Here is a 56362-nt window from a genome sequence, read left to right as displayed (position 1 = left end):
AACCTATCGCACGCATCAGCTTTCGGATGCGTTCGCCTTCGACATGTGGTGTCACATGTACGTCGATCTACTCGGATCCGAGGGACCGGTCACCCGCGAGGTACCCGACCCGGAAGACGATCTGGTGCGCACCGCCGTCGAGTGGATGTGGACCGGGCTGCCGCAGATGTGCACTCCGGTGAGTGGGGTACTCGACCGCCCGCTGGGGGTGCGACTCACCGGTCCCGGCGGTGGCGAGTGGACTCTGCGGCCGGGTTCGAAGCTGCTCACCGTCGAACCCGGCGCAACGGCCGCCGACACCATGATCATCTCGGCCGCTACCGATTTCGTCCTGTGGGGCACCACCCGCAGCCCGTGGCGCAACCATGTGACGGTCGACGGCGACTCGGCATACGCCGAAAGGGTTCTCGACACGGTGGACATCATCTGACCGAGCTCAGTGGTGGGCCGTCGCCTCTCCGGTGACGGCCCACGACAGGCACCGCTGGAAGACCGTTCGGAACTCGGGGACTGTCCAACTCCCTCGGTCGACCCGGCCCAGGTCGTCGATTCCGAGGTCCTGGACGTCGAACCGTCCCCGGCAGTGCCCCAACGTGAAGTAACAGACCGTCCCGTCGCCGTGGTCCTTCAGGTACAGGACGGGCCGGGGCTCGTCCTCGGTGGTGTGCCCCTCGGCGAATCCCGTCGACTCACCGACGAATCGAGTGTGGGCGAGGACGCGAATCGGTGGATGAAGCTCACTGACGTAGAGCTCGTCGGTGACCTCGAACGGGTTGATTCCAGCGACGAACGGGTGCGCGGGTTCGGTGAACTCCACCGTGTACGGCGCGATCGGCGGGTGCCCAAGGAATTGACTCCCCAGCACATTCGCCAGGTCACCCAGGGTCCGCGGTGTCACGTACTTGCTCGGCGATCCGTTCGGCGTCCGGTCGATCGCGGAGTTCGTGCCATGCAGGGCCAACCAGCGGCCACCGCGAGAGACGAACGCCTCCAACGCTTTCTGCTGCACCTCGGTCGGGACCCGATTGCACGTGTAGGTGACCAGCAGATCGGCCGAAGCCAGAGCATCGATGCAGTCGTAGTCCTCGAAGACCCGGGTGCGGACCTGCTCGTACTGGCTCAGCGCCGACAGCAGTTGCAGCCTCGCATAATCGAAGTCGTGCCACTGCCCACCGCACACCAAGACCGCGTCGAGCCGGCCTGCAGGTCCCGCCATCCAATCCTCTTTTCAGCGATCGGTCTCTTTCGGTGATCAGCCGTGCGCGTGCAGCGCTTTGCCGGCCAGGGCAAGATGCGCCTCGCCCAATGCTTCCGCCTGAGTAGGGTGCGCGTGCACGTGTTGGGCCACGTCCCCCGCGGTCGCTTCCCAGTTGTAGATGAGCTGCGCTTCCCCGATGAGCTCTCCGACGCGTGCGCCGACGAGGTGGATGCCCACCACCGGTCCGCCCGGGCCGGCCTGCACCAGCTTCACGCCGCCTGCCGTACGGAGGATGCGGCTCTTACCGTTGCCACCGAGGTCGTAGACGACGGTCTCGACCTCTCCGTACTCCGCGGCCGCTTCGCTTTCGGTCAAGCCGACCGATGCGACCTCGGGGTTGGAGTACGTGACTCGCGGAATTCCCCTGTCCGCGACGGGCATGCAGTCCAGACCGGCCAGTTGCTCGGCCACCAGGATGCCCTGTGCGAAACCGCGGTGGGCCAGCTGTGGCCCCGCCACGATGTCGCCGACGGCGAACACTCCAGGTACCGACGTTTGCAACCACTCGTCGGTGACCACGAACCCGCGATCGAGATCGACACCCGCTTCGGCGAAGCCCATGTCCGCGGTGCGTGGACCGCGACCGACGGCCACGAGCATGAGGTCGGCATCGATGGCGGATCCGTCGGCGAGCTCGACGTGCACGCCTCCGTCTGTTCGAGCGGAGACGGCGCTGAACGACGTGTTCGTCTTCAACACCATCCCGCGTTTGCGGAACGCCCGCTCGACCTGTTTCGACGTCCACGGGTCTTCGGTCGGCAGCAGAGTGGGCGCCGCCTCGACGATCGTCACCTGCGTACCGAGCGACGACCAGACGCTGGCGAACTCGCACCCGATCACTCCGCCGCCGAGGACGACGACACTGTCCGGGACGGTGTCGAGTTCCAGAGCACGGTCGCTGGTCACGACCGAACCACCGATGGCTAAGCCCGGCAACGACTTCGAATGCGAGCCGGTCGCGAGGATCAGCGCTTCGCCGCGATAGGTGGCGACGCCACCGTCGGCGAGTTCGACCTCGACAGTGCGGTCACCGACGAGACGGCCCCGTCCGGCGACAAGCTCGATGTCGCGGGAAGCGACGAGGCCTTGCAACCCGCGGTACAGGCCGGCGATCACGTCGTCCTTGTAACTGTTCACCGCACTCATGTCGATACCGTCGAGGGTCGCCTTGATGCCGAAGCTCGAGGCCTCACGGACGGAATCGGCCACTTCGGCCGCATGCAGTAGTGCCTTGGTCGGAATGCATCCGTTGTGCAGACAGGTACCACCGAGTTTGTCGGCTTCGATCAAGATCACCGACATGCCCAGTTGGGCAGCCCGCAACGCGCAGGCGTACCCACCGGACCCGCCGCCGAGGATCACCAGGTCGGCTGTGCTGGTCACATCAGATGACATGTCGAGACTCAGAAATCGAAGCGGTTGGTGAAGCCGCCGTCGACCACCATGTTGATTCCGGTGACGTGTCCCGCGGCGGGTGACGCCAAAAAGGTCACGGCGTTCGCGACGTCCTGTGCTGCACCCAGTTTGCCCAGCGACGCCGACTCGAGTGCAGCCTCGTACAGAGCGGGACGACTCGTCTGGATGGTCTCCCAGGCACCCCCCTCGAAGAAGATGGGTCCCGGCGACACTGCGTTCACGCGAATACCTTTGGGTCCTAGGGCACGCGCCTGTGCCGACGAGTGCTGCAGTACGGCAGCTTTCAGCGCACCGTAGCTGTTGGCGGTGGTGATCGGACCGGCTTCGAGCGCCGACGTGGTGCTGATGGTGACCACCGACGCCGAGGTGCTGGCTTCGAGATGGGGCGCGGCCGATTCGATGAAATTGACCAGACTCATGAGGTCGACGTTGAAACTGTCGACCCACGCCTGCGGGCCCTTGCCGGTGGCAGCGGAGGCGTTGACCACAACGATGTCGATGCCACCGAGCGCCTCGGCCGCATCGTCGACAAACGATTTCACGGCGTCGGCGTCACCCACGTCGACTGCTTTGTGGAAAACCGTTCCGAGCTCGGACAATTCGGCGGACACCTCGTTCAGGTGTTCTTCGCCGCGCGCGCACACACCGACCGATGCGCCTTCGGCGAGCAGCGTGCGGGCTATAGCGAGGCCGATGCCGCGACTGGCACCGCTGACGATGGCGCGCTTGCCTTTGAGATCGAGATCCATCTGATGACTCCTTGATCGGTGTTCAACTGCAGGACTTAGAGATTCATGGCTCCGACGGATGTCTGGAAGTCGAGTACATGAGAGAAATCGTTGACCGACTGGACCGCTCGGCGCGTGTCGGCACCTCGAACCACGCTGATCGAGGTGTGGTGGACTCGAACCGGCATGTCCAGACCGCTTCCCAGAGCATCGGCGAGGACCGCGTTGATGACACCGCCGTGGCAGGTCACCACCACCCGCTCACCGGGATGGGAGTCGACGATAGTGGAGATCTGGCCGAGTACACGGGCGCGAAACTCTGCCCCATCCTCGGCGTAGGGGAACGCGTCGTAGCGACGCGTCCTGACGTGTTCACGAAAGATCGTGGCGATCTCGTCGTGCGGCAGGGTGTCGAAGGGACTGCGGTCGGCAGGAAACTTTTGCCAGGGCTCGTACTCGGTCAGGTCGTCCCGCACCACCGGGACGAGTCCGTGTCGATCGGCGATCTCGGTTCCGGTACGAAATGCTCTTCGAAGCGGAGAGCTGTAGACGGCATCGACCCGAGCCGTGGCCAGCCTCTGCGCCACGGCCCGCACCTGGCGTTCGCCGAGGTCGGACAGCGGCGGGTCGACCGTCTCACCGGCGCTGAGTTCTTTGCTCAGCACCTGCTCGCCGTGACGTACCAGGACCAGTTCGCACAATCCGGTCAGCGGCGCGAATGGGTTGTCGAGATCGATCGATCGGGCACGTGACTGACTGAGCATGGTGCCAAGTCAACCATAAACTGTCGTCGGTCTAAAGATACTTGCGCAAAGTCGCGGTTCGATGACCTTCGCATGGGGACTTAGTTGTGTTCGACTCCAGCAGTAGCGTCACAGACTGGAAATGTCGGCGGCCAGTTCGCGAACCTCGTCGGAAAATCTCCGACGTCCGAGGTTGGCAAGAACCGTGTCCTCGGTAAGCCAGGACGACACCGAGACTTCGAGCAAACTCGACAGCGCTGTCGCGGCGGCTGCCTGTTTCGCTCGCGTCGTGACTCCGCTGCGGCTGCGCAACTCGGCGGTGAAGATGTTCAGCATCGTCAGACGCACCTCCCGGCGAAGCGACTCGATCGACAGGCTCCATCCCGGCGAGCGCACGAAGTACACGAGCGACGCGGCCCGATGCTGGTCCGTCCATTCCAGCAAGCCAACGATGATGTCGCCCAGAGAGGCGTCCGCGTCGTTCTCGACCTCGGCACGAAGCTCCTCGAGCAAACCGTCTGCATAGAGCCGCAGCCCGCCGAGCAGAACCTCGTCTTTCGACGGGTAGTGGTAGTAGACGGCGGCGGAAGTCATCTGAGCCTCCGCCGCAATATCGGCGACCGTGACGTCCTCGATGGACCGGACGGAGTACAGGTGCATCGCGGCGTCGACAACAACCTCACGCCGCGACGGCCGATGCGCCGCCCGCTTCGCGCCCTTGCTCGTCGGAGCCGCCGCAGTCCGCTTCGGTGCCACTCCCTTGCCTGCCATGCAGTAGATCATGGCACCCACGACCCGATCGGGGTGTCGCGACGTACACCAGCGAGTAAATTGGGGCCGGTGCCACGACGACGAAGCATCGACCACGAAGACGGTCACGCAGATGAGACGCCGACCGGCTGGGATTCATCGCCCGCCGCCGACGACGATCCCGTAGTCGCCGGCTCGTCCGGTCCTGCCGACGCAGACGAGAACACCGTCGACACGCCCGCTGCGTCGAAGGGTTCTGCTCACCGGCCGTCGCGCCGACACCTCATCGTCAAAGCAGCCGTTCGCGTCTTCTCCCGAAAAGGCTTCGCAGAAACGTCGATACAGGAGATCGCAGAGGCCGCGGGCATGGTGCCCACCGCGGTCTACTACCACTTCGCCAGTAAGGAAGAACTGTTCGAGAGCGCCCTCGGATATGCGATGGACGCCAGTTCCGCCGCCGCTCAACATGCCCGACCGGACGACGCCGAGGCCGACGCAGACACGTTCAAGAGCGTGATCGACGCCGTATGGGACTGGACGGCCGAGCACCCGAACGCGGCGCGGATGCTGTTTCTGCAAATGGCCGGCGGCGCGACACCCGGAACTCGCCTTCTGACGAAGGAGTACGAGGACCGGCACATCCGGCGTGCATTCGATTACTTCCCGGTTGCGGAGACACCGGCCAACAAGCGGTCCGCGGCGGCGCAACAGGCCGCACGGTCGTTGCGGGTCCGGACGATGATCGCCACGACCATCGCCATCCAGCCGCTGCGCATCGAGGGAGGGCCGCTGGCCGGCATTTCGGTACCTCGACTGCGGGCGGCGACCACCGAGGTCTGCTCGAAGATGATCGAAGGGCGCTGAACTAGCACTCTCGTCGAGTAACTTGACTGCATCACCAGTTGAATTTCATCGATGGGACACCCGCTCATGCGTATTGCGGCATTCACCGGTGGGCATTCGTTCGATCGCGATGCCTTCGCCGACTTCCTGGACTCGTTGCCCGGTGACGTCTCGTGGCACGAGCACCCTGACGCGGATCTCGGCCCGGACGACCTGGCCCGGTTCGACGTCTCGTTGCACTACGACATGCCCGGCACACTGCCCACACCGGCCGATCCACCGGAGGCCGTGCGCGCAGCAGTAGCCGCGGCTCCGATCAGCGGACACGGGTACGTAGTGCTGCATCACGCCATCGCCTCGTGGGCGAACTGGGACGAGTGGGCCGAGTTCGTGGGTGGCCGATACCTTTACCGGCCGAGCGTCGTGCGCGGCGTCGACTGCCCGGACTCCGGCTACCGACATGCAGTTCCGCAGACCATCACCGTCACCGATCGTTCGCACCCCATCACCCTCGGCATCCCCGACTCGTTCGACCTCGTCGACGAGACCTACCTGTGCCAAGTCTTCGAGGACGACGTCACTCCCCTGCTGCGCACCGACGCGGAGATGACCGACGCCGTGCACTGGTCGACGGCACTGGCCATGGCGGGCCGCCGCGACGAACGCGAGGGCTGGAGCCACCGACCGGGCTCGCAGCTGGTCGGGTGGACGAAAACCAACGGCCGCAGTCGGCTGGCGTATCTGCAGCCCGGCGACAAGTCGCCCACCCTTTCCGATCCCGTCTACCGCCGACTCGTTTCGGGGGCTCTACGGTGGGCAGCGCGCTCATGACCGGAGTTTTTGGAGTCAGCCTAAAGAAAAGTGTGCCCGCTATCACTCTTCGCTGTTACAGTTAGTGCATTCGGCACCAAGTAAGGGCGTTGCCCCGTTCCAAGGAGATTGCGATGCGACAGATCAAGCATCCGATGAGCCACGCTATCTACGAATTCGATGACGACTTCAACGTTCTGGTCACGGACCGCCACGGCAAGACCGGAACGTTCGACCCCGAGGGCCGCTACCTCCACGGCGAGGTGAAAGCGGTCGACCCCGAGCTGGCCCGGTGGGTCGGACTCGGCCCCCGCGAGCCAGTGCCGATCACACAGAACCGGCGATTCATGGGTGCGGCGAAACTGCTCGAGAAGATGCAGTCCGACAGAGTGGCTGAAGAGGCCCGCGCCATCACACTCGAACAGGGAGGCAAACTGTGACCAACACCGAAGAACGGCCCGCCGAGGACGCGGGGTTCATCGAGAACGGCGTTGGCTACCAACGACTCCTGGACACCGACACCCATCCCGTACCCGACATTCTGCGCATCGAGTCGCACGAGATGTACGAGGACCAGAACTTCATCCCGATCTCGCGCTACATCAGCCGCAAATATCACGAACTCGAGCGGGACCGAGTCTGGTACAAGGTATGGCAGATGGCGTGCCGCGAGGAGGAGATCCCCGAGCCGGGCGACACACTGGTCTACGAGATCTGCGAGAAGTCCATTCTTCTCGTGCGCGGCAAGGACATGGGAATTCGTGCCTTCTACAACTCCTGCCTGCACCGCGGACGCACCCTCCGTGAGGAGGACGGCCCGGCGGGCAACGAATTACGTTGCCCCTTCCACGGTTTCGCGTGGAACTTCGATGGATCACTGAAGTCGATGACGTGTGCCTGGGATTTCCCGCAGGTGGACAAGGGCAAGATGGACCTTCCGCAGGTCAAGGTGGACACCTGGGGCGGCTTCGTCTTCATCAACATGGATCCCACGTCCGAGTCGCTGGACAGCTTCCTCGGTGACCTCGGAAAGCACTTCGAGGCATGGCCGCTGGAGGATCGCTACATCCAGGCCCACGTCGCACAGGTGATCCAGGCGAACTGGAAGATCGCGCAGGAAGCGTTCTCCGAGGCGTTCCACGTCATCACCACGCATCCGCAACGCGTCGTCGGCACCGGTGACTCCAACAGCCAATACGACAGTTGGGGCAACTTCAACCGCGGCATCACCGCCAACGGCGTACCCAGCCCGCACATCAACTTCGTACCGACCGAGCAGGAGATGTTCGACTCCATGGTCGACGCCCGTATCGACGAGGACCCGATGGTGACGCTGCCCGAAGGCGTGTCCGCCCGGGAGATGTCGGGCATGCTGGCTCGTGAAGGACTGCGCGACATCATCGGAGATGTCAAGGCCGACAACATGTCCGACGCTGAGTCACTCGACAGCGTGTACTACACCGTTTTCCCGAATTTCCATCCGTGGGGTGCATACCAGCGCATCGTCTACCGGTTCCGCCCGAACGGTGACAACCACGAAACCTCGATCATGGACGTCTACCTGCTCGCGCCGTTCAAGGGCGAACGGCCGAAACCGGCCAAGACCCAGTGGCTCCGTCCCGAGCAATCCTGGTTGGAAGCAACGGTTCTCGGTAGCTCGGCGCGGGTGTTCGACCAAGACGCTTACAACATGCCCAAGGTACACAAGGGCCTCAAGTCTGCGCAGTCGAAGACGTTGCCGTTGGCTCGCTATCAAGAAGTGAAAATTCGTCACATCCACCACTTGTTGGCGAAGTGGATCGGCGAAGAGGTGGACTGAAAGCCGTTGCCGCATTGACACCTGTTGGCTACACGGGGCGGCGCATCGGTGAAGCGCGCTCCGACCCCGAAGGTGCCGCATTGCACTAGAACAACCGATTCACGACCGACCGAAGTTGATCGCGCCGCTTCGGCGCAGCCGATACCAACGCCCGCGATAGCACCAGTGTCGCCGGAACCCGATGACCCGTCACCGCGATGCCATCGCCGCAGTATGCCGCTGCTCCGACAATGGCCGCTGCTGTGAATCCAAGGCCTGGATCCACGCCCCTCGTCGTAATCCACACCCCGCACACCGGGCGTAGATTCCCGTCAGGGGCGTCGATTCGGCCGCCGGATTCCAAATGAACTCCTCCGATTCGGATACCCGACTCCGATCAGCGTCGGGTATCCGAAACCGAGGAGCTGATCCGAAACGCAAAAACTCCGATCCCGAAGCCGGGATCGGAGTTCGTGGAGCCTCCTAACGGGATTGAACCGTTGACCGCTCGCTTACAAGTATGTTGCGAGACAACCAGATACGTCCGCATGGAACCACCACAGAGCCTCTGACCTGTGTCGACCGTCCAAGCGGAACCATCCGCATTCACCGTCGTAGGTACCGACTCCTGACACGCTCGTGACACCCAGACCTCAATGTGGTTTGTGCTCGGAGTCAGGCAAGCCCCTCACCATCGACACCAACAGCCCACTGAGGCCACCTGAGCAATCATGCGGTCTATCTCTTCAGGCGTAGATTCTGTGTCATGTCGCGTTCCACACCTTTTCTCTAATCTTTCGTTTCGACGACTTCGGCTGCGGCGTTGGATGACTTTCGAATGCGTCTTCGCGCGACGAAGAGCCGGTCGTTCCCGCCGCTGCAGTGCAGAGGGCGCATCGAGCGCAGTTTCAGCAAAGACGAGATCCTGATGTATGTCACCCTTTACCGGCTCACCAAAACCATCGGGTCTTCGATGCATGTATCCACCGCCAACGGGTTTATTCCTTTGGATCAGCACGACCGCCGCTTCGAGGTCACAGCTTCCGCAGGAAGTCGATCCTGGACTGCAATGCCCGACGCGATACCGCGATCTGTGGTGCAACGAGCTCGGAACCATGCGGCACACCGGGATACATGTGGAATGCTGTCGAAACTCCTTCGGCGGTGAGTCGCGAGGCGTAGGTCAGGATTTCGTGCCGAAAGACGTCGAGTTCACCACAGTCCAGGTACGTACGCGGAAGACCCGCGAGAGTGTCCGCCCGAGCGGCCGACGCGTACTGTGATGGGTCCTTCACACCCTCGGTCACCGCATCCCACGCTACGGAGTTGTTGGCGTAGGTCCATCCCATCCAGCGCACCAGGTGTGAGTCCGGTATTCGGGTGCGGTCGTCGAGCATGGGGTAGATCAACACTTGAGCTCACAACGACGGCAATCGCCTGTCACGCACCGCGAGTGCAGACGCTGCCGCGATTCCTCCCCCGCCGCTGTCGCCCATGATCGCGATCCTCGCCGTGTCAACGCCGAGCTCGGCAGCGTGCGCGTTGCAGCCATCCGATCGTGGTCAGGCAGTCGTCGAGCGCTGCTGGATAGGGGCGCTCCGGGGCGAGCCGATACTCGACGGCCAACAGCGGAACCCCTGATCGCCCTACATATTGAGCAACGATGCCGTCGTACATGTCGAGGTCGCCCATGACCGTGCCTCCGCCATGTACGAACAAGACCGCTGATCCGGGAGCTGAATCGCGAGCGGTGTACCAACGCAATTCCAATTCGAATCCGTCCGCGCGCTCGTACACGAAGCGTTCGAGGGCTTAACACGATCTTGTACCCGCGCACCGCTATGGCACCCCCAAAGAGATCGCCGGCGCGGTCGAATATTTGGCGTCGGATGTTACCGGCTATTTCAACGGCCATATTCTTCCCGTCGACGGCGGGTTCATGGCCGGAGGAATGCTCTCACTTCGGCTTCACATCGCTGCACCCGAGGAGCTGCACCATTAACCGTGGAATACGTTCTAGCACAGCATCTTCCGAAGACAAACTCAGTGAACAAGTCCTCCTCCGAGCACCGCACACGGATTCAAGATCCCCGCTGGATCCAGCGCTACCTTCACTGCTCGTTGCGCAGCGATCGCGACGTCGTCGAGTTCGACCTCGAGCCAACTCGACTTCAATCGACCCACTCCGTGCTCACCGGTGATCGTCCCGCCGAGCTCCAAGGCGCGCTCGGTGATCGCGTTGAAGGCGGCCAAAGCTGCGGTGCGGCTTGACGGATCGTTCTCGTCGTAGATGACGGTCGGATGCAGGTTGCCGTCACCCGCATGACCGAACACTCCGATAGTCAGGCCATGTTCGGCTGCAATGGATTCAACGGAAACAATCAGATCCGTGATGGCAGAGCACGGCACCGCCACATCATCGAGCAGCCAGTCTCCGAGCTGCTCGAGTGCCGGCAGCGCAAGCCGACGTGCTTCGAGAAGCATTGCGGCCTCCGTGGGGTCGGAACTGACTGCAACCTCGGTCGCTCCGTTGTCGTCACAGATCGCTTCGACTCTCGACAGCACACCCAGCGCGTCCACGTCGTCGCTCTGCACCAACAGAAGCGCATCGACGTCGTCACCGATTCCCATCTTGGACAGCGCATTCACCGCATGAACCGTCGTGCGATCCAAGATCTCGAGCATCGACGGTGTCGAACCGGACGAGGAGATGTCGCCGACGGCGGATCCTGCGCCTGCGAGCGAGGGGAATGACGCGACAAGCGTCTGTGCCTGCCGAGGTGCGGGAAGCAGTTTCACGGTGATTTCGGTGATCACTCCGAGCGTTCCCTCCGATCCGACCATGAGACTGGTCAGGTCGTAACCAGCGACGCCCTTGACCGTCCTTCGACCGGTACGCATGACTCGTCCGTCTGCCAGCACTACTTCCAGTCCTAGGACGAAGTCACCCGTCACCCCGTACTTGACGCAGCACATTCCGCCTGCGTTGGTCGATACATTGCCACCGATCGTGCTGAAATCGACGCTACCCGGGTCAGGTGGATAGAACAGACCCGATTCTGCTGCCCGACTTCGTAAATCGCCGGTCACCACCCCTGGTTCGACCACTGCGATTCGGTTGACCGCGTCGATCTCTTTGATCGCAGTCATTCGGTGCAGGCTCAACACCACCGAGCCGGACGACGCGTTGGCCGCTCCGCTCAATCCGCTACCAGCTCCGCGCGGCACGACGGCAACCTCGCTCTCGTGCGCGAGACGCATACACAGTGCAACTTCATCAGTGGTGCGGGGCATCACAACAGCCGACGGCATACCGTTGTCGGTGAACCGCGATTGGTCGCGAGCGTAAGCGACGACGATGTCCGGGTCGGTCACGACAATCTCGTCGGGTAGCGATTCGAAAGCGTGCCGAACGGCGTCGTGCGCTGGGGCGTTCAACGCACTGCCTCCAGTCCGCGTCGGTGCTCCAGTGCAAGTTCGACGTAATGGTGAGCATTGCCACCGTTTGCCGCGATGGCATCCGCGTCGAGCGCACGTTTGATTTTTCCCGGCACACCGGCGATCAGCGAACCTGCCGGGACGACGGTTCCTTCGGTGATCACCGTGCCCGCTGCGATCAGCGAGCCTGCGCCGATCACTGCGCCGTTCATGATCACGGCGCCCATGCCGACCAGTACACCGTGCTCGATTCGACATCCGTGCAGGATGGCTCCGTGCCCGACGGTGACGTGGCTTCCGATGGAGACGGGCATTCCTGGATCGGTGTGCACGACGCAGTTGTCCTGAATGTTGCTTCCCGATCCGATTCGGATGGGTTCGGCGTCCGCTCGCAGAGATGCGCCGTACCAGATGCTGACGTCGCGCCCCAGCTCCACGGAACCGATGACGGTGGCCGTAGGGGCGATCCAGGCCGACTCGTCGACGACCGGCGACCGCCCGCCGAGACCGAAAACCAGAGCCGAGACCGATCGTTCGGCGGTCATCGAGACCTCATGGAGAGCCCACCGTCGACCGGCAGCATGACCCCGTTGACGTACGAGGCTTCGTCGGAGGCCAGAAAGACAGCGGCGTGTGCAACGTCCCAGGGCGAACCCATTCGCCCGGTCGGACTGGCTGCATCGCGCTCCGCCATTTCCCGGGCAGCTCGACGTTCGTCGCCACTGACGATCTGCTGCGACACCAACGGGGTGTTGATCAGGCCCGGAAGGATCGCGTTGGCGCGGATGCCGCGGGAGGCGTACTCGAGGGCCACCGAGACCGTGAGTTGATCGACGGCACCCTTCGAGGCCATGTAACTGGGGTAGTTGTACCCGGTGTGACGAACGGCGGCCAGTGACGAAACGTTGATGATCGAACCGGTTCCCGCCTCGAGCATCCAGGGGATGGTGTGCTTGCAGGCGAGGAAGACACCGGTCAAGTTCACCTGCATGGCGGCATCCCACGCAGCGAGCTCGAGTTCGGTGATGTCCCCCACCCTGGCCGCGCCGACGTTGTTGTGCAACACCGTAGGTGGACCGAAACTTTCGGCTACGTCCGCCACCGCGGCACGGACCTGTTCCTCGTCGGTGACGTCGGCAGTGAACGCCTTCGCAAAACCACCCTCACGAACTATTTCCTTCGCCGTGAGTTCGGCCTCGGCCGGACTTCTGTCGATCGCAGCGACAACCGCGCCTTCACGTGCGAACGCCAAAGCTGCAGCGCGCCCGTTGCTCAGGGTGGCCCCGCTCGATCCAGCGCCGAAAACAACGGCTACTTTGCCCGCTAGTCTGTCACTCATGTGTTTCTCGAATCCTCGATGATCAGTAGTTCGAAGGTGACCGCGACCGGATTCCGGCCTCGTAGAAGCGAACCCGCATGTACCTCACCGCGCAGGTCGACCAGGATCCCCGACAGGGTGCCGCGCGGAGCACCATTCGCGTCCGAAACGATGGATCCTTGGATCGTGACGATCTCCGTCGCTGGTCCATCGACGAGCTTGGCGGAATCACGACGCTGCAAGCAGCCGCCGACAAGACTGCCGACGCCTGCACGCACGAGCGCGCGCTCGAAACCGTTGGTGCGGCACACTTCCTCCGCAGCCATCACGATGTCCTCACCGGGCAGAATTCGGCTTATCACCGCGCGCGCCTGATCGCGCGCTCTGTCTGCCACGTGTACGGGCACCACCGGTGTGAACGCGGGCATACGGGTTTCGGGATCGTCCGCGCTCACCATGTCCACACCTGACAGAGTGTGCAGCACCGCGTACACCGGTACTGCCCCCAGACGAGACTCGGGCCAGAGGTGGCCTGCCCGAAGAGTTCCCGACGCATCGATCCACGAGGCATGGCAGTGCATGAACCGCTCACCGTTCCGATACCCGAAGGTCACTGAGGCAGTGAGCAGTTGAGCGGGCACCTCGGACTCGTGTGTCTCGCTGTAGCTGACCGGGTTCTCACCCGTCCCGCACGCCGGAAAACAGTACGAGATGCGGTCCAATGTGCCGCCCATGAGTTCGATCTGGGCCGACGAGGCTCCATGTCGATCGGCGACGAGGTCCAGCGCGTCGATCAGCCGAATGTTCGGCTCGAGCGTGGTGTTCACCGAGGATGTATGTGTCGTTACCGTGTGCCGGCGATCGGGATGACGTGGACCCGGAAACACCAGCGCAGGCGAGTCGGTCGTCAGAGTCATGGTCCGCTCACCGCCACGGCCGGCTGCATGCCGCGAATCTTCAATTCCGCCTTCACATCTTTTTTCGCAACCTTGCCGTACGCAGTGGTCGGTAAGGCCGACCACTGCACGAAGTGTCTCGGTAGTTTGTACTTGGCGACGAAGGGCGCGAGCCATGCGCCGAGTTCTTCTGACGTCGTCGATTCGGACTCGGCGCACACCCACACCGCAACTCCGATCTCGCCCCACACTGGATCCGGAATGCCGACCACCGCCACATCGATCACCGACGGGTGCTTCAAAATCTTCTCTTCGATCTCGCGGGGGTACACGTTCGACCCTCCGGAGATGTACATGTCCGATGCCCGACCGGTGATGTACAGAAATCCCTGCTCGTCGAATCGGCCGAGATCGCCGGTGTGAAACCATCCGTCACGGAATGCTTCCGCGTTGGCACTGTCGTTGTTCAGATAGCCCGCGCACACTGCTGGTCCCGCGACGCATATCTGGCCTTGCTCGCCCGTCGGCACCGACGTGCCGTCCTCGGCGAGTACAACGACGTGCATGCCGGTTCGAGGTCGTCCACAACTTCCGAAATCGACGCCCTCCAGCCCCTGGCGTCCATGGTCGCCGGGGCGGAGAATTGTGATGTTCCCGGTGACCTCACCGAGTCCGTAGTACTGAACAAGAACGTCGCCCAACACTTCCCGTGCCGCCTCTTGATCGACCGCGTACATCGGTGCGCCCGCGTAGATGACGTACCTGAGTGACGAATGGTCGTGTCGGTGGACGGCTGGGTGCTCGACGAGCTTCTTGAGGATGGTGGGAACGGTGAATACGTTGCTCACGTGCTCACGGGCGATCGTCGCCCACACTTCGTTGCCGTCGAGGCTCGCGGATTCGGTCAGGATTGTCGCCGCGCCCGCAGCTACCTGAGGGAGGAGGTGCACTCCTGCACCGTGGGACAGCGGTGCGACGACGAGCGATGCATCGTCCTCGCTGGTACCCGGCATCAGGTCGGCCAGGTGGTTGTTGATGACGAAACTCAACTGAAAGTGAGTCAGGATCGCGGCCTTCGGGGTTCCGCTGGTGCCCGAGGTGAAGAAATACCACGCGTGGTCCTCGGCGTCGACACCTTCGTTGACGATCGCTTCGGATGCGGCCTTCTCGGTATTCGACAGTCCAGCAATGGAATCGGCACCTTCGGCTGCGATCCACAAGGTACCCGCCGTCAGCTCGACAGCATCGGCGATCGCGGCCGCATGATCGGCGCAATCCCGGTGACTCACCAGAGCGACGGGCGTGCACACTGCAGCAATTTCCGCCGCATCAGCCGGAGTGATCCTGGCGTTCGTCGGAGCCAAGACCGCGCCGACCCGCCAGATCGCAAACATCGCCTGAACGAACTGGACGTGATTCGGACTGTGCACGAGCACCACGTCGCCCTTGGTTACACCCCGTCGACGTAGATCGACGGCCAAGAGATTCACTGCGGAATCCAAGTCCTTCCAGCTCCACCGCACCGGACCGCAGACGACCGCGGGGCGGTCGGGAATTCGACGGGCGTTGGCGGTCAACATCTCCGCGAGGTTCATCGAACGACGACTAGGGGCTGCGGCGGCGGTCATCGAGCCGCCTCCAGAATTGTGGCGTAGTTGGCAACAGCTGCGCCGCCCATGTTGAAGACAGCAGCGCGATCTGCGCGCGCCAGTTGCATGTCCCCGGCCTCCCCCGTCAGCTGCATAGCCGCCATCACGTGCTGTGAAACACCCGTCGCACCGATCGGGTGGCCTTTGGACTTGAGCCCACCGGAGACGTTGACCGGCAATCTTCCGTCGCGTTCGGTGACGCCCTCGGCGAGGACCGTTCCGCCCTTACCCGGCTCGGCAAGCCCAAAGGCCTCGTACTGGAGCAGCTCAGCCACGGTGAAACAGTCGTGGGTCTCGAGGAGATCGAGATCGTCCAACGTGACGCCCGCGTCGCGGAGGGCGTTGGAAAAAGCAGTCTTGGCACCGTGAAAGACCAACGGATCTCGCCTGTTCGCAATCGCCATTGCCTCGTTGGCCTGCGCTCTGGACTTGATCTTCACAGCGCGCGGTGCTGTTCGCGCGACATCAGCGGAGGCAACCACCAGAGCAGCAGCGCCGTCCGAGACCATCGAGCAGTCCGTACGAAGGAGCGGAGCCACGACGTAGGGATTACGCTCGGAAACCGTCCGGCAGAACTCGAAGCCCAGGTCTTTTCGCATGTGCGCGTACGGGTTCGCCACACCGTTGCGATGATTCTTGGCTGCGATCGTTGCCAACGCGTCCCGCGGATCGCCGTACCGGTCGCCGTATTGTGTTGCAAGCGAGGCGAACACGCCGGGGAAGCTGCCGTACGACGCCTCGGTTGACAGATGTGTCGCACCCAGCAGTATGTCGCCGACCTGTGCGCCCGGTGTTGCTGTCATCTTCTCGGCACCGACGACGAGCGCAATCCGTCCCCGACCGCTCTCTATGAAATCGAGAGCGGCGTACAGCGCTGCGCTGCCTGTGGCACAGGCATTTTCGGACCGAACCGCGGGTGTAGCGCTCAGTTCATGTGTGCCTGCACCTACGAGGGCAGCGTCGAAACTCTGTGGCGAGAATCCGGAGTTGAAGACCCCGACGTGGACAGCGTCGATATCGGTGGAACTGACGCCCGCGTGATCGAGTGCAGTGGTCGCGACGCGCGCGATGAGCGCCTCGACGTCAGGATCAGCGAGCTTGCCGAACGCGGTGTGTGCCCAACCGATGATGCTGGGAGTGTCTGTCATTACGTGACTCCTAGAGCGAAGGTGCTCCCGGTCGCCTGACGCTGATTGGAATTGCGTACAGCCGATGAAGGAGACTTGGTTGTACGTTCGAGTATCGATCGGCAGTGAGCCACGCAACATGGCACAGCGTTGCGACTTTGTGCCGGTTTACCCTCGTTTTGTAGAAATCGCCTGGAAAGATGGGTTGAATGACGAGTTCGATCATTGCCGGTGCCGAGGTTCGCACACTGGTCGATGAACTCGGCGAGTTCCTCGGCCGCTCGGTCGTCATCGACGATCCGGCGGTGCGGTTGATCTTCTCGAGTCGCCATTTCGGCGACGAGGACACCGTCCGCATACGCGCAATGCTCGACCGAGACGCCGGCGACGAGATCGGCAGATTCGTTCTGGCTCAAGGCGCGGCGCGGTGGCACGGACCGCATATTCTCGAGGGAAGCGTGGAGCTTGGACTCAATTCCAGGCTGTGCGTGCCCCTGTACGGCCCGGGCATGCTGATCGGACTCCTGATGGTGATCGATGCCGATCAGACGCTCACCCCTGACGAGATCGACCATATCGAAAAGGTCAGCCGCGACATAGCAACTCAGATGTACGCGGACTCGCTAGCATCCGATCCGCATCAACTCGAGCGGCGAGCTGCGTTGCGCGATGTGCTCTCCGGGGACGCCCAAACCAGACAGGGCGCACTCTCCTACTTCGAGGAGAGCAGGCATCTTCCCGGTCTGGACGGCGTCGCCGTCACTGTTGTCGTAGCCGACCGTTCGGATAGCTCGAACACTCCGGTGGAGATCGCATTGAGGGTCGCGATCGACACCGTGACGCGAACTCAGTCGAAGAGCGCACGCGCCTACATCACCGAGGACCGTGCCGTATTGCTGCAGGTCAAGGGATCGCCGATGGAGCGGAGCGATCTCGAGCGGCAGGCCCGCCAGATCGAGTCCGAGTTGGCGCGACTCCTGGGCAATGGTTCGGACTGCACGTGGATCGGAATCGGGACCGTGACAGGCGGCTTGGCCAATGCGTTCACGGCACGACATCGTGCGGACATCGCAGCGAAAGCGGCTGCACGAATGGCGTCGATCAAGGACACCGTCGTCTTCTGGGACGACCTTGGAATCGAGGCTGTGCTCCTCGATCTCCCCGAGTCATCGCTGGTGTGGACCACTGTTCCGCAGCCACTACGGGACCTGATCGATGCCGACGAGTCAGGCAAGCTCGTGCAGACCCTACGCAGTTTCCTCGACAACGGTGGCTCGATCGCACGCACCGCGACCGCCCTGCACATGCACCGAACTTCTCTCTACTACCGGCTAGAACAGATCCGAGCCGCAGCCGGTATCGATCTCGATTCCGGCGCAGACCGATTGTCGATGCACGTCGGTCTGCATCTACTCGAGATCGTCAGACGCTGAATCGAGCCCCTATCCAGGCTTTTTCTACATAACGACGAAAAAAATATGCTCTTCTTCGACGTTTGTTCATGGTGATGGCAGTCACTCCAGGGCCACAATCAGTCACAGGTTACTTCGCGTCGGACAGCCTCGATCGTCCCGCGATCACAGACGATGGAGGATCGACATGAGTTCATTGACCACAAGCGACGGCTGCATCCTCGATGTTCATGACACCGGGCACGTCGCGTCGGGACGCACCTTGGTCATGCTGCACGGTTGGTCACAGTCTCGCGCCATGTTCGATCGGATCATACCGCTGCTGTCGGAGTCGGTACGGGTCGTCAGCTTCGATCAGCGCGGCCACGGCGAGTCGAGCAAGCCCTCCACGGGTGCACGCATAGCGCGACTCGCCGCGGACCTGGACGAGGTCCTCGACCATCTCGGCGTCGAACGGGCCACGTTTCTCGGCCACTCGATGGGCGCGTCGGTTCTGTGGAGCTATCTCGATTCACATGGCACGTCCAAATTCGAAAAGTTAGTTATCGTCGACCAGCCGAGCGCGTGCGCTGTGCTGCCGTGGATGACCGCTGAGGATGCGAAGCAAGCCGGTGCGATTCTCGACTTCGAAGGCGCTGCTCAGTTCGCTTCTGCGGTCGCCGGCCCCGATGGCCCCACCGCTCGCCACGCCTTTCTGGTGTCGATGCTCACCCCGAACATCCCGGCCGACGATCTGGAGTGGCTATACAGCGAGAACCTGAAGCTACCGGCCGCATGGGGCGCTCGTTTGTTGTTCGATCACATCATGCAGGACTGGCGCGACATTCTCCCGACGATCGACGTGCCCACTTTGGTCATTGCAGGCGAGGTCAGTCATGTTGCCCCCGCTTCACAGATCTGGACCACGGACCACATCGCCGGTGCTCGCTTCAGAAAGTTCACCGAAGCCGAGGGTGGCGCGCACTTCGCCTTCTTCGAGAACCCCGCACCTTTCGCGGAAGCGATCTTCGGATTCCTGTTCGGTTCCAACACTGATGCTGCAGAGGAGATCTCGCATCCGAACGCCGTGACAGCATGAGGTGAAGGCCGGCGACGCTATCGTGACGGGTCGACGGCCACGCTCCGAGCGGACTCGTCGACGAACAAGTCCTTGTCCCATCCGTCGGGGACGCTCACCGATGAGTTAGCAACGAGTTGTGGCATTTTGTGACACCGAACGCCGAATCGAGCCATCGAATCGGCAAAATCGCCAGGGCACAGTCGACACATAAACCCAGGTGAACGAACCGGGCTCGCGAGCGAAATGAGCGGCCACGACAGGCCAAAAAGAGACGGCCCCAACCATTTTCGCTGGTCAGAGCCGTCCGAAAGAGCCTCCTAACGGGATTGAACCGTTGACCGCTCGCTCACAAGTATGTTGCGAGACAACCAGATACGTCCGCATGGAACCACCACATCCACCCTGACCTGTGTCAATCGTCCAGGCGGTACCACCCGAATCCACGTCCGTTCGCACCGACTTGTGACACGCTCGTGACACCGAGACCCGCTCCGGGGTCCGTCGGGACCTTCTGTGGCAGAGCACGTTGGGTACTACGGAGATACCGCTAGTCGGACGATATCGTTCTCAGGACCGAGGACGTCGCGGTCGAAAAACAATTCAGCGTTCGGGAAGGTGGGCCCTACAACGGTGAGCGTGTTGATTGACACGGCATCGATATGTTGGTCTCGCATCCCTCGGTCGCCGTAGGCCCCGGATTCGTAGGAATCGGGCGACACGTTTTTCCGTGATCCAGAACCGCACATGTTGTACGAGAGCCAGTAGTTTTGATAGCCGGCCGGGTTGCCAAAGTAGTAGTGCCGTAGATAGCCGTGACGGTGAGCTCCAGTCCACAGTTTCTCGCTGGTGCATCCGTCGGGTGCAACGGCAAAAGTGCTTCGCCCGAGCTGCACCTTCAGTTGGCTGAAACATAGCCTGTCGGTCGTTACATAGAGTCGAGGATTCGTGACGGTGACGGAGAACGCGATGACTGTGTTCGATTCGAATTCGACGACCACCCACGCGCCGGCCGTCGAGTAGGTGTTCCTATCGATACCGGCGGTCTCGCTGCGGAACCGGGGCACGCCGAGGGTCGAGTTGACGAACTCTCGCGATGAACCGCAGGCCAGCGTCTCGATCAATCCCTGTTGTTCGCGACGCCTACCGATTGTGCGCTGCCATAGTCGTCGGCATCCGAGGTAGCCTGCCCAAGCAGTGGACAACAAGGCGGCAAAACCTGTGCCTACTGCTATTCCTTGTGAAACATATTCGACAAAGCTACTCATCTCGCGAGCCTCTCACCAGAGAAGGGGGCCTATACCGCGGCATCGATCTGTCGCGGACGGGCTCCTACCAACCTATCGGGCGACCTTTCGGTGACAGGGCGGCAGAGCCTTGACCGCGCGCCCAACTCCCGGCACACGTCCGGATCGTCATCGAATTTGCATGCTGGGTAACGAAGGGAATCAATCAGCTGACACGGTTGCACCTGGCCGCTTTCGCGAGGGGCCCTACCATCGGACGACCCTCCTGCAGGTCTGATGTCATTCATTCGAGTGCTAGTCAGCGTCGTTTCGACGGTCTAACGTCGGCGGCAGCGCCGGCTTCGGCACGTATAGACCTGTGGGAGAACGCCGTTGAAGGATCGCGCTTGCACTTCAGGTTTCGTGGTTCGCTTGCTGGGCGTCCTGACGGTGTCGGTTCTCGCTTCGGGTTTCGCGGTGGCGTGCTCGTCAGAGCCGCAGCTCGCGGCGGTGCCCGTCGATCCGGGCGGGTTTCGGTTGACCGCCGGGGGCGTGACCGTGTCGGGTGGAGCGGGCGTAGCACCAGAAGGAACGCAGGCAACTATCGAACGAACCGACGACCAGCTCCCGAATGAGGTTCAGCAGTCGGTGACGGCCGGAGGCGCGCCCGTTCGGGTCGAGTTGGACGAGGGGCAAGTCCAACCGGCCTCACCGTTGACATTCGATTTCGAGCTGGACGCCGACCGTGTCAATGAGCTACTGGCGGCAGGGAAGATTCCAGTGGTTTTGGTGAGGTCCGAAGGTTCTGAGCAAAACGACGTGATCGAGGCGTCGTGGAACAAGGACACCTCGACACTGACGGCGAGTGTGCCGCACCTCAGTCTGGTGTGGCCGTCGTTCCTGGATCCGAAGGGTGTCTTCGACTCGGTGGCGGAGGGCATCAAACGAGCGCTGGGTATGACGTTCCCCAAGCCTGAGTGCGTCGGCCGCACAGCCGACTTCGCGGTGACCTCATATGGGGTGACTCCAGTGACCGAGGATGTTGCGTGGCCGTGCATCCGAAAGGTTCTTCAAGCTCAAGAGGGAACGCTAACGATCGACCTACAATCGAACTCCCCGTACTTGTGGACAGTGCGCGCTGACCCCTCATTCCTCACAAAGCAGTTCACTACGATCGACATGGGCTCGTATCCCGCGGGTGCCCTCTATCAACAGCTGGTGAACCAGGGTGACGACTCTGAGACAGTGTTGCTGCCAGGGCAGCAACTCTCACTCGGCTTCGGGCCTTACGAACAGACACCTGATTCGGGGACACTGACCTTCGATGTCGGTACCTGGACCTTGGGGCTTATCGGTTACGGCATCGGATGGGTTCTGGAGAAGTTCTCTCCCGGGAAGTACGCCGAAATGATCGAAAACGCGGATGTCATCGAGTGCATGCGCGGGATCAACAGTGGAGCCAACGGCAACCGCGCGTTCGACGCCGGCATGGTTGGCGACTTTGTGAAGTCTGTGATCGGATGCGTCGGCCTGCTCGGTGGATCGGTATTCAGCCTGCTGGCTGGCGGATTCGGTGCCACTCTGGTGGCACCTCTGGTGGGTGTTCTCACAGGTACACCGCCCATTAACAAGGCCACCTTCGAGGTGACCACGACCCGTAAGGAGATTGACCCTTTCTTCTCCAACAGTGGCGGTGTTAGCGGGTATTATTTCAAATCGCCCAGCGGTCAGTGGAAGTGCGCGATCCTCGTGACGGACAACATGGCGGGATGTCAACCGTCGACGTCGATGGACATACCGATCGCCGGTGCGCCGCAGGTCCCCGACCCGGCTACTGGCGCACCAATGAATCCGAACGCGATCTCCGTCGCGAAGGGTGGCGAGCCGGAATTTTCATGGATAAGGCAGGCGATCTTTTGGAGAAACGACGGCGATTCCGCAGTTCTCGACTACGGCAAATCGCTGACGCAGAACGGTTTCACCTGCACCATGCAGGAGGTGGCAATTTCCTGTCGCGAAGACGTAAGCGGTAAGGGCTTCACCTTCACCACCGCCGGATACGCATACGAGTTCACCGCACTTGGGTCTGCTCCACCCACTGCACTGGCGGCTGCGGCGAACGGCGGGTTGGATGCCGTCATAGGACGCCCGACGGATCAGTACTCGGTCGGCTATGGTTCCGAAAGACCCGAGACCTTGTCCATCAACTCATTGTGCGGCAACACAATCACCAATATCTCATGGACGACGTGGGGCAATGAGTCGGCCACCGGCACCGGGACGAAGTGCGCGCCCGCCGGTTCACCCAAAGACGGCGGTCCAGTCAGTCTTGTCGCAACCGACCTCGGAGACTGCGGCGGTGCCAAAGCATACCGATCTCTGGTCATCGCAGGCGGCTCGAAAATCGACGTCTGTGGCGGTGAATGACGTTGCAATACTTACGCGACCGTAGGGCCCAGAGCGTCAAGAACGCCCCGATAGTCCCGGGCGGGGCCCAAAGGCGCGTTCGTGACGGTCGGTGGCGGGGAGGTGGACTGCGCCGTCAAAGCAACTTCTCCACCGCCGGGCACACCTCGGTAGGACCTCTCGTTCAGCCCACCCGCGGGCTTGCCCGAGGGTGGGTTTTTGGACGAGACCACTGGGAAGACGACAACTAGGGCAACGTATTACCGCCCACCTTGGGGAGGGAACGGCGACAATAGTTTTATGGATCCGACACAAGTATTTGCGGCCGTGCGCATGTTCGCTGCCACCCCCACGCAGATGCGGCGCGCTTACCACGCCGTCACGCCGGGAAGCGCGCTCAAGATCTCGCTGTACGACTCGGGCCGTGACTTCTCCTACTTCGTGCCTCGCGTCCCCGACATCTCGTCATGCAACCCACCCGAAGCCGGCGGCGCGCTGGACGATCCGAACGTCATGAACGACTGGGTCGCGAAACACCAAGTGCTGCCGTTCGGATCTAGTGAAGTCAGCGTCCTGATCCAGACGGCCGACAAAACTTCGGCGGTAGTGCGCGCACTGCGCGTCGAGTCCAGCACTGCCGAATCTGTTCCCGGAATAGTCCTGTCTCGGCAGATTGGAGGACCCATTGAGGCGCTGTCGTTAAATGTTAACCTCGATAATGGTTCCGTCACCGCGGTTGACTCTCGCATACTCCCGACCACGCACCTAGTAGAAACCTGGTTTACAGTTTCACCACAGGAACCCCTGGCTATCAGGCTCGCCGCTACCTCGAGCGGACCAAAGGCACTTGTCTGGCAACTCGTCATCGAGGTTACAATCGACGGAAAAAGAGCCGAGATTCGCATACCTGAGTCACCTTGGATAGCAATCCCTCATAATTACGACGCCGTCGTGCAACGATACCTTCACAGTGGTTCCAGCTGGGCTCCTGCGCCCGATTGAGCGAAGCGTGAAATGATCCCCGTTAGGTCATGCATCACGCAACAGTGCCGGGGACCCCGTAGGCACGATCGCAGATGGCAGCAGGATACGTGGGCTGACCACGAGTGGCGGTGATGAGGTGACGAATCTCCGTTCGATTTTCGTTCAACTACCCCACAGTGGGGAATACGGACACCGGTCAATTACCGACAGGCACGTCGCCCGCTCAGAGAGACTTTTACAATGGAGAGCTTTCCCGATTTACTGTTGCGCGCCAGCGCCGCATTGAGCACTATCTACGCATTCTACGTCGCTGCCGCGACGAAATGGCCAACCAGCTACTACCTTCTGGATGACGTTGTCGGTCCACGCGTGGCGAAAACTACGTGGTCTTATGGCTTGTTCAGATTTGCCCCGTTATTCGTGGCAACGTTGTGCGCAACTGGATATCTACCCGACGCCTCCTCCAGATTGATCGTTGCGGCGCTTATCGTAATCGGACATCTCGCAATCTCTGTACTTCGAATAAATCCATACACTAATCCCGGCCCTAAACGCGAGAAATCGTGGTACGCACTGCAGGTGGCAATTCTGGCATCGTCGATTGTCGTCGCCGCAGTCGCAGCAATGTTGGTGCAACATACGGGGGACGCCCTACCTCAATGGCGTGACCTTGTGTCCGCAGCGGTGACAGCCGTGGTAGTTATCTCCCTGTCCGCAGTCCTCCAGAACACAACCGGCAGCTCGAACACGATCAACGAGGCGGCGATCGATCGCGCCGAAAAGAAATACGAACGAACCGTATCGAAGATCGCGGTGAGGAACAAGGTCAATCGAAGATTCCTTCTCGCCTTGGTCATTGCCGAAGATCTACAACGCCCCAGTTGGTTCCGAGTCATCGAGCGTCGGCTTGCGCGAGCGGGATTGGCCAGAACCGTTGGTCTGGGACAGAGTGCGAGCGACTGGTTCGTCACGGATGAGCAGGGCATTGACCGCCTAGCGGCGTCAATTGGCCAACTGACTGTCAACGGAACCCTGAGTCGCGCGCGGCTCGCAGCCTCCGCCGAGCGCTGCAACGAAGGCGACGGGTACGTGGAGTTCGTACTTCACATATACGACCACCTTCAGGCCCGTCAAGCCGAGACTTCGTTCATCGACGAGGATGGAAACCCGTTGATCATCTCGAAACCACCGGCCTTGTACCACGGAGAATGGCTAATCACCGGTGATATCGGCCCCTCCATAAATTGGTTGACTGTGAGAAATCCTGCCACGAACGACAGTATGCAAATCGCGATATCGGAGGAATCGAATGGCCGGAGACCCTGGAGAGCTCAAGTGCCCATCGACTGGACCGAGCCTGAGATATATTCCGAGATTGGATCACCGAATGCATACGACACACGACTCAACCTCTACGCCCTCACCTTCTGACACACAAACCAACCGAAGTGTGTGCATTCCTTCCTAGCTCGGATCGTTACTGCAGTCCGGGCACCATCCATTCCCACCCGTTACGCCCTGACGGTGCGGGCAAGAAGACACTTTTCAGGCCGGGTGCGGCCTCGAATACGTATGTTCCACGGTACTTCGACGACGGAGCGTATGCATCACTGAAACCATCTGTCTCTGCCTCGTCACAGGTGAAGACGGAGCTTGGGTAAATATCGGTGTCAGTAGTCCCGTCAGCGTCAACACCGCCCCAGCGGGCAGGGTTCATCATGCCGTTGATCGCCGGCGCCACGTTCTCACCCTGGTATTGATAGGTGTCGTAGTCTGCGGATGTCTCGAAGCTGACATCGGCAAAGATGAACGAACCTTCCTCGGAGGCTTTGGTGGTACCGCCACCGGACTCGGTACAGGTGTTGTGTGCGCAGCGAGATGCTCCATGCCGCACGCGCGGCGCGCACGAACGCAACGCCCCGGAACGCCAACGACCCGTCATCGCTGCGACGCGCAACGCGTCTCCCGTCACGGCAACGGATCGCAACCACGACCCGCCCACGGCGCCTCGCGGGACGGAGGGCAAGTTGACACAGTTGCGCTGCCATGGAGCCGCGCTGGCTCTCTCGATGACCACCGGTGAAACAGTGCCGCTCCAGGCTTGCGCCTGGTGTTGCCTGGCCTCCTCGTGATCGGCCCGTCGGGGATCGTCAACGTGGTGCGGGTGTCGAGGCGGTCGGGTCCGACGGCTCGGCGGGGCGCGATCGTCTCGTGCGTTGGCGGACTACGGGAGCTTGGACGCGAGGACGTCGGCCGCCAGGATCTCGGGTGCTGCCCCGAGGAGGTGCTGGTTGGCCATCAGGGCTGCGACGATGGCGCCGTTGGCGTGGGCGTCGCGAGCGGCCTCGTCGGGGAATGCATCGAAGATCCAGAAGGTGTCGGCGTGGGTCCTAGCCGCGAACCAGACAATCGTTCCTACTTCTTCGTTGGCGAGTGCGACAGCGCCGGCGAGCAGATCGGCGAGCGCGTCGTGCTGTCCATCGGCCGCGACGATCTTGGCGACGAAGGCATACGGAAGTGATGCGGGTGTGGACATGAGGGGTTCTCCTTGAAGTCGGGGTTCTTCGTGGGGCGAGTTCAGCGTATGACGAGCGAGGGCCGGTGGGGAGTGGCGTATACGACAGTATTGCTATTGTTCGCGCCATGCGTATCGGACTGATCGCGATCGACGGCTGCTTCGGTTCGGCGGTCGCGTCGGTCATCGACATCGTGCGGGTGGCCGACGGAGCCCGCGGCGATGTCGACCCGCGGATCGACCCGATCGAACTCGCCATCCTCGGACCGAAACGGCGAGTGACCACGACGGCATCGATGACCCTGTCGGTAGACCACCCGCTGTCGGAGTCCGGAGAGTTCGACGTGGTCGTCGTCCCTGCGCTTGGAACCCTCACGGCCGCCGCGACCAACGACGCCCTCCAGAGCCGAGATGCACGTTCGGTCATCGCCTCACTCGGGCGCCTCGACGACGCGACCACCCGGATCGCCGCGGCGTGCACCGGCGTGTTCGCCGTCGCCGAGACTGGACGGATGCATCATCGGCGGGCGACGACCAGCTGGTTCCTGGGGCCGGAGTTCCTGAAGCGCTATCCGACCGTCGCCCTCGATCTCGACACCATGGTCGTGGTCGACGGGAACCTCGTCACCGCCGGCGCCGCGTTCGCCCACATCGACCTCGCGCTCTCACTCGTGCGATCGATCAGCCCCGACCTGGCCCAACATGTCGCCAAGCTCCTCATCATCGACGAGCGTCCGTCGCAGGCGGCCTTCGTCGCCTACGAACATCTCCGGCACGAGGACCCGATCGTCGTCGAGTTCGAACGCTTCGTGCGCGCCCGCCTGGACGAACCGTTCAACGTCGCCTTCGTCGCGCAGTCGCTCGGCACCAGCCGGCGCACCCTCGAACGACGAGTCCGTGCGGCGCTCAACCTCACTCCGCTCGGCTTCGTCCAACGGCTTCGCATCGAACGAGCGCGGCACCTCTCAGCAACCACGGACCTCACCTCCGCCGAGATCGCGCTACGGGTCGGCTACGCGAACGCCGAGACTCTGCGCTCCCTCCTGCGCAGGGAGCGACGCCGTTCCTGACCTATCGCCATGCCTGTAGCCGGTGTCCTAGCGCTCGGTTGGAACCACCTCTCAGCACGTCGCGTCGACGCTCCTGCGTCGCCCCTGGACGACCCACTCGACACGCCCGCAGCACAGGCCATGTGACGTGCCCCGGCTTCCCGGGCGGTCGGGGTTGGGTGGCTGTGATGTCGCTGCGTTCTCGTCGAGGGGGTCAGCAGACCCGATCAGGGTCGATTGGGATGAGCCGCGAAGGCGGTCAGGTCAGGGCGGCCGAAGCCGGCCGGCGGGGTAGCGTCGGACACGTCGAGGTCTTTCGGATGGATGGCGTAGGAACCTCCATCGTCGGGAGACCTCGACGTCTATCTGCGGACCGACGCGCCCGGCCGACCTACACCCTCATCTGGGAAGAGCCGGGAAAGCCGGCGCACTGTGAATTTGCCGTCGGAACAGGCATTCGGAGTTGGGTGGGTCGTGCCGAATCTCAGGGAATCTCGATACCGGTCAGAACGAGCACCTTCTCCTGCGTCAGGTCCTCCATCGCCGAATGCACCCCTTCTTTGCCCATCCCAGAATCTTTGACTCCGCCGTACGGCATCTGATCGGCGCGGAAGCTCGGCACGTCACCGATGATGACCCCGCCGACGTCCAGGACGCGTGACGCAGTGAACGCCGTCTGCAGGTTCGACGTGAAGATGCCCGCCTGCAATCCGAATCGGGATTCATTGACCTGTTCGAATGCCTCCGCATCCGAGGCGACTTTGCAGAGTACGACAACGGGCCCGAAGACCTCGTCGTCCACAACCTTGGCCCCTGGCGGTGCATCCTCGATGACCGTCGGTTCGACGACTGCGCCCGTGCGTCCGCCGCCGGCCAGAACGGTGGCTCCCCCCCTCGACGGCTTCCTCGATCCACTCCTCCACGCGTACGGCTGCGCGCTCGTCGATCAGGGGGCCGACGTCGGTCTCGTCGTCGTCGGGTGAACCGGTCGACAGCGACGCGACGTGAGCCAGAATGCGGCGGCGCATGGCGTCGTAGAGACTGTCGTGGACGAAGACGCGCTGCACCGCGATGCACGACTGACCCGCTTGGTACATCGAGAATCGTGCGATCCTCTCGGCTGCGTACTCCTGTTTTTCCTCGTCGGCCCAGTCTGCGCAGACCACCACCGGGGCGTTACCTCCGAGTTCGAGCGTGACGTGCTTGCGCGGAACGAGTTCTCGAATCGACCAACCCACCGGGACCGATCCAGTGAACGAGACAACCGGTAGCCGAGGGTCCACGACCATGTCCGATGCCTTGTCGTTAGAGACGGTCAGCACTGACCAAGCACCCGCCGGAAGCGATGTCTCGGCGAGCATTCCGCCGAGCACCAAACTTGTCAGCGGGGTGGCCGGCGCAGGTTTGACGATGATCGGCGCGCCGACCGCCAGGGCCGGTGCCACCTTGTGGGCCACCAGATTGAGCGGAAAGTTGAACGGTGCAATTCCGAGGATGGGACCGCGTGGGACGCGCTGAATCAGCGCCAAGCGGCCGTCCGATCCAGCGTCGGTGTCGAGTCGCTGAAGATGCCCGCTCCATCGTCGTGCTTCCTCGGCCGCCCACCGAAATGTCGACACCGCGCGAGCGACTTCGACTCGCGCCCACTTGATCGGTTTGCCGGATTCGGCAGAGATGAGCCGAGCGATTTCCTCCCGACGCTCGTGCAGACGCGTCGAGACATGTACGAGCGCATCCGACCGAACGTGGGCCGGCGTTCCCGCGAACTCGTCCGCCACCGCGGCGGACGCCTCGATCGCGGCGTCGACGTGTTCCGACGCCGCTTCGAACACCGTCCCCACGATGCGACCGTCGAACGGATTGCGGATCTCGGTAGCGACACCGCTGATAGTCGCTTCGCCGGCAACCCAGTACGGAAAGTGTTTGGCAGACATCGGGATCTCCCTTTCGAGGGCCGAAAAGAATGCTCGCCGGCCCCGTGTCGGAGGCCGGCGAGCATGCGGGTGTGCACAGGGTCAGGTCAGACGGAGACCGAGGTGGACGCGGATTTCTGCAAGACCTCGAGCGCCTCGATAAGGTACGTCCGGAACACCGGGTGGTTCTCGCTCATCGGGAAGTGCCCGATGTCCTTCATCTCGATGAACTTCGCATTCTTGATCTGCGCAGCTGTGCGGGCACTGTCCTCAGGGGTGGTGAGGTAGTCGTAGTCGCCGGTCAGCATGACGACCGGGCAACGGTCGCCGTCGATCTGGTCGAGCTTGTCGCGCAGGTCGTGGTCCACGGAGTAGAAGTGCAAGTCGCCCTTGAACGCCTCGGATCCCTGCGTGTAGTAGAACCAGGTCTTCCAGCGGTCGGCTTCGGGCGACTGTGGTGCCATGAGATCCCATGTGCCACTTGCGCACACCTGCGCAGCGTTCGCGTGGGGGTGCTGCCACCAGTCGAGGTAGAAGCCCGGTGAGTAGTCGGCTCCCTCGACCGGGATGACTCCGGCGAAGCGTTCCGGATGGCGAAGCGCCAGCTGCAAGGCGATGTTGCCACCGAACGACGAACCCATGAAGATCGGATTCTCCAGTTCGAGCGCATCGACAAGAGCCACGATGAAATTGGCGTAATGGTCAGCCGAGAGCTTGTACTCCTCTTTCCACCACTCTGTGTTCTCAGGGGGATCGGACTTGCCGTGGCGGGGCAGGTCGTATGCGATCACGCGGTAATTCTGAGTGATCTCCTCGTCTTCGAGCAGTCCACGCCACTGGTGGTTGTGGCACCCTGCGGTGTGCTGGCACACCAGCGGCTGGCCGGTGCCGTTCTCGAGGTAAAAGACTTTGTACAGAAGACCGTCGACGTCGACATCGACGTAATGGCCGGTTACGGGTGAAATCTTGCTCATGTTCTGTTCCTTCGGTGAGTCGTGTGGGGGTCGGGGACTAGACCGGGACGCCGACGGCGCGCAGCAGTTCGATCTGGCGGGTGACGCAGCGCAGGTTCTGCATGAGGACGAGGACGTCTCCTTCGAGCTTCATGTCGCGCTGGAACGACGCCGCCCAGATTCCGTGAAACATCGGTGCCGGAACGGGAACTCCAAAGCCCTGCCACGTCTCGACGCCGGCGCGGATGGCGAACTGGTAGGGCCGGTCGAGCGGGCCCGGGTCGACGGCGATTGCGTGGACTTTGCCGTTCGACATCTCGACGACGAAGGAGTGGGTGTCCATATCGAGTAGGTACGAGCACGTGAAGTACGTGCCGTGCGCAGAGATCTCGGCGTCTGCGTCGGATGCCCGGGTGAACGCGTCGGCCCATTGTTCCGGAGTCTGGGTGGTGGTGTCGGTTGCTGTTGTCATGTGACCCATCACACGCTGGGCCTGCGGGTTCGTCCAATACCAATCGGTCGCCCGATCGATAGGAAACAACTACTGGTGCTGGTCTAGCTGCGGGAATAGCATCGGGGACGTGAATCTTCCGTTGGAGCTCAGGCCGTTGTCATATTTCGTGGCAGTCGCGGAAGAGCTTCACTTCGGCAAGGCAGCAGCGCGGCTGCATATCGCACAGCCCTCGCTCAGCGTCCAGATTCGCAAACTCGAACACTCCTTGGGAACCGCGCTCTTCATCCGCGATTCCCGTCACGTCTCGTTGACCCCGGCCGGCTACAAGCTCCTCGACGGGAGCAGGCAGCTTCTCGCCGACGCCGAGCGTGTCGCGTCGTTGACACGTCAGGTGGGCCGTAGTGGGCGCAACAACCTGATCGTTGGATTCCAGGCGAACGCTGCCGCGGAACTGACGCCGGACATCTTGTCGGCTTTCCGTGCTCTCCACCCCGGCGTCGAGGTCGAGATGCAGTCGTTCGACTTCACCGACCCCTACGTCGGGCTCGGCGACGGGTCGGTCGATGTCGCGTTCATCAGGCCGCCGGTCGTCGTGCAGGACTGGCTTGCGCTCGAGACACTGTTCGTGGAGCCGCGAGTGCTCGTCGTGGCATCCACTTCGCCGCTGGCGCAGCAAGATTCGACCAGTGTCGAGGAAGTGGCGGGGCAACCGTTCGTCGCGAGGCGCAGCCCGGAATCATGGAGGGACTTCTGGCTCGCCGTCAGCTCGAGAGACGGTGAGACCGTTCGTCTCGGTGCCGAAGTCTCCACTGTCGACGAGTGTTTCGAAGCCATCCTCTCCAGCAAGGGCGTGGCGTTCTCGCAGGCGTCGACTCAAAGGTTCTATGCGAGGCCAGGTTTGGCATTCGTTCCGGTTACGGGTATACCCCCCACTCCTTTGTCCATCGGGTGGCGTTCGGACGTCGACTCGCCTCTGACCCGCGACTTCGTGGCTGCGGCCCGCAGTGTCGCCGTCGATTGTCCGGTTCCGAACTCGTGGGCACCGCCGACCGCCGGCGTTCCGTCGCTCCTCGATCGCTACCAAGCCAAGCTCACGTCCTGAGACCCTCCCACAGGGTCGAGACTCAAAGCTTTCCTTGTCCCGTCCGGACTTCCCCCTTCGGAACACCTCGACACCCATAGTTGATATTTCAACAGTGCGTGTTTACCGTCAAGGTGTCGATGAACGACATCGACACCGGCACGGACGACCGCGGGCATATCCCCGCACAGGAGCGAGTTCGAACCACTCCCAGGTGAACACAATCCGCGGGGTACCACCGGTGATACCGAAAGCGGCGGGGAGACAACCACTCCCGTCGAAGGTTTCACCGTCGCAGCCGGGGAGGGCGAGCGGGTGTGGTTCGTCGCCGACACCATGATCTACAAGGCAACGCCGAGAACACGGGTGGAAGCTTCGCAGTCATCGAATGCATCACCACCCCCGGCGGTGGCCCGCCCCCGCACATCCACACCAACGAGGACGAGTTCTGGACCGTTCTCGACGGGACGTTCGAGATCACCATCGGTGGCGCGACCCACGCCGCCGGGCCGGGTGACTTCGCGTTCGGTCCTCGAGGAATTGCCCACAGTTTCCGCAACACAGCAGATACACCGAGCCGAATCCTGCTGGGCTTCACCCCCGGCGGGATCGAAGGCTTCTTGCCGAGTCCGGCCAACCTGCCACCAACAACGGCCCCGCCCCAGCCATCGACGACGCAGAGATCGCACGCATGATGCTCGCCGCACCCAAATACGGGATCGTCCTGATCGGACCAGACGCGTAAGAACACAACGCAGCGCTGCACGTAGCAGTGCACCTTCGATACTTCAGGCAGAGCTCCCGCACCCTGGCGTCACCGCCGGCGAAGCGCGGCCTACGCGATGTCCACCGAGGTCGATGAACGTGCCCGTCGAACTCGAAAACTACACTCGGGCGATGACGAGCGACCCCCAATGGCTGACCCGGGAGGAGATCCGGGCGTGGCTGACGCTCGCCGGTCTGGTCGAGTCGCTGCCGACAGTCCTGAGTGCCTAGCTCAAGCAAGACGCGGGAATCAACAACTTCGACTACATGGTCCTTTCATGTATATCGGACACGCCCCATCAGACGGTCCGCATGAGTGACCTCGCCGCATTCGTCGGTGGCTCTATCTCTCGCCTGTCACACACTCTGACCAAGATGGAGAATCGCGGCTGGGTGCGTCGCCGACCGGATACCGACAACGGTCGCTTCACAGAGGTGGCTCTGACGCAGGAGGGTAAGGACGTGGTCGCCCAGGCCGCCCCCGGGCACGTCCGCGAAGTCAGGCGCGTCATGATCGACGTCCTAGGACACTCGCAGACGCTGCAACTCGGCACGCTCCTCGATCAGGTTCTCGCTGCGGTCAACCCCAATGTCCAACGCGTCTTCGATGAGCGCTTCCCCGATGTCGACCTCCACGCTTCCGAAGGCTGATCGACCACCCAGCTCGCAAGATACGGGTCCGGGCGCAAAAGTTTGCTCTCCCTACCGGATTCGGTCGGAGCATCCGCGAACTGCAATTCACCAGGCAACTTGTTCGTGGGCCCGAACCTCCGATACAAATCGGCCACTTCCGGCTCTGATGCGCCATTCCGATTGAGTGCCCACAAGTCCCACAGATCACGCGATGCCCGCCGATCACACCAGGTGGCCGTCTTACCCGCAACGAACGCGGGCCGCGTGGGTACCGTCAACTCAGCTCCGAGTGCATCCTCATACCGCTGTTCGAGCTGCCGGTTCTCCTGAGGCCATGCCGGGCGACCCTCCGCCGACAGCAACTGCACCTTGACCGCCAGTCCGGACTGCGACCTGACCACTGCACCGAGATGCTCGGGCACCTCGCCAATCGCCGGATCCCACACCAGTCGCCCGTGGCTGCGCACGACTGCGCGTGGGAGTGCGCGGTCGAGATCACGAGCGACCTCAGATCTGGAACCGACCGCAATCAGGTCGATGTCCTCACTGAGACGAGCATCGACCAGATGCGTTCGAGCGAAAGCTGTTCCGCCGACGAATACAACCCGGTCCGCGAAATGCACACTCAGATAGCCGAGCAGGTGCGAGATCAGGTGATCCCGCTCGACCTGTGCACGCGCGACACCGAATTGCGCAGCCACCGAGGCCAACTCGTTGGAATTCACTACTTCTCCCCCAACCGATCCTGCAGCCGCGTCAACGTCATTCGCATCTTCTGAGCCCCAGCGACCTCGGCCAACACTTCTAAATCACAGCGCCGATACAACTGCTCCACCGCCGGCCACACCTCACGCTCGGCGTCACCGAGACCCGGGCGCTTCACCAAATCCAACTCGGGCACGACGCGCTCCGCATCCAGACGTGCCGTGTCGCGCACAACTAACCGAACCAGCGGCTGACGATCCGCCAACCGAATCGGATCGTGCCGCTTCGGCACAGTCTCCACAGCCGTCGCCAACGCTCGTGGGATGGTGCCGTGCAAGCGGGCCGCGCTGGCACCCATCACGACGGCCTCGTCGGCACTGTAGGCCGCAACCGCGATACCGGCCGCCGCTGCCTCCAAGCCGGGCATCCACTCGGTCCCGACCCGATCGTCGGGCACCGCCACGTAGAAGCCTGTCGCCACCCGGTGCAGCAGACCCAAGTCCGTCAGCCGCGCAAGCTCGGCGCGCGGGTGCGCGTCTACATCAGCCGCCGTCGCGGCCCGCACCATCCGCATCGGAAGCCCCGCGAACTCCTAAGGTAGACCGGCCTGACGGCGTCGAACATCGCTTGTCGTCACAGACACCTCGATCCAGTGTCGGATACGTAGGCTCCAGGCCTACAGAACCGACACTGGATCCGACGTGCAATCCGGTCCGGCAACCTTCCGCCCAGTCCGTACGCGTCCACCTACATCCACGCGAACGCTCACCGATGAGTTGGCAACGAGTTGTGACATTCTGTGACACCGAACGCCGATGCGAGCCGCCGAACCGGCAAATCCCCAGGTCACGAGCGACACATTAACCCAGGTGGACGAACCGGGCTCGCGCAAGAAACGAGCGGCCGAAATAGGCCAAAAAGGGACGGCCCCAACCGTTTTCACTGGTCAGAGCCGTCTCGTGGAGCCTCCTAACGGGATTGAACCGTTGACCGCTCGCTTACAAGGCGAGTGCTCTACCGCTGAGCTAAGGAGGCAGTGAAGCGAGCCAAGCATACCGTTCAACGGACGCTCAGCGACAACAGGTACCTTGTCGGTGGATCACCCCAGCAACGTAAAGACGGTCATGACTTTCCTGCAAGACCTGACGGCTTCGCTGAGCCGTCTCACCGGTGAGCGTCGGGCCACCATCGATACACCGACCGCCGCGCCGTCACCTCTTCGCCCTATCGATCTGACCGACGATGCGACGGTCGCCGAGGTCCTCGAGCTGGCCGTTCGTGTCGGCGAGGTGTTGTTGGCGTCGGGCACGTCTGCGGTGGATACGGCGACGCAGGTGCAGTTCATCGCCGCGACGTACGGCCTCGCACGATGCGATGTCGACGTCACGTACAACTCGATCACGCTGAGCGCACATCGCGGTCCCACGCGGCCGCCGGCGTCGACGATGCGCATCGTTCACTACCGCTCGATGGACTTCACACGGCTGGCCGCGGTCGACCGCCTCATTCGCTCGGTGCGCGTCAAGGTGGTCCCGGCGAGCATCGCGCGGGACCGCCTCGACGAGATCACCTCGGCCCCGCACCCGTACAACCGGTGGATCGCGACCTTCGCGTGGGCGGGCATGGCGGCGGCGATCGGTGTGTTGCTCGGCGGCGGCGCGTTGGTGGCTGTGGTGAGCTTCATGACGACGATGGTGATCGACCGAATCGGCCGCATCCTCAACCGCGCCGGACTGCCCTTCTTCTTTCAGCAGGTGGTCGGCGGATTCGTCGCTGCCACCCCGGCGATCACTCTGTACAACTTTCAGGATCAGCTCAATATCGACATCTCCCCGTCGGTGATCATCGGTGCCGGGGTGACGGTGCTGCTGTCGGGGCTTTCGCTCGTCGGCTCGGTACAGGACGCGATCACCGGAGCACCGATCACCGCGTCGGCCAGATTCTTCGAAGTGTTGATGATGACGGGCGGCATCATTGCCGGCGTCGCCACGTCGCTGCGGCTGGCGGCCCTGATCGGGAGCGATCTGCCGCAGATCAGCAACCTGCCTCCCCCGGACATCACACAGGTGCCCACCAAGGTCCTGGCCGGCGCGGCCGCGTCTCTGTTCTACGCGCTCGCCTGCTACGCCGAGCGGCGCGCACTGACGGCAGCGTTCATGGGCGGCTTCGCGGGTGCGCTCGTCTACTTGATGTCGCAGACGTTGGCTGTGGGTCCGATCATCGCGTCTGCCATCGCGGCCACGGTCGTCGGATTCGCCGGTGGTCTCCTTGCACGTCGAGCGCTCATTCCGCCGCTCATCGTTGCCGTCGCCGGTATCACTCCGTTGCTGCCCGGTCTCTCGCTCTACCGAGGTCTGTACGCGATTCTCAACGACCAGTTGCTGCTCGGTATCAGCTCGCTCTTCGCGGCGTTCGGCATCGGCTGTGGCCTGGCTGCGGGCGTCACATTGGGTGAGTGGGGTGCGCGAACATTGCGTCGACCCCGGATCCTGGCACGCACCGAGGAACTACTGCGCCCGACGCTTCGCCGCAGAGAAGAACCGCGCCGACCGACGGTTCGTCGGCGGCGCGGTACGAGTCCTTCGTAGAAGGCGGAACTCAGGCCTCGGTGCTGGGGGTTCCCTCAGCACCTGCGCGGGCAGCAGCGTCGGCCTCCATGGCCTCACGCAGGCTGCGCGGACGCATGTCGGTCCAGTTCTTCTCGACGTACTCCAGGCACGCAGCGCGGGTGTCTTCACCGAAGACGACACGCCACCCCTGAGGGACCTCGGAGAACGTCGGCCACAGCGAATGCTGATCTTCGTCGTTGACCAGCACGAAGAAGCGTCCGTCTTCGTCATCGAACGGGTTGGTACTCATCTCGCCTCACTCGTCGCGAACGTTTGATTGGTAAGTCTGCACCGTGAGGTGCCACACGACCCTAGCAACGCAGGTCGTGCTCAGGTGGCGTCAGGCCTTGAAGAAGTCGAGCAAGTGCGCATTGACAGCCTCGGGACGCTCGAGATATCCGTAGTGCCCGGCGTCCGCGATCTCCACGTATCGAGCCCCCGGAATCGCGTCGGCGAGCTCCTTGCCCAGGTAGGCGGGGATCATCCGATCGTCGGCGAACCCGACCGACAGACACGGCACCGACACTGCCCGGTAGGCGTTGGTGCGGTCGAAATCGTCGTCCATGCCCAGCTGCGCGCGCACCCCGGCGGATGGTGAGGATGCCGAGAACTCGAACAGGTCGAGCCAATCGCGAGCCGTTCGCGCATCACGCAACGTGGCGGGCGACAGGTTCATCACCGCCGTCACCGCGGCCGAGTACGTGCCCGGCAGCTCGACGCGCTTGTCGTAGAGCGCCCGCTCGCCCTGGGCGAGCGTCTTCTGGAACTCGTCGACCCGCGCGTGCCCGGCCAGGAATGCCGCCTTGCGAACCAGATCGGGACGCTTCAGAGCCAACTCCTGCGCGACGCGAGAGCCCATCGACGTTCCGACGACGAAGGCCTTCTCGGCACCGTCGCGGACCAGTTCGATCAAGCCCTCGGTGTCGGCAACCATGGCGTCGATGGTGATACCGGTCGCACTTTCCGACGACGGCGCGATACCGCGGTTGTCGAAGGTGCACACCCGGTAGCCGGCCGCCAGGAGGGCCGGTACCTGATGCAGTTCCCACACTCGGCCGGGACTGCCGGTGCCCATTATCAGAACGACCAGGTCTCCACTGCCCTTGACCTGGTAGTTCACGTCGATGCCGTTGATCTTCGCGATAGGCATACGTCTCCTCACTGCTGATGCTTTCGTCGGCGATCGTATCGTCCGAGGTCGACGTGGGGTTACTCGAACAGCCAGTGGGTACCTGCAGTTACATGACTGACGAGAACGTAGCGGGCGAAGCACGCAAAGGAATGCTCGACGGGATCAAGGGCAAAGCCAAAGAGGTCGTCGGCGCTGTCACCGGCAACGACTCGTTGACGGCCGAGGGCCAGTTGCAGGCCGCTCAGGCTCGCGAACGCAAGGAGGCGCAGGCCACCGAACGCGTCGCCGATGCGCAGGCCACCGAGGCCGCCGAGGAGCTGGCCGACGTGCGGACTGCGGCAGACAGTCGACGCGAGGCCGCGGAGGAGAACGCAGCAGTTGCCGAGGCGAACGCAGATCGCGTTCGACAGACCCAGGTGGCCGCGGCCGAGCAGAACAAGCGTGAGACCGTGGCGCAGGAACGAGCGGCAGCCGAGGTCGACGCAACGGCCGAACAGATCGAAGCGACCGAGGAGCGCAAAGCCGAGCAGGCCGCGGCAGACGCGGACGAAATGGTGGCTGCGCAAAAGCACCAGGAAGCGTTGCTGCAGGCCGAGGCCGACCGCAAGAAAGCCGAAGAGCTTCGCAACCAGGCTTGACCCACTACTGCTGATCTAGGAGTTCGACTACATGAGTGTTTTGGCCCTACCACTGACCATCCTGAGAATTCAGTACAGGATCGCACGAATTCCGTTGCAGCTCATCGAGACCAACGTCGTGGTGAAGATGGATGCAGAATCGCCGGCACGGCTCGCCTACGAGCACACGCTCGGATCCCTCGATCGTGCTGTCGGAAACCTGTTGGGAGACAGGAGTCTTGCCGATCGCGGTGAGACTCTGGTCGACAGCACCGAGAACCGCGCCGAAGCAGCACGCCTGGACGCCGAGGCACGTGCGAAGAAGACTGCCGCGGACGCCGACCTGAAGACGGCTCGTGAGACCGCCGAGCAGGACCGGCGGGCCGCCGACGCCGCAGCCCAGGAAGCGGCCCGCGACGCGCGACAGGAAGCCGAGCAGCGCAAGCGCGAGGCCGCTCAGGAAGCCGAACGCGAAGCGGCTGCAAAGAAGAAGAAGGCCGACGAGCAAGCTGCCGCGGCGGCCAAGGCAGCCGAGGACCGCAAGAAGACTCAGCAGGCTCAGGTCGACAAGCAGGAGAAGTTGGCTGCAGCACCGTCCGAGGCCGAATTGGCCGAGGCCGCAGAGCGATCCGAGGAAGCCGACGCCAAGAAGGACGAGGCGGAGCGCATCGAGAAGCTGTTCATCGCGGAGAAGAACAAGGACTGACAGCCCGGTTCTCTCGAATCGAGCTCAGCAACAACCCCTTCCAGCCCCGCACCGTGTTCTCGGTGCGGGGCTGGTGTGTTTGTGTGGGGCTGGTGTGCGTTCGCGCGGGCCTATGCGATGTGGGGGCCTGCTCGGGCGTGGGATTGTCGGGGTTGTCGGTAGGGGTCGACGGATGCTGGTGGTACGAACCAGGGGTGTTGATCGGTTCCGATGAACACTTCCCAGTCGCTGTGGTGGATGAGTCGGTGGTGGAATCCGCAGAGGAGGACGAGGTTGTCCATATCGGTGGGGCCACCATCGGCCCAATGCCAGATGTGGTGACCTTCGGTCCAGGCGGCGGGTTTGCCGCAGCCAGGGAAGGCGCAGCCGTGATCGCGGGCAGTCAATGCTCGTTTCTGTTTCGCGGTGACGGTCCGGGCGGTGCGGGCGAGGTTGAGTGGGTTGCCGTTCTCGTCCATCACGATGGCGGTGAGAAGGCAATCACACGCCAGTTGGCGGGAAGTGTTGCGGGAGAGCGGTCCCATCCAGGGCAGCCACCCGACCGACGTGCCGTCACCGAACAGGTCCCGGTATGCGCCGCGGTCGGCTGCAGCATCACCTCCACCGCAATCGCCACTGCCGCTGCCGTTTTCGTGGTCCGGTTCGGTTGCTGCGTCAGTGTCGATGGGGTCGCCGGTGTTGATGTCGACCGGATCTGCTGCGTCGGTCTCGGTGTCGGATTCTGTTGCTGCGCGCGAGGTTTCGTCGTCTGTTATGTCGTCGGCACTGTCGCGGAGGTCGGTGAGGTCCTGCAACCGGATGTGCAGGTTGACGTGGGGTTTTTCGCCGCCTTCGGTGGGGCGGTCACTGGAGGCGAGGTAGCGGTCGAGGATGTGTCCGAAGGCGTCGGCGCGTCGCCGTGCGGGACTGCGTTCGTCTTGGGTGCCGTCGGCGGCAGGGCGGGGTTCGGTCAACGGTGAAAGCGCGGTGAGCAGCTTTTCTCCGGTGATCGCATCGAAATCCATCTTCGCCACGAGACGTCCGTTGAGGGTTTTCGAGGCGAAGAGTTCGTTGCGGTCGGTGTCTTCCGGTGGTGGCTTGTTGCCACCGTAGGTGTCTTCGAGTTTGGTGATCGCTTCTCGGATGATGTCGGTGCGTGCCCCGGGCCCGGTGGCGGCGGCGATCATCGCGGAGCGGGCGATATCGCGACCCTCTTGCGGGAGGTTCTTCGGTGGTGTTTCGGCGAAGGTGAGGATCAAGGCGGCGTGGTCGACGGACATGACGCCGGTGTCCACTGCGTCGGCGATGTCGGGGAAGTTCTTCAGTCCGCGGGCGAGGGCAACGATCTTGGTGGCTTTGCTGGGGGTGAGGAGGGTGGTGGAGGTCAGCCACCCTGCGGGTCCGGGGAAGCCGAGCTTCTCCCTGCTCACGCGGGTGTCGATGTCGGCGACGAGGGCGATGCGGCGTGCTTCGAGCAGTTGGATCTTGTGGGAGACCGCAGCGGCGTCGGCGAGGAGTTCACTCTCGCTCAGTTGCCAGATCTCCGTGGTCATGGACCAAGTGTATCGAACAGGTGTTCTATACACAATGATGGTGCAATCGAAAACTATTGCGGTGCATAAGGATTCGCGAACCGGAACCTGTCGGTGGCCCGTGCTAGGCAAATCACCAATCCTCGGACGCGCTACGACCGTTGCGCCACACTCCATGGGTATCAACCGGGGCGCGCCATTGACGACCGACCTACCGGTTTACTGTAGGTTCACCAAACACATCGACGAGGAGGGTAGATGCGCATGCGACAAACGGGAACCGAGTCCACTCGACTTATCCATGCCCAGCGCAGACTCTCGCCGCTGTTCGCCACTCTGGTGATCTTCGGGGTTCTCGCCATCCCAAGACTGGACTTCCCTGGGGCCGGCATCGCGGGCTGGGGTCTGGCAATTGTCGCGGCAACGGCTTGGCTTTTCACAGCATTGCGCCCGCAGCGGTCCAGCAAAAAGAACTAGGTCGTGCGCGTTGTGCGTACCTCTGAGGGCGCACAACGCGCACGACGGGAGCGGAGCGACGATCAGCCGAGAATACGAGCGAGGAATGCGTCGATGTTCTCCCTCACCGTCGCCGTGCGGGTGTCGACGTCGAAGTCCTCCTTGAACTGTCGTCCCAGGGCCGGTGTTTTCTTCTTGCGTGCGTACAGAGAACATGCGAGATCCGAGCAGATGTAGGTACCGACGGTGTTGCCGCGTCGCCCGGACTCCCCTGCCTTCGCAGCGGCCATCAGCGACACACCGCCGTTGGCGTGGGTGGTGAGACAGATGCTGCACATCTGCGCGGTCCGCGGTCCACCTGCCTTGTATCGCAACGCAATTCCCCGGAGTCGATCTTCCTGCGGTACGACGATGTAGCTTCGTCCCGCCAGCTTCGGGTCGCCCCAGCCGAGGAAATCGAGATCCTCCCACGGCACTTCGTCGTACATATCGGGGAGGGAAAGCCGAGTGGCGTCACCCTTGGACGAGTTGACGAACGACGATCTGATGCCGCGTTCCGAGATCGGCTTCATTGTTCCTGCCTCCATTGCCGTAGGAGTGTGTCGATTCCGTCGAGGATTCGGGCCCACGACTCTTGTGAGTCGGGTGCACTGTGAGCGAACGAGCCGGCCGCTTCGAGGCTGGCGAAACCGTGAAAGACACTGCCCAACAATCGAACAGCGTGCACCTGATCGGCCTCGTTCAGGTGATACCCACGAAGAATTGCCTTCATCATCGCCGAGTGCCGCACCCCGGCACTGTTGATCGCCGTCTCGTGGTCGAGAGGAAATTGAGTGGCCGCGTACCGGCCGGGATGTTCGCGCGAATAGACCAGGTACGCGTCGGCCACTGCGACCAACGCGTCCTTGCCTGCCCTGCCCGCCAACGCTTCTGCCACCCGGTCGGCCAGTTCTTCCAACGCGAGCAGAGCGATGCCGACATTGAGCTGATGCGCGCTCTTCAGATGCGAATACAGACTCGCCACTTTGACGTCGAAGCGCCGCGCCAACTCACTGGCAGTCACGCGATCGAAGCCGACCTCGTCGGCCAGATCCGCTCCTGCTGCCACGATGCGCTGCGCGGTCAATCCTGCGCGTGCCATGTCGGCCTCCTCCATCTTCCGAGGACACCGTAGCCAAAACTAATAGCTATAGGCAAATTGCTAAAACAATCAGCGACCCTGCCACGCCTCCCACAGCTCTGCGTAACGCCCACCGGCAGCGACCAACTCGTCGTGCGGACCTTGCTCCACGATTTTCCCGTGCTCGAGCACAACAACGCGGTCGGCGGCAGCGGCCTGGGTGAGGCGATGCGCCACGACCAATGTGCTGCGGCCTCTCGTCGCCGCCTCCGCAGCCAGTTCGAGCTCACGGGCACCGGAGCTGCCGGCCTCGGCGGTGGCCTCGTCCAACACCGCGACAGCCGGATCGGCGAGAACCAGCCGCGCCAGAGCCAATTGCTGCGATTGCGCCGCGGTCAACTGGTGACCGCCCTCGCCGACGGCGGTGTCGAGGCCGTTCTCGAGCGCCTCGACCCATCCCCAGGCACCGACGGTCCGCAGTGCGGCTTCCACGTCGTCGCGGCCGGCGTCCGGTGCCGCGAGCAACACGTCGTCGATCAGTGGGCCGGCGAAGACGTGCACTTCCTGGCTGACGATCGCGACATGCCGGCGTAAACCCTGGTGGCCCAACGAGTCCAGCGACGCGCCGCCGACACGAACCGTGCCCGACGTCGACGCCATGGACCCGGCCGCAATGGCCGCGATCGTCGACTTCCCGGCACCGGTGGATCCCACGAGCGCGACCGTCTCACCTGCGTCGACACGCAGGTCGACCCCGTGCAGTACTTCGTGACCCCCGTCGTACGAGTGGCGCAGGTCGACGACATCGAGGGTGGCGTCGGCAGGCACGGAACCGTCGCCCACCGGCCGCTCGTCGGCAATGTCGACGACACCGACCAGTCGGGCCAGAGAAGCTCCGGCAGACTGGATGTCGTCGAACGTGAAGAGCAGGGTGCCGATCGGATTGAACAGGCGATGGAACAGCAGCGCCGCGGCCGTGGTCTCACCGACGGTCACGTAATCGCCTCGTACGAGCAGGAATCCGGCCAGCAGGATCACCGACAGACCGACACATTCGGCGCGGTTGCTGCGTGAGCCGAAACGGGTGAACAGGCGGAAGACGTCGACGCCGATGTCGCGGGCTTTCGCCGACGCTCGATCCACCTCACCGAGGTGCTCGGCTTCGAGTCCGTAGGCGCGCACCGTCTTTGCGCCCTGCATGCTGCTGACGAAGGACTGGGCTCGCTCGCCCATAGCGACTCGTTCAGCCGCGTACAGCGGAGCCGATCGGGGCAGATACCAGCGCAGCGCGAGCACGTACATCGGCAATGCCACCAGACCGGCAAGCCCCAGACGCCAGTCGATTCCGAGCATCGTGATCATGCTCAGGCACACGAGCAGGAATGCGCCGACGAGCTGGGGAATCACTTCGCCGATCGACTTGGCCATCACTGCGACGTCGTCGCCGACGCGGGAGAGCAAGTCGCCCTTGCCCACTCGCTCCAGCGTGGCCACCGGCAGGCGGAGAGCGCGTCGGACGACGGCCTCCCGTAAGGACGCCAGGATGCCCTCGCCGAGGGTACTGATCAGGTAGCCGCTGAAACCGGTGACGACACCGCCGATGACCGCCGCCACCGCGATCACGACGACGACCCCGACGATGGTCGACGAGTCGGCCCCGTCGCGGACGCGGTCGACCAGGACGCCGAGCACGTAGACCGGCACAAGTGACATCGCCGCGGCCACCGCGCCGAGGAGCAGCGTCACCGCGGTACGGAGTTTGCGCAGGCGCAGCTGTTCCAACAGCCATCGGCCCGACCGGGCACCGGTGGCGATGGGAAGAAGTTCGGGGGCGGTCATCGCAGCACCGTCTCCTTGTACTGCGCGTCCGAGGACGCGAGATCGTGGTGGGTTCCTTCGGCGACGACGCGGCCGTCGTCGACCACGAGTACGCGATGCGTCACCGACAGCAGCGCAGGGCTGGTGGTGATCAGGATCGTGGTCTGCGCAGCGCTGGCGGTGTGTCGCAGCTCGGCGATGCCGCGCGCGATCGTGTGCTCGGTGACGGCGTCGACCGCGGTGGTGGGGTCGTGCAGCACCAGCACCGGGGCGTCGACCGACAGGGCCCGCGCCAACGCGACTCGTTGACGTTGGCCACCGGAGAGGCTGGCACCGCGGTCGGTGACGGCGTGGTCGAGTCCGGCTTCGTGCAGTTCGACGACGTCGGTGGCCGCGGAGGCCTCGAGCACGCGGTCGAGTTCGGCGTCGGGCTGCGCGCGACCTGCGGTGACGTTGCTGCGGACGGTGCCGGCGAACAGGTCGGTGATGTGCGGCTCGACGAGCACGGTCTCGCGGGCGCGTCGGAGATCGATGTCCCCTGTTGCGATGCCGCCGATCCGTACCGTTCCGGTGTAGTCGGACTCGGAGATCTGACCGGAGAGCACCTGGGCGAGTGCCTCCCCGTCCTGCGGCCGGTAGGCGACGATTCCGAGCATCTCGCCGGGTGCAGCCGAGAAGGTGAGGCCGTCGAGCGAACGGAACCCGACCTCGTCGACGGCGAGTTCGGTACCCGAGGGCACAGCGGAATCCGATTGCGGCAGAACGTGGTCGGCACCGAGTACGAGTGCGAGCCGATCGGCAGAGCCACGCACCATCGCCACCACGCCGGGGACCTTGGACAACCCGGTCAGCGGTTCGATGACGAATTGCGAGAGCCCGATGACGGTGATCAGCTCGCCGACCGAGATGCGACCCTGCAACGCGAACCAGCCTGCGGTACCGGCGATTCCGACGGCGAGCAACGCGTTGACCGCCGCCGCCAGGCCCTGATAGACGTTGTTGGCGCGGGCCAACCTCAGCGTGGCCGCCAGTGCCGTTCGGCTCGACGTCACGAACCGCTGGGTCGCGGCGTCCTCGGCTCCGATTCCGCGCAGCGGACGCACTCCACTGACCAGATCGGTGGCCATTCCCGAGACCCCGGCGATCTCGGCCTGCTGTGCTGTGGCCGCGCGGGTGAGCAACGGGGCGAGACGCTGGAGCGCGATCAAAATTACCGGAGTGCCGATCACGACGGCCAGGCCGAGAGGAATGTCGATGATCAGCAATGCCACCGCGGACGCGACCACCGCCACTGCGGACGCGAAGACTCGCGCGATCAGGTCGAGAATCCACGATTCCTTCTCGGCATCGGACGTCGAGACCGTCAGCAATTCCCCGGCCGACAGATCGGTGCGCAGTCCGCGTGGGTCGAGAACGCGGCCGGCGACCTCCACCCGCACATCGTGGGCCTCACGCTCGATGGCGACGACGATGATGCGGGCACCGATGCGCCAGGCGTAGGACAGTGTGACGAACAGAGCCGCGAGACCGACCAACGAGACGATCATCGCCGTCACGTCGCCGGTGTCGATCGCCCGCGACACGATCAGACCGATCGCGACCGGAACCATCGTTTCGCACAGTTGATGCACCCCGAAGAGCAGGGACGAGACGATCAAGCGGGTGCGACGACGTCGTACGGTGCGGCGCAGAATCGCGCCACCGGTGGCCGGGAAAGGTGCCTCCACCACGTTTCGAGCATGGTGAAGCGAGACAGAATCGATCATTCGCTGCAGCCTATGGCATCGGGAAGTGGCGATGGGGTGTCACATTTACATAGAGTTGGCACCAGCGAACACCGAGTAAGTCCAGCAGAGAGTACGGAGATCACCATGCCTGCCAAGACATCGACCGACAACGACATCGCCGACGAAGACATCGTCCCACTCGAGTACGAGACCGCCAGTCAGGCCCAGCGCGTCGTCGCCGCCTATGCGACCGATGCAGACGAGTGCCGCATGTTGTTGTCGATGCTGGGTATAGACCCCGTAGCGAAGACCGACTGACAGGTTTTCGCAGGGCTGATTACCTAGGCATCAACAAGCGGATTGGACAGTTGTGGCTGACGCCTCGCAGGGTTCGGATTTCGTCGTCGTAGCCAACAGGTTGCCGGTCGATCTGGAGACACTTCCCGACGGAAGCACGCGATGGAAGCGCAGCCCCGGCGGGCTGGTCACCGCGCTCGAGCCCATCCTGCGCGCCAACAAGGGTGCCTGGGTGGGATGGGTCGGCGTATCCGACGTCGACGTGGAGCCGTTCGTCGAGGACGACCTGCACCTGCGTCCGGTGCCGATCAGCGAGAAGGAATACACCCAGTACTACGAGGGCTTCTCCAACGCCACGCTGTGGCCGCTGTACCACGACGTCATCGTCAAGCCCGAGTACGACCGCGACTGGTGGAACGCCTACGTCGAAGTCAACCGCCGCTTCGCGGAGAAGACGTCCGAGGCAGCCGCGCAGGGTGCGACGGTGTGGATTCAGGACTATCAGCTCCAGCTGGTGCCCAAGATGCTGCGGATGCTGCGGCCAGATCTGACCATCGGCTTCTTTCTGCACATCCCGTTCCCACCGATCGAGCTGTTCATGCAGATGCCGTGGCGCACCGAGATCGTCGAAGGACTGCTCGGAGCCGACCTGATCGGTTTCCATCTGTCCGGCGGTGCACAGAACTTCCTCTACCTTGCCCGACGCCTCGCCGGGGGAACCACCTCACGCGGAACCGTCGGTGTGCGATCCAAGCTCGGTGTCGTCCAGGTGGGGTTCCGGACCGTACGCGTCGGAGCGTTCCCGATCTCCATCGACTCCGGTGACCTCGACACCAAGTCGCGCACGAAGGCCGTCCGAGACCGCGCCAAGCAGCTGCGCAAAGACCTCGGCAATCCGAAACGGATCATGCTCGGCGTCGACCGACTGGATTACACCAAGGGAATCGACGTTAGGCTCAACGCATTTCGAGAGTTGCTCGAAGAAGGCCGAGTCGATCCGGCCGAGAACGTCATCGTGCAATTGGCGACGCCCAGCCGTGAACGCGTCGAGAGCTATGTCGCCATGCGCGGCGAGATCGAGCAGCAGGTGGGACGCATCAACGGCGAGTACGGCCAGGTGGGCCACCCGGTGGTCCACTACCTGCACCGTCCAATTCCCCGCGAGGACCTGCTCGCCTACTTCGTCGCTGCCGACGTCATGCTGGTCACTCCCCTACGCGACGGCATGAACCTCGTCGCCAAGGAGTACGTGGCCTGCCGCAGCGACCTCGGTGGCGCGCTAGTTCTCAGCGAATTCACCGGTGCTGCTGCAGAATTGCGCCAGGCGTACCTGTGCAACCCCCATGATCTGGACAGCGTGAAGGACGCCATCACCGGAGCGCTCGAACAGGAACCCGAGGCAGGTAAGCGTCACATGCGAGCCATGCGCCGGCAGGTTCTCGCCCATGACGTCGACCGTTGGGCTCGATCGTTCCTGTCCGCTCTGGCACAGCCGGCCGAGGGCACCAACCTCGTCAGATAAATCGCTTTACCCCCACCGTCGACGGCTGCTAGTTTGCCGTCGACGGTTTTGTCCATGCGAGAAGTGAGGAGGTGGGCATCGTGGCCACCTGGACGAGAACACACCCGAGCCCTCACACCTCCTCCACGAAGGACTTCTCGCATGTCTTCTCTACTCGAATACGGACTCGACCAACACTGGCGTGACGAGTTCGAACAGCATTCTCACAGCGCAATTCTCGCTCGCGTGGTTCGCGTCGACCGTGGTGAATTCGACGCCGTCACCGAGCGCGGAATCGCGCGCGGTACCGGCAGTGTCAGCGGTCGTTCCGCAGGCTCTACTCCTGGCGGCCTCTGCACCGGGGACTGGGTGGCACTGGACGCGGAATCGTTCCGGCTGATCGACATCTTGCCCCGCCGAACGGCCATAGTTCGCGCCAGTGCCGGATCGACCTCGGCCGCACAGGTTCTCGGTGCCAACGTCGATACTGTCGTGGTCACCGTCGCGTCGGACACGGTTCTCGACCTCGGTCGCGTCGAGCGCTACCTCACGCTGGCGTGGGGCAGCGGCGGCGTACCCGTCGTCGCGATCACCAAGACCGACAGCGGACGCGTCACCGAAGAGTCCGTCCTGGCCGCCGCGCCGGGTGTCACCGTCTGCAGCACCAGCGCGGTGTCGGCCGACGGAATCGATTCGCTGACAGCACATCTGCACGGCACGGTCGCGCTCATCGGGCCGTCGGGATCGGGTAAATCGACTCTCGGCAACGCTCTGATCGGGAGCACCGCGTTCACCACCGGCACCACTCGCGAGGCGGACGCCAAGGGCAGACACACGACGGTGCGTCGGGAATTGATTCCGGTACCACGACTGGGACTGACCCTGCTCGATACTCCCGGATTGAGATCGGTGGGTGTACAAGGATCGGAAGACGCAGTGGCGAGCGCCTTTTCGGATATCGACGAGCTGGCCGCACTGTGCCGTTTCGGCGACTGCGCGCACGTTCACGAGCCCGGTTGCGCCGTTCTCGCCGCCGTCGAGACAGGCGAACTCACCGAACGCCGGCTGGGTAACTACCGAAAGCTGTTGCGAGAGAACGCCTGGACAACGTCGCGCCACGATGCGCGGGCGCGCAGCGAGAAGTTGAGGGAATACAAGCAGATGACCAAGTCGCCACGGCAGAAGTACGCAGCCGACGGTGGGCGGCGCTAGGTCAGCTCTCGTCGAACAGCGAGGGGCTCTCGGACTCAGCCTCTTCCAGCGGAGCCGAGCCCTCGCGCGGCGATGCCTTGCGCACCACCTCGACCGTCGTCGTCCGGACCGACAGCCGATGCCCGTCGTGATGCTCGAGCAACGCCAACCCTTGACGAATCTCGAGCACCTTCCACGGGCCTGCATGCCCGGACGCCTGAACCAGGTCGCCTGGTGCGATCTCGGAAGCCACTGTTGTTCTCCATTCACCGAGCAGGTATCGGGGGTCGAGCCAGTCTGTGACACACACCCTATCGGGCGCCGACCAGCCCGACGCCACTTGCTCGTCGAACAAGTTAGGAGTACTCATGTAATAGTTGTAGATGTACAAGCAAATATGCGGAGGTGCACGTGGCCGAGCTGACTCGACGACACCGATATCTCGTGCTCGGGATCTGCTGCCTCAGCCTGTTTCTCGTCAGCACCGACAACACGATCGTCAACGTCGCGCTGCCGTCGATGCGCGCAGATCTGAATGCATCGGTATCGGGTCTGCAATGGATCATCGATGCATACACGCTGGTCGTGGCATCCCTGCTGATGCTCGGTGGCTCGATGGCCGACAAGTACGGCCGCAAACGCTTCTTCCTGATCGGCACCGGAACGTTCGTCCTCGGCTCGCTGCTGTGCAGCGTCGCACCGTCGCTCGGCTGGCTCATCGCCTTCCGGATGCTGCAGGCCATCGGCGGCTCGATGATGAATCCCGTCGCGATGTCGATCATCACCAACACCTTCACCGACCCCAAAGAGCGCGCCGGCGCGATCGGCATGTGGGGTGCCGTCGTCGGAATCTCGATGTCCGCGGGACCGGCACTCGGCGGCGTGCTCGTCACCAGCGCCGGCTGGCAGTCCATCTTCTGGATCAACGTCCCCGTCGGGATCTTCGCTTTGGCGATGACACTGAAGTTCGTCCCGGAATCCAAGGCCGAGCACGCGAGGAAGTTCGATCCGCTAGGTCAGTTCCTCATCTTCGCGTTCCTCGCGTCCCTGGTCTTCACCATCATCGAAGGTCCCGCGAAGGGTTGGGGATCACCGCTGATCGTGTTCACGGGTGCCGTCGCGATCGGCTCTCTCGTCGGGCTGCTGGTGGTCGAATCGCGAATCGATGAACCGCTGATCCAGCTGAAGTTCTTCCGCAGTGCACCGTTCAGTGGCGCTACGGTGATCGCCGTGTGTGCGTTCGCGTCCCTCGGCGGGTTCCTGTTCCTCAACACGCTGTACCTGCAGGACGTTCGCGGCTACTCACCTCTGCACGCTGGTCTCTACACTCTGCCGATGGCACTGATGACGCTGATTTTCGCGCCGATATCGGGACGCATCGTCGGCAGCTTAGGGGCTCGCATCCCCCTGCTCGTGGCCGGCCTCGGCTTCGTGGTCTCCGCGCTGATGCTCACCAGAACGACGCCGACGACATCCTTCACCTGGTTGGCGACGGCATACGTGATCTTCGGAATCTCCTTCGGCATGGTCAACGCCCCGATCACCAACACCGCAGTGTCCGGGATGCCGCGCAGCCAAGCCGGCGTGGCCTCGGCTATCGCGTCGACCAGCAGGCAGGTGGGTCAGTCGCTCGGTGTGGCCGTCATGGGATCGATCGTCACCGCGAGCATCGTCGGAGAAATCTCCGACGGCTTCACTGCCGCCGCCGTGCCCGCCTGGTTCGTCATCGCCGGTGCAGGCGTGGTCGTGACCGTGCTCGCGCTGGTCACCACCGGCCGGTGGGCACGATCGACCGCCGAACGTATCGACCAGCCGGTGCTCGTATGACGAGCGAAGCAGCGCAGATCTGGCGCGAGATGCGAGCGCTGATGCTCGAGGTACACGACACTCGACGGGCCGTCGCCGAGGCCACCGGGATGAGCTTCCTGCGCGCGAAACTGCTGATCAAGCTGTTGGCCGGCGATCGGACGGTCACCGAACTCGCCGATCTGCTCGCCTCCGACGTGCCCTACGTATCTCTGAACGTGCGCGAACTCGAACAGCGAGACCTGGTGGTGCGCACCGAGGACCCCACCGATCGTCGACGACGCATCATCGGACTCACCGACACCGGACGCCGCCTCGCCGAGAAAGCCCGCACGATCGCCGACGCCCCTCCGCCGGAATTCACGGCACTACCGCCGGAGGACCTGGCGCATCTGCGTCGAATACTGCGACTGCCCTGATGTGGTGGGACGGTGCTTCTGCTTCGGCTTCTGCTTCTGCTTCAGCGGCGAATGTCTGCGAGCGGGGTTCCGATCTCGACGAGGGCGCGCACGGTGGCGGCCTCCATGCCGGGTGAACCACACACCAGGATCTGACGGTCGGGAAACGGCCCCTGCACGGCGACGACGTCGGCGATAGCACCCTCCCAACAGTGCTCCGGCTCGAAAAATGATGTGCTGGAACCAATTTCCTCGTGAATACGATCGTTCCAGCGGTCCGAGGCCCACGGCTCGTGCAGCTGATCGACGACGGGAACGACGGTCAGCCACGGCAACTCGGCCGCCATCAACCACAGCATGTCGCTTGCATAGAGATCGCGCGGCGACTTGCCGCCGAAGAACAGCGTCACATTCGGCGGCCGCTCCCAGCGCGTGAGATCGAGCAGAATCGCGCGCAACGGAGCGAGGCCGGTACCGCCCGCGATCATGACGACGTCACGCCCGGAATCGTCGACGTGCAGACCGCCCTGCGGATCACTGATCTGCCAGACATGACCGGGCCGCGTCTCGTTGACGATCGACCCGCTCACCCACCCCGCGGGTACCGCGCGCACATGGAATTCGAGCTTGCCGTCCAGCGACGGCGGCAGGGCGGGCGAATATCGCCGCGTCAGAGCGGTGTTGTGCGGAACTGTGACGGACACGGACTGCCCGGCCCTGAACGGGATCGCGTCGCCCTCGAGCCTGATCACCGCGAGGTCGTTCCGAAGGCGATGGTACTGAACGACTGTCGAATCCCACGCCTGCATGCGGACCAGGATAGGGGTCGATGCCGGGTGTCTCGCAAACGCGCGCGAGGTTCGCCACTGCCGATGCCGCAAACGCGCGCGCGTTTGCGGGGAAGGCGCGCGGAAAAGTGACCGAATCACTGGCAAATCTGCGCGCACCCGACAAACGCGCGCGCGTTTGCGGGGAAGGCGCGCGGAATAGTGACCGAATCACTAGCGAATCTGCGCGCACCTGACAAATGCGCGCGCGTTTGCGGGGAAGGCGGCGAACTCAGCGCTGGTGCTTCGGCTTCCACACCACCAGGGCGTTGCGCTGAATAGGCACCAGGTCGCGGCGGTAGCTCGCGTGCACGTTCGCCACCTCCTGCGCCAGTTCCGAGACCCTGGCCTGCAGGGCCTCGACCTGGTTGGTGAGTTCGATGATGCGCTTGATGCCGGCGAGGTTGACGCCCTCGTCCTGCGAGAGTCGCTGCACTTCACGGAGCAGGGCGACGTCGCGCGGTGTGTAGCGTCGACCCCCGCCGGTGGTGCGGTGCGGGATGACCAGGCCCAGTCGGTCGTAGGTGCGCAGCGTCTGCGCATGCATGCCGGCCAGCTGAGCCGCGACGGAGATCACGAAGATCTGCGCGTCGGGATCACCTTGTGCCCCACCGGCTTTCGCGGAACCGCCCTCGGGAGGGACCGACATCACACACCTGCCCACCCGGCCCGCGGGTCGAATCCGCTGGCCTTCTCGGCTTCCAGATAGGTCTTCAGAGCGTCGGTAGCAGCATCGTCGAGTTTCTGCGGGACGGCAACTTTGACGGTCACCATCAGATCACCGGTACCGGACTTCTTCGGGATACCGCGTCCGCGCACCCGCAGTACTCGGCCGTCGACGGTGCCCGGTGGCACCTTGACGCCGACGCGTCCTTCGAGGGTGGGCACCGACAGTGTGGTGCCGAGAACCAGTTCGCCGTAGCTGACCGGCACGGTCACCGTGAGGTCGTCGCCGGTGCGGCCGAAGACCTTGTCGGGCTTGACTCGAACGGTGACGAACAGGTCGCCGGACGGTGCTCCGCGTAGCCCGGCCTCGCCTTGGCCTGCGAGTCGTACTTTCTGGCCGTCGCTGATGCCGGCGGGTACTCGCACGGTGATGGTGCGGGTGCGGTTCTGCACTCCGGTGCCGCGGCAATCGACGCACGGGTCGTCGATGATGGATCCGGTACCGCGGCAATCGTCGCAGGGCTCACTGAACCCGAACGCGCCTTGGTTTCGGTTGACGACGCCCTGGCCGTTGCACTTGGGGCAGACCCGCGGGCTCGTTCCCGGCTTGGCACCGCTGCCGTGGCACGTGGTGCACGAGGACGGACTGGTCAACCGCAACGGAACCGTCACGCCCAGCGCCGCCTCACGGAACTGCAGCGAGGTCTCGGTCTCGACGTCGCTGCCGCGTCGGGGACGGTTGCTCTGCGGACGCTGCTGCGCAGCGCCGCGATTGAACAGTCCACCGAAGAGGTCGCCGATGCCGCCGTCGCCGCCGCCGGCCTGACCGAAGATGTCCCCGACATCGAAACTTTGGCCACCGCCGCCGAATCCACCGGCACCGGGTGAGAACCCACCGCCGCCGCGGCTACCGAAGCCGCCGGACGCGAACAGCCGCCTGGCCTCGTCGTATTCCTTGCGTTTGGCCGGGTCGGCGAGAACGGCATGCGCCTCGCTGACCGCTTTGAACTTGTTCTCGGCCGCGGCGTTACCGGGATTGGCGTCGGGATGGTTGTCCCGCGCCAACTTTCGGTACGCCTTCTTGATCTCTTCTGCAGTAGCGCTGGAGGAAACGCCCAGCTCCTTGTAGAAGTCCTTCTCGATCCACTCCCGCTGGCTCACCGGGCGTTTCCTCCTCTCGCGCTATTTCTTTTTACTGCTCGTCGGGCGCGGGTGCGTCCGATTCATTTGTTGCCGCGCCCTCGGAAGCACTGTCGACCACGCCGACCATCGCGGTGCGCAGCACGCGTTCGCCGAGCTTGTAGCCCGGACGCATCAGCGTGCCGACGACCGGATTGCTGCCGTCGCCCTCATGGGAAACGGCCTCGTGGATGGCCGGGTCGAAGGCGTCGCCCTCGGCCCCGAAGGTGCTCAGACCGATGTTCGTGAACACCCCCGCCAGCTTGTCCGCCACGGACTTGAGCGGTCCGGTTTCGAGATCGCCGTGCTGGCGAGCTCGCTCCAGATCGTCGAGGACGGGGAGCAGCTGGGACACGACGGACGCTTTCGCGTTCTCCGCTCCCGTCTGCTTCTCCCGATCCGTGCGGCGACGGTAGTTGGCGTACTCGGCCGACACGCGCTGCAGATCGGCAGTGAGTTCGGCGACCTGAGTGTCGCGCGGATCTTCTGTGTCCTCCGCCTCGACCACGATCTCGCCTGTCCCTTCGTCCACCGAGCCGGGCTGGGGCGCAGTACCGGTGCCCGCGAGGGGCTCCGGAACTGCGTCACCTTCCCGTACTTCACCGGTCTCGGGATCGATCTTCCGCTTGTCCACGAAAGTGACCGGTTCTTGCTCGGAGTTACCCGACGTCACTTCTTGTCCGTGTCGTCGGCGGGCTCGTCGACAACCTCTGCGTCGACTACACCGTCGTCAGCGGCCTGCGCGCCACCCTCTGCGCCGCCCTGCTCCTTGGCCTGAGCCTCGTAGATGGCGGTGCCGAGAGCCTGCGACTCGCTCGACAGCTTCTCCACGGCGGTCTTCACTGCCGAGATGTCGCTGCCCGCGAGTGCCGTCTTGGCGTCGGCGATGGCAGTTTCGACGCGGCCCTTGAGCTCGGCGTCGACCTTGTCCTCGTTGTCCTTGACGAACTTCTCCGTCTGGTGGACGAGGGACTCGGCCTGGTTGCGGACCTCGGCCTCTTCGCGACGAGCCTTGTCCTCGTCTGCGTGAGCTTCGGCGTCGGCGACCATGCGGTCGATCTCTTCCTTGGACAGACCGGAGCCGTCCTGGATCTTGATCGTGTTCTCCTTGCCGGTGCCCTTGTCCTTGGCCGTGACGTGCACGATGCCGTTGGCGTCGATGTCGAAGGTGACCTCGATCTGGGGGACGCCGCGCGGAGCCGGGGGCAGATCCGTCAACTCGAACGAGCCGAGGAGCTTGTTGTGCGATGCGATCTCGCGCTCACCCTGGAAGACCTGGATCTGCACCGAGGGCTGATTGTCGTCAGCGGTGGTGAAGGTCTCGGAACGCTTCGTCGGGATGGTGGTGTTGCGCTCGATGAGCTTGGTCATGACGCCACCCTTGGTTTCGATACCGAGGGACAGCGGCGTGACGTCGAGGAGCAGAACGTCCTTGACCTCACCCTTGAGCACACCGGCCTGCAGTGCAGCGCCGACGGCCACGACCTCGTCCGGGTTGACGCCCTTGTTGGGCTCGCGTCCACCGGAGAGTTCCTTGACCAGCTCGGAGACTGCGGGCATACGCGTCGATCCACCGACGAGCACGACGTGGTCGATGTCCTTGACGGCGATGCCGGAGTCCTTGACCACTGCCTGGAACGGCGCACGGGTGCGGTCGAGCAGGTCGGAGGTGATCTTCTGGAACTCCGAGCGGCTGAGCTGCTCGTCGAGGAAGAGCGGGTTCTTGTCCGCGTCGACCGTGATGTACGGAAGGTTGATCGAGGTGCTCTGCCCGGAGGACAGTTCGATCTTCGCCTTCTCGGCAGCCTCACGCAGACGCTGCAGGGCCATCTTGTCCTTGGTCAGATCGATGCCGTTCTGAGCCTTGAACTTGTCGACGAGCCAGGTCACGATGCGCTCGTCCCAGTCGTCGCCACCGAGGTGGTTGTCGCCGGACGTCGCGCGGACCTCGACGACGCCGTCGCCGATTTCGAGCAGCGAGACGTCGAACGTGCCGCCACCGAGGTCGAACACGAGAATGGTTTGCTCGCTGTCGCCCTTGTCCAGGCCGTATGCGAGAGCTGCCGCGGTGGGCTCGTTGACGATGCGCAGGACGTTGAGGCCGGCGATCTGGCCGGCTTCCTTCGTGGCCTGACGCTGTGCGTCCTCGAAGTACGCGGGAACGGTGATGACCGCGTCGGTGATTTCCTCACCCAGGTAGGCCTCGGCGTCGCGCTTGAGCTTCTGCAGCGTGCGCGCGGAGATTTCCTGAGGGGTGTACTTCTTACCGTCGATCTCCACGGTCCAGTCCGTGCCGACGTGGCGCTTCACGGAACGAATGGTGCGGTCGACGTTGGTGACCGCCTGGTTCTTCGCGGGCTGGCCGACCAGCACTTCACCGTTCTTGGCGAAAGCGACGATCGACGGGGTGGTGCGTGATCCCTCGGAGTTGGCGACGACAACCGGTTCGCCGCCCTCGAGGACGGACACGACCGAGTTGGTGGTCCCGAGGTCGATACCGACCGCACGAGCCATAATGTTTCCTCCTGTTGTTGCGTGGGTTCCAGTCCCTGGGTGAGCGAACTCCGCTCAAGTTTGCACAACGCGATCTATCGCGTCAACTTCCAACTTGAGCCTCATCCACTCAAGGCTGCTGACCTGCACAACGGAGGGTGTGGCGAATTTGTTCCCTAGGGAGCGGCTGCGCCGCATGTGAGTGAAAACTCGGTCCCTGCTACGAAGTTCCACGCACATGGGGACAGCAGTACGCCGCGACGATCGGATGGATCGTCGCGGCGCAGCGGGAGAGAAAGTACGGAACGAGAATTACTCGGCAGGCTCGGTGGCGGGTGCGGGGATGCAGCTGTAGCTGAGCAGTCCGCCGGTGATGTTGTT

58 protein-coding genes, 1 tRNA gene and 2 pseudogenes (2 of these 61 running past the window's edge) are annotated in these 56362 nt (G+C 63.3%); 24 read left to right on the top strand and 37 right to left on the bottom strand.

The genetic code is table 11. The annotated features are described in order from the left end of the window. A protein-coding gene (locus RFA01S_RS08625; protein ID WP_032407260.1) for a maleylpyruvate isomerase family mycothiol-dependent enzyme crosses the window boundary here: on the top strand, positions 1–430 show its 3' portion. The gene continues 365 nt to the left of window position 1, outside the view; only the last 430 of its 795 coding nucleotides appear in the window; the start codon falls outside the window, past its left edge; its stop codon occupies positions 428–430. 6 nt (positions 431–436) lie between these two features. Here RFA01S_RS08625 and RFA01S_RS08620 read toward each other — a convergent pair whose 3' ends face one another. The 5 genes from RFA01S_RS08620 to RFA01S_RS08600 all read right to left on the bottom strand — a co-directional run bounded on the left by RFA01S_RS08620 (position 437) and on the right by RFA01S_RS08600 (position 4916). Next, a complete protein-coding gene (locus tag RFA01S_RS08620) occupies positions 437–1216 on the bottom strand; it encodes a ThuA domain-containing protein (protein WP_032407261.1) in 780 nt (259 codons plus the stop codon). A gap of 36 nt (positions 1217–1252) precedes the next feature. Beyond that, positions 1253–2653, bottom strand: a complete 1401-nt coding sequence (lpdA, locus tag RFA01S_RS08615) for a dihydrolipoyl dehydrogenase (protein ID WP_174557232.1) — start codon at positions 2651–2653, stop codon at positions 1253–1255. 8 nt (positions 2654–2661) lie between these two features. Then, entirely contained in the window at positions 2662–3423 is a 762-nt protein-coding gene (locus RFA01S_RS08610; protein WP_032369204.1) for an SDR family NAD(P)-dependent oxidoreductase, read from the bottom strand. A gap of 35 nt (positions 3424–3458) precedes the next feature. After that, positions 3459–4166, bottom strand: coding sequence for a histidine phosphatase family protein (locus RFA01S_RS08605; protein ID WP_032407262.1), 708 nt, complete (start codon positions 4164–4166; stop codon positions 3459–3461). A 108-nt stretch (positions 4167–4274) separates the two neighbouring features. Continuing rightward, entirely contained in the window at positions 4275–4916 is a 642-nt protein-coding gene (locus tag RFA01S_RS08600; protein ID WP_072692072.1) for a TetR/AcrR family transcriptional regulator, read from the bottom strand. A 69-nt stretch (positions 4917–4985) separates the two neighbouring features. Between RFA01S_RS08600 and RFA01S_RS08595 the strand changes: the two genes are divergently transcribed. The 4 genes from RFA01S_RS08595 (at position 4986) to RFA01S_RS08580 (ending at position 8367) form a co-directional block, all read left to right on the top strand. Continuing rightward, positions 4986–5759, top strand: a complete 774-nt coding sequence (locus RFA01S_RS08595; RefSeq protein ID WP_052060694.1) for a TetR/AcrR family transcriptional regulator — start codon at positions 4986–4988, stop codon at positions 5757–5759. Between the two features lie 51 nt (positions 5760–5810). Beyond that, the gene (locus RFA01S_RS08590) at positions 5811–6569 is read left to right on the top strand and encodes a ThuA domain-containing protein (protein ID WP_230597377.1); all 759 of its coding nucleotides are present in this window, start codon (positions 5811–5813) and stop codon (positions 6567–6569) included. Between the two features lie 113 nt (positions 6570–6682). Next, the gene (locus RFA01S_RS08585; protein WP_032369260.1) at positions 6683–6988 is read left to right on the top strand and encodes a hypothetical protein; all 306 of its coding nucleotides are present in this window, start codon (positions 6683–6685) and stop codon (positions 6986–6988) included. Further along, positions 6985–8367 (top strand): aromatic ring-hydroxylating oxygenase subunit alpha, encoded by a 1383-nt coding sequence (locus RFA01S_RS08580; protein ID WP_032407263.1) that lies wholly within the window; start codon positions 6985–6987, stop codon positions 8365–8367. The genes RFA01S_RS08585 and RFA01S_RS08580 overlap by 4 nt, the downstream gene beginning before the upstream one ends. 1013 nt (positions 8368–9380) lie before the next feature. Here the strand turns inward: RFA01S_RS08580 and RFA01S_RS08570 are convergent. Further along, positions 9381–9842 (bottom strand): annotated as a pseudogene (locus RFA01S_RS08570) (alpha/beta hydrolase fold domain-containing protein). Between the two features lie 19 nt (positions 9843–9861). Further along, on the bottom strand, positions 9862–10143 hold the full coding sequence (locus tag RFA01S_RS28140; protein ID WP_052060696.1) for an alpha/beta hydrolase: 282 nt from the start codon (positions 10141–10143) through the stop codon (positions 9862–9864). A gap of 37 nt (positions 10144–10180) precedes the next feature. On the opposite strand from RFA01S_RS28140, the pseudogene RFA01S_RS28135 reads away from it, so the two are divergent. Next, a pseudogene (locus RFA01S_RS28135) lies at positions 10181–10348 on the top strand (SDR family oxidoreductase); the annotation flags it as partial. Positions 10349–10389: 41 nt separating this feature from the next. On the opposite strand, the gene RFA01S_RS08550 reads toward RFA01S_RS28135, so the two are convergent. From RFA01S_RS08550 to RFA01S_RS08525, 6 genes are all read right to left on the bottom strand, one after another. Beyond that, positions 10390–11727: an FAD-binding oxidoreductase gene (locus tag RFA01S_RS08550; protein WP_238325124.1), complete on the bottom strand. Its 1338-nt coding sequence runs from the start codon at positions 11725–11727 to the stop codon at positions 10390–10392. A 53-nt stretch (positions 11728–11780) separates the two neighbouring features. Then, positions 11781–12329, bottom strand: coding sequence for a gamma carbonic anhydrase family protein (locus RFA01S_RS08545; protein WP_032407266.1), 549 nt, complete (start codon positions 12327–12329; stop codon positions 11781–11783). Next, positions 12326–13123, bottom strand: coding sequence for an SDR family NAD(P)-dependent oxidoreductase (locus RFA01S_RS08540; RefSeq protein ID WP_032407267.1), 798 nt, complete (start codon positions 13121–13123; stop codon positions 12326–12328). The genes RFA01S_RS08545 and RFA01S_RS08540 overlap by 4 nt, the downstream gene beginning before the upstream one ends. After that, a complete protein-coding gene (locus RFA01S_RS08535) occupies positions 13120–13929 on the bottom strand; it encodes a PCC domain-containing protein (RefSeq protein WP_052060697.1) in 810 nt (269 codons plus the stop codon). The genes RFA01S_RS08540 and RFA01S_RS08535 overlap by 4 nt, the downstream gene beginning before the upstream one ends. An 86-nt stretch (positions 13930–14015) precedes the next feature. Next, on the bottom strand, positions 14016–15626 hold the full coding sequence (locus RFA01S_RS08530; protein ID WP_174557231.1) for an AMP-binding protein: 1611 nt from the start codon (positions 15624–15626) through the stop codon (positions 14016–14018). Further along, the gene (locus RFA01S_RS08525; protein WP_032407269.1) at positions 15623–16795 is read right to left on the bottom strand and encodes an acetyl-CoA acetyltransferase; all 1173 of its coding nucleotides are present in this window, start codon (positions 16793–16795) and stop codon (positions 15623–15625) included. Before RFA01S_RS08525 ends, RFA01S_RS08530 begins: the two co-directional genes overlap by 4 nt. 188 nt (positions 16796–16983) lie before the next feature. On the opposite strand from RFA01S_RS08525, the gene RFA01S_RS08520 reads away from it, so the two are divergent. Both RFA01S_RS08520 and RFA01S_RS08515 read left to right on the top strand, forming a co-directional pair. Continuing rightward, positions 16984–18207, top strand: a complete 1224-nt coding sequence (locus tag RFA01S_RS08520; protein WP_032407270.1) for a PucR family transcriptional regulator — start codon at positions 16984–16986, stop codon at positions 18205–18207. Between the two features lie 166 nt (positions 18208–18373). Then, on the top strand, positions 18374–19264 hold the full coding sequence (locus tag RFA01S_RS08515; RefSeq protein WP_052060698.1) for an alpha/beta fold hydrolase: 891 nt from the start codon (positions 18374–18376) through the stop codon (positions 19262–19264). A 515-nt stretch (positions 19265–19779) separates the two neighbouring features. Here the strand turns inward: RFA01S_RS08515 and RFA01S_RS08510 are convergent. Further along, positions 19780–20511 (bottom strand): ETEC_3214 domain-containing protein, encoded by a 732-nt coding sequence (locus tag RFA01S_RS08510; RefSeq protein ID WP_139278423.1) that lies wholly within the window; start codon positions 20509–20511, stop codon positions 19780–19782. A gap of 351 nt (positions 20512–20862) precedes the next feature. On the opposite strand from RFA01S_RS08510, the gene RFA01S_RS08505 reads away from it, so the two are divergent. The 3 genes from RFA01S_RS08505 (at position 20863) to RFA01S_RS08495 (ending at position 25290) form a co-directional block, all read left to right on the top strand. Further along, a complete protein-coding gene (locus RFA01S_RS08505; RefSeq protein WP_139278422.1) occupies positions 20863–22896 on the top strand; it encodes a hypothetical protein in 2034 nt (677 codons plus the stop codon). A gap of 279 nt (positions 22897–23175) precedes the next feature. Next, complete coding sequence (locus tag RFA01S_RS08500; protein ID WP_139278421.1) at positions 23176–23877, top strand: hypothetical protein; 702 nt, start codon at positions 23176–23178, stop codon at positions 23875–23877. A gap of 561 nt (positions 23878–24438) precedes the next feature. Beyond that, positions 24439–25290: a hypothetical protein gene (locus tag RFA01S_RS08495; protein WP_139278420.1), complete on the top strand. Its 852-nt coding sequence runs from the start codon at positions 24439–24441 to the stop codon at positions 25288–25290. A gap of 46 nt (positions 25291–25336) precedes the next feature. Here the strand turns inward: RFA01S_RS08495 and RFA01S_RS08490 are convergent, their stop codons facing one another. Beyond that, positions 25337–25816 (bottom strand): hypothetical protein, encoded by a 480-nt coding sequence (locus tag RFA01S_RS08490; RefSeq protein WP_139278419.1) that lies wholly within the window; start codon positions 25814–25816, stop codon positions 25337–25339. 267 nt (positions 25817–26083) lie between these two features. Beyond that, positions 26084–26395: a putative quinol monooxygenase gene (locus RFA01S_RS08485; RefSeq protein WP_006247389.1), complete on the bottom strand. Its 312-nt coding sequence runs from the start codon at positions 26393–26395 to the stop codon at positions 26084–26086. 107 nt (positions 26396–26502) lie between these two features. On the opposite strand from RFA01S_RS08485, the gene RFA01S_RS08480 reads away from it, so the two are divergent. Continuing rightward, positions 26503–27444, top strand: a complete 942-nt coding sequence (locus RFA01S_RS08480; RefSeq protein ID WP_027504856.1) for a GlxA family transcriptional regulator — start codon at positions 26503–26505, stop codon at positions 27442–27444. 463 nt (positions 27445–27907) lie between these two features. Here RFA01S_RS08480 and RFA01S_RS28445 read toward each other — a convergent pair whose 3' ends face one another. The 4 genes from RFA01S_RS28445 to RFA01S_RS08460 all read right to left on the bottom strand — a co-directional run bounded on the left by RFA01S_RS28445 (position 27908) and on the right by RFA01S_RS08460 (position 30761). After that, positions 27908–28255 carry an aldehyde dehydrogenase family protein gene (locus tag RFA01S_RS28445; protein ID WP_238325125.1) on the bottom strand — a complete coding sequence of 116 codons (348 nt, stop codon included), beginning with the start codon at positions 28253–28255 and terminating at the stop codon, positions 27908–27910. Further along, positions 28146–29357 (bottom strand): aldehyde dehydrogenase family protein, encoded by a 1212-nt coding sequence (locus RFA01S_RS08470; protein WP_238325109.1) that lies wholly within the window; start codon positions 29355–29357, stop codon positions 28146–28148. Before RFA01S_RS08470 ends, RFA01S_RS28445 begins: the two co-directional genes overlap by 110 nt. An 86-nt stretch (positions 29358–29443) precedes the next feature. After that, complete coding sequence (locus RFA01S_RS08465) at positions 29444–30310, bottom strand: alpha/beta fold hydrolase (protein WP_032407274.1); 867 nt, start codon at positions 30308–30310, stop codon at positions 29444–29446. 37 nt (positions 30311–30347) lie between these two features. Beyond that, the gene (locus RFA01S_RS08460) at positions 30348–30761 is read right to left on the bottom strand and encodes a hypothetical protein (RefSeq protein WP_032407435.1); all 414 of its coding nucleotides are present in this window, start codon (positions 30759–30761) and stop codon (positions 30348–30350) included. A 109-nt stretch (positions 30762–30870) separates the two neighbouring features. On the opposite strand from RFA01S_RS08460, the gene RFA01S_RS08455 reads away from it, so the two are divergent. From RFA01S_RS08455 to RFA01S_RS08445, 3 genes are all read left to right on the top strand, one after another. Continuing rightward, the gene (locus RFA01S_RS08455; protein WP_032407275.1) at positions 30871–31845 is read left to right on the top strand and encodes a LysR family transcriptional regulator; all 975 of its coding nucleotides are present in this window, start codon (positions 30871–30873) and stop codon (positions 31843–31845) included. Between the two features lie 296 nt (positions 31846–32141). After that, positions 32142–32519, top strand: coding sequence for a cupin domain-containing protein (locus RFA01S_RS08450; RefSeq protein WP_052060700.1), 378 nt, complete (start codon positions 32142–32144; stop codon positions 32517–32519). Between the two features lie 337 nt (positions 32520–32856). Further along, the gene (locus RFA01S_RS08445) at positions 32857–33240 is read left to right on the top strand and encodes a MarR family winged helix-turn-helix transcriptional regulator (protein ID WP_201245343.1); all 384 of its coding nucleotides are present in this window, start codon (positions 32857–32859) and stop codon (positions 33238–33240) included. On the opposite strand, the gene RFA01S_RS08440 is transcribed toward RFA01S_RS08445, so the two are convergent. The 3 genes from RFA01S_RS08440 to RFA01S_RS08430 form a co-directional block, all read right to left on the bottom strand. Beyond that, positions 33153–33845, bottom strand: a complete 693-nt coding sequence (locus RFA01S_RS08440; RefSeq protein WP_238325126.1) for a nucleotidyl transferase AbiEii/AbiGii toxin family protein — start codon at positions 33843–33845, stop codon at positions 33153–33155. The genes RFA01S_RS08445 and RFA01S_RS08440 overlap by 88 nt on opposite strands. 101 nt (positions 33846–33946) lie before the next feature. Next, a complete protein-coding gene (locus tag RFA01S_RS08435; RefSeq protein ID WP_032381465.1) occupies positions 33947–34501 on the bottom strand; it encodes a hypothetical protein in 555 nt (184 codons plus the stop codon). Positions 34502–34887: 386 nt separating this feature from the next. Continuing rightward, positions 34888–34962: transfer RNA gene (locus tag RFA01S_RS08430), tRNA-Thr, on the bottom strand. 89 nt (positions 34963–35051) lie between these two features. Here RFA01S_RS08430 and RFA01S_RS08425 point away from each other — a divergent pair. After that, the gene (locus RFA01S_RS08425; RefSeq protein WP_032407276.1) at positions 35052–36515 is read left to right on the top strand and encodes a threonine/serine exporter family protein; all 1464 of its coding nucleotides are present in this window, start codon (positions 35052–35054) and stop codon (positions 36513–36515) included. Positions 36516–36525: 10 nt separating this feature from the next. Here the strand turns inward: RFA01S_RS08425 and RFA01S_RS08420 are convergent, their stop codons facing one another. Both RFA01S_RS08420 and RFA01S_RS08415 read right to left on the bottom strand, forming a co-directional pair. Further along, positions 36526–36786 carry an MbtH family protein gene (locus tag RFA01S_RS08420; protein WP_027495672.1) on the bottom strand — a complete coding sequence of 87 codons (261 nt, stop codon included), beginning with the start codon at positions 36784–36786 and terminating at the stop codon, positions 36526–36528. Between the two features lie 90 nt (positions 36787–36876). Then, positions 36877–37686: an alpha/beta fold hydrolase gene (locus RFA01S_RS08415; protein WP_027495671.1), complete on the bottom strand. Its 810-nt coding sequence runs from the start codon at positions 37684–37686 to the stop codon at positions 36877–36879. A gap of 92 nt (positions 37687–37778) precedes the next feature. Between RFA01S_RS08415 and RFA01S_RS08410 the strand changes: the two genes are divergently transcribed. Together RFA01S_RS08410 and RFA01S_RS08405 are read left to right on the top strand one after the other, a co-directional pair. Beyond that, on the top strand, positions 37779–38306 hold the full coding sequence (locus tag RFA01S_RS08410) for a hypothetical protein (RefSeq protein WP_032407438.1): 528 nt from the start codon (positions 37779–37781) through the stop codon (positions 38304–38306). Positions 38307–38337: 31 nt separating this feature from the next. Beyond that, a complete protein-coding gene (locus RFA01S_RS08405) occupies positions 38338–38991 on the top strand; it encodes a hypothetical protein (protein WP_032375015.1) in 654 nt (217 codons plus the stop codon). 110 nt (positions 38992–39101) lie between these two features. On the opposite strand, the gene RFA01S_RS08400 is transcribed toward RFA01S_RS08405, so the two are convergent. Continuing rightward, positions 39102–40523 (bottom strand): HNH endonuclease signature motif containing protein, encoded by a 1422-nt coding sequence (locus RFA01S_RS08400; protein WP_072692052.1) that lies wholly within the window; start codon positions 40521–40523, stop codon positions 39102–39104. Positions 40524–40760: 237 nt separating this feature from the next. Between RFA01S_RS08400 and RFA01S_RS08395 the strand changes: the two genes are divergently transcribed. Continuing rightward, positions 40761–40979: a hypothetical protein gene (locus RFA01S_RS08395; RefSeq protein ID WP_032406197.1), complete on the top strand. Its 219-nt coding sequence runs from the start codon at positions 40761–40763 to the stop codon at positions 40977–40979. 62 nt (positions 40980–41041) lie between these two features. Here the strand turns inward: RFA01S_RS08395 and RFA01S_RS08390 are convergent, their stop codons facing one another. The 4 genes from RFA01S_RS08390 to RFA01S_RS08375 form a co-directional block, all read right to left on the bottom strand. Further along, complete coding sequence (locus tag RFA01S_RS08390) at positions 41042–41530, bottom strand: FBP domain-containing protein (RefSeq protein WP_032406196.1); 489 nt, start codon at positions 41528–41530, stop codon at positions 41042–41044. Continuing rightward, positions 41527–42099, bottom strand: a complete 573-nt coding sequence (locus RFA01S_RS08385; RefSeq protein WP_032381554.1) for a TetR/AcrR family transcriptional regulator — start codon at positions 42097–42099, stop codon at positions 41527–41529. The genes RFA01S_RS08390 and RFA01S_RS08385 overlap by 4 nt, the downstream gene beginning before the upstream one ends. A gap of 69 nt (positions 42100–42168) precedes the next feature. Next, entirely contained in the window at positions 42169–43917 is a 1749-nt protein-coding gene (locus RFA01S_RS08380) for an ABC transporter ATP-binding protein (RefSeq protein WP_032371882.1), read from the bottom strand. Then, complete coding sequence (locus tag RFA01S_RS08375) at positions 43914–45662, bottom strand: ABC transporter ATP-binding protein (protein WP_174557230.1); 1749 nt, start codon at positions 45660–45662, stop codon at positions 43914–43916. Before RFA01S_RS08375 ends, RFA01S_RS08380 begins: the two co-directional genes overlap by 4 nt. A gap of 105 nt (positions 45663–45767) precedes the next feature. On the opposite strand from RFA01S_RS08375, the gene RFA01S_RS27705 reads away from it, so the two are divergent. The 3 genes from RFA01S_RS27705 (at position 45768) to rsgA (ending at position 48633) form a co-directional block, all read left to right on the top strand. Then, positions 45768–45941 carry a hypothetical protein gene (locus RFA01S_RS27705; RefSeq protein ID WP_008710019.1) on the top strand — a complete coding sequence of 58 codons (174 nt, stop codon included), beginning with the start codon at positions 45768–45770 and terminating at the stop codon, positions 45939–45941. Between the two features lie 52 nt (positions 45942–45993). Further along, positions 45994–47442: an alpha,alpha-trehalose-phosphate synthase (UDP-forming) gene (locus RFA01S_RS08370; protein WP_027495664.1), complete on the top strand. Its 1449-nt coding sequence runs from the start codon at positions 45994–45996 to the stop codon at positions 47440–47442. Positions 47443–47583: 141 nt separating this feature from the next. After that, positions 47584–48633 carry a ribosome small subunit-dependent GTPase A gene (gene rsgA / locus RFA01S_RS08365; protein WP_032406195.1) on the top strand — a complete coding sequence of 350 codons (1050 nt, stop codon included), beginning with the start codon at positions 47584–47586 and terminating at the stop codon, positions 48631–48633. Position 48634: 1 nt separating this feature from the next. Here rsgA and RFA01S_RS08360 read toward each other — a convergent pair whose 3' ends face one another. Continuing rightward, positions 48635–48865, bottom strand: a complete 231-nt coding sequence (locus RFA01S_RS08360; RefSeq protein WP_027495662.1) for a hypothetical protein — start codon at positions 48863–48865, stop codon at positions 48635–48637. 158 nt (positions 48866–49023) lie between these two features. Between RFA01S_RS08360 and RFA01S_RS08355 the strand changes: the two genes are divergently transcribed. Together RFA01S_RS08355 and RFA01S_RS08350 are read left to right on the top strand one after the other, a co-directional pair. After that, a complete protein-coding gene (locus tag RFA01S_RS08355) occupies positions 49024–50439 on the top strand; it encodes an MFS transporter (RefSeq protein WP_032406286.1) in 1416 nt (471 codons plus the stop codon). Then, positions 50436–50837, top strand: coding sequence for a MarR family winged helix-turn-helix transcriptional regulator (locus RFA01S_RS08350; RefSeq protein ID WP_032406194.1), 402 nt, complete (start codon positions 50436–50438; stop codon positions 50835–50837). The genes RFA01S_RS08355 and RFA01S_RS08350 overlap by 4 nt, the downstream gene beginning before the upstream one ends. Positions 50838–50878: 41 nt before the next feature. Here the strand turns inward: RFA01S_RS08350 and RFA01S_RS08345 are convergent, their stop codons facing one another. The 6 genes from RFA01S_RS08345 to RFA01S_RS08320 form a co-directional block, all read right to left on the bottom strand. Then, positions 50879–51625 carry an FAD-binding oxidoreductase gene (locus RFA01S_RS08345; protein WP_032406193.1) on the bottom strand — a complete coding sequence of 249 codons (747 nt, stop codon included), beginning with the start codon at positions 51623–51625 and terminating at the stop codon, positions 50879–50881. 250 nt (positions 51626–51875) lie between these two features. After that, positions 51876–52292, bottom strand: a complete 417-nt coding sequence (locus RFA01S_RS08340) for a heat shock protein transcriptional repressor HspR (RefSeq protein WP_045841157.1) — start codon at positions 52290–52292, stop codon at positions 51876–51878. Further along, positions 52292–53470 (bottom strand): molecular chaperone DnaJ, encoded by a 1179-nt coding sequence (gene dnaJ, locus RFA01S_RS08335; RefSeq protein WP_032406192.1) that lies wholly within the window; start codon positions 53468–53470, stop codon positions 52292–52294. The genes RFA01S_RS08340 and dnaJ overlap by 1 nt, the downstream gene beginning before the upstream one ends. Before the next feature lie 31 nt (positions 53471–53501). Continuing rightward, a complete protein-coding gene (gene grpE, locus RFA01S_RS08330; protein WP_032406191.1) occupies positions 53502–54161 on the bottom strand; it encodes a nucleotide exchange factor GrpE in 660 nt (219 codons plus the stop codon). Next, positions 54158–56002 (bottom strand): molecular chaperone DnaK, encoded by a 1845-nt coding sequence (gene dnaK, locus RFA01S_RS08325; protein WP_027495655.1) that lies wholly within the window; start codon positions 56000–56002, stop codon positions 54158–54160. The genes grpE and dnaK overlap by 4 nt, the downstream gene beginning before the upstream one ends. Before the next feature lie 291 nt (positions 56003–56293). Next, positions 56294–56362 carry the end of a hypothetical protein gene (locus tag RFA01S_RS08320; protein ID WP_032366878.1) on the bottom strand. Its footprint extends 432 nt past the window's final position, so 69 of the gene's 501 nt are visible here — the last part of the coding sequence; the start codon falls outside the window, past its right edge; the stop codon is at positions 56294–56296.

Source organism: Rhodococcoides fascians NBRC 12155 = LMG 3623 (assembly GCF_001894785.1).
Lineage (GTDB): Bacteria > Actinomycetota > Actinomycetes > Mycobacteriales > Mycobacteriaceae > Rhodococcoides > Rhodococcoides fascians.
This window is presented reverse-complemented; position numbering and strand designations above follow the sequence as displayed.

Excerpts from the sequence above, each read along its gene's own strand:
- RFA01S_RS08470 (WP_238325109.1), bottom strand. The coding sequence starts at position 29,357 with ATGTCTGCCAAACACTTTCCGTACTGGGTTGCCGGCGAAGCGACTATC.
- RFA01S_RS27705 (WP_008710019.1), top strand. The coding sequence starts at position 45,768 with ATGCCTGCCAAGACATCGACCGACAACGACATCGCCGACGAAGACATC.
- RFA01S_RS08445 (WP_201245343.1), top strand. The coding sequence starts at position 32,857 with ATGGTCCTTTCATGTATATCGGACACGCCCCATCAGACGGTCCGCATG.
- RFA01S_RS08585 (WP_032369260.1), top strand. The coding sequence starts at position 6,683 with ATGCGACAGATCAAGCATCCGATGAGCCACGCTATCTACGAATTCGAT.
- RFA01S_RS08610 (WP_032369204.1), bottom strand. The coding sequence starts at position 3,423 with ATGGATCTCGATCTCAAAGGCAAGCGCGCCATCGTCAGCGGTGCCAGT.
- RFA01S_RS08480 (WP_027504856.1), top strand. The coding sequence starts at position 26,503 with ATGCGTATCGGACTGATCGCGATCGACGGCTGCTTCGGTTCGGCGGTC.
- RFA01S_RS08395 (WP_032406197.1), top strand. The coding sequence starts at position 40,761 with ATGCGCATGCGACAAACGGGAACCGAGTCCACTCGACTTATCCATGCC.
- RFA01S_RS08530 (WP_174557231.1), bottom strand. The coding sequence starts at position 15,626 with ATGACCGCCGCCGCAGCCCCTAGTCGTCGTTCGATGAACCTCGCGGAG.
- RFA01S_RS08340 (WP_045841157.1), bottom strand. The coding sequence starts at position 52,292 with ATGTCGGTCCCTCCCGAGGGCGGTTCCGCGAAAGCCGGTGGGGCACAA.
- RFA01S_RS08400 (WP_072692052.1), bottom strand. The coding sequence starts at position 40,523 with ATGACCACGGAGATCTGGCAACTGAGCGAGAGTGAACTCCTCGCCGAC.
- RFA01S_RS08510 (WP_139278423.1), bottom strand. The coding sequence starts at position 20,511 with ATGAGTAGCTTTGTCGAATATGTTTCACAAGGAATAGCAGTAGGCACA.
- RFA01S_RS08435 (WP_032381465.1), bottom strand. The coding sequence starts at position 34,501 with ATGCGGATGGTGCGGGCCGCGACGGCGGCTGATGTAGACGCGCACCCG.
- RFA01S_RS08620 (WP_032407261.1), bottom strand. The coding sequence starts at position 1,216 with ATGGCGGGACCTGCAGGCCGGCTCGACGCGGTCTTGGTGTGCGGTGGG.
- RFA01S_RS08520 (WP_032407270.1), top strand. The coding sequence starts at position 16,984 with ATGACGAGTTCGATCATTGCCGGTGCCGAGGTTCGCACACTGGTCGAT.
- RFA01S_RS08380 (WP_032371882.1), bottom strand. The coding sequence starts at position 43,917 with ATGACCGCCCCCGAACTTCTTCCCATCGCCACCGGTGCCCGGTCGGGC.
- lpdA (WP_174557232.1), bottom strand. The coding sequence starts at position 2,653 with ATGTCATCTGATGTGACCAGCACAGCCGACCTGGTGATCCTCGGCGGC.
- RFA01S_RS08405 (WP_032375015.1), top strand. The coding sequence starts at position 38,338 with ATGAGTGTTTTGGCCCTACCACTGACCATCCTGAGAATTCAGTACAGG.
- RFA01S_RS08390 (WP_032406196.1), bottom strand. The coding sequence starts at position 41,530 with ATGAAGCCGATCTCGGAACGCGGCATCAGATCGTCGTTCGTCAACTCG.
- rsgA (WP_032406195.1), top strand. The coding sequence starts at position 47,584 with ATGTCTTCTCTACTCGAATACGGACTCGACCAACACTGGCGTGACGAG.
- RFA01S_RS08545 (WP_032407266.1), bottom strand. The coding sequence starts at position 12,329 with ATGACCGCCGAACGATCGGTCTCGGCTCTGGTTTTCGGTCTCGGCGGG.
- RFA01S_RS08420 (WP_027495672.1), bottom strand. The coding sequence starts at position 36,786 with ATGAGTACCAACCCGTTCGATGACGAAGACGGACGCTTCTTCGTGCTG.
- RFA01S_RS08410 (WP_032407438.1), top strand. The coding sequence starts at position 37,779 with ATGACTGACGAGAACGTAGCGGGCGAAGCACGCAAAGGAATGCTCGAC.
- RFA01S_RS08350 (WP_032406194.1), top strand. The coding sequence starts at position 50,436 with ATGACGAGCGAAGCAGCGCAGATCTGGCGCGAGATGCGAGCGCTGATG.
- RFA01S_RS08460 (WP_032407435.1), bottom strand. The coding sequence starts at position 30,761 with ATGACAACAGCAACCGACACCACCACCCAGACTCCGGAACAATGGGCC.
- RFA01S_RS08345 (WP_032406193.1), bottom strand. The coding sequence starts at position 51,625 with ATGCAGGCGTGGGATTCGACAGTCGTTCAGTACCATCGCCTTCGGAAC.
- RFA01S_RS08385 (WP_032381554.1), bottom strand. The coding sequence starts at position 42,099 with ATGGCACGCGCAGGATTGACCGCGCAGCGCATCGTGGCAGCAGGAGCG.
- RFA01S_RS08600 (WP_072692072.1), bottom strand. The coding sequence starts at position 4,916 with ATGGCAGGCAAGGGAGTGGCACCGAAGCGGACTGCGGCGGCTCCGACG.
- dnaK (WP_027495655.1), bottom strand. The coding sequence starts at position 56,002 with ATGGCTCGTGCGGTCGGTATCGACCTCGGGACCACCAACTCGGTCGTG.
- RFA01S_RS08590 (WP_230597377.1), top strand. The coding sequence starts at position 5,811 with ATGGGACACCCGCTCATGCGTATTGCGGCATTCACCGGTGGGCATTCG.
- RFA01S_RS08605 (WP_032407262.1), bottom strand. The coding sequence starts at position 4,166 with ATGCTCAGTCAGTCACGTGCCCGATCGATCGATCTCGACAACCCATTC.
- RFA01S_RS08465 (WP_032407274.1), bottom strand. The coding sequence starts at position 30,310 with ATGAGCAAGATTTCACCCGTAACCGGCCATTACGTCGATGTCGACGTC.
- RFA01S_RS08375 (WP_174557230.1), bottom strand. The coding sequence starts at position 45,662 with ATGATCGATTCTGTCTCGCTTCACCATGCTCGAAACGTGGTGGAGGCA.
- RFA01S_RS08415 (WP_027495671.1), bottom strand. The coding sequence starts at position 37,686 with ATGCCTATCGCGAAGATCAACGGCATCGACGTGAACTACCAGGTCAAG.
- RFA01S_RS08425 (WP_032407276.1), top strand. The coding sequence starts at position 35,052 with ATGACTTTCCTGCAAGACCTGACGGCTTCGCTGAGCCGTCTCACCGGT.
- RFA01S_RS08525 (WP_032407269.1), bottom strand. The coding sequence starts at position 16,795 with ATGACAGACACTCCCAGCATCATCGGTTGGGCACACACCGCGTTCGGC.
- RFA01S_RS08485 (WP_006247389.1), bottom strand. The coding sequence starts at position 26,395 with ATGTCCACACCCGCATCACTTCCGTATGCCTTCGTCGCCAAGATCGTC.
- RFA01S_RS08515 (WP_052060698.1), top strand. The coding sequence starts at position 18,374 with ATGAGTTCATTGACCACAAGCGACGGCTGCATCCTCGATGTTCATGAC.
- RFA01S_RS08540 (WP_032407267.1), bottom strand. The coding sequence starts at position 13,123 with ATGAGTGACAGACTAGCGGGCAAAGTAGCCGTTGTTTTCGGCGCTGGA.
- RFA01S_RS08500 (WP_139278421.1), top strand. The coding sequence starts at position 23,176 with ATGGATCCGACACAAGTATTTGCGGCCGTGCGCATGTTCGCTGCCACC.